Source organism: Coleofasciculus sp., assembly GCF_046565525.1.
GTDB lineage: Bacteria > Cyanobacteriota > Cyanobacteriia > Cyanobacteriales > Coleofasciculaceae > Coleofasciculus.
On sequence record NZ_JBKHUP010000013.1, the window covers coordinates 1 to 57,671 of the forward strand.

A 57,671-nucleotide genomic window follows, 5' to 3' on the forward strand; every position below is an offset into this window, starting at 1 on the left:
TGTCCCCAGGTGGGGTTGTAGGAATTGATGCCCATAGCCGCTCCAGTACCGGGCATAGGGATAATGTTGGGCGTTTGAGTCACCGAAAGGGATTGTCCCCAGGTGGGGTTGTAGGAATTGATGCCCATAGCCGCTCCAGTACCGGGCATAGGGATAATGTTGGGCGTTTGGTTAAAGGAAGAGGGCTGTCCCCATGTTTGGTTGTAGGGATTAGCACCCTGGGGTTGCAGAGTGGGTGAAATGATAGAGGGAAAAGCGGGGAGCTGCCCTGAGCCTGAGTTAGAGCCTGTAGAACCTAGAGGAATAGTATTCGTCGGTACAGGTAAAGGAGATGAATTTTGTAAGAGGGTAGGAAGCTGCGCCACCTTCAAGTCGAAGTTATCTCTAAACCTGACAGAGGTTTCGAGGGCAAGTGTTGGGTTACAGGTGGTTTGATCTTGACAATTCTGATTAGAGGAAAGTTCGGGAGTCAGAAACTCTTCCTGAATGTTTAAGGTTTGGTGGGAAGAATTTAGAGCCAGTTCTGATAAACCCGACTGAGTTGATATACTTGCTTGAATCGGAAGATTGGGGATGGGGGAAGGAATAGTCCTGAGATACGTGCTACTTTCTGCTTCCTCTATATCGGTGGGGGCGGGACTATTTTCCTGACTCTGTTGCTCATCGTGTCTCGCTGGAACGGTTTGGTCAAGTGTTTCTTTTTTACCAGCTTTAGCATTGGCTTCAAACGCGATGACTGAAGGTTTAGGATTCAGGTTCATCGATGGAGAAGCATCTAACCCTGAGACGTTGCCAACCCTGTGGCCATAGACGGGAGCATTATCTAGACGTTGGCTCAGTTCAAACACCCGTTGATGCGAGCGCTTTGCTTGATTCAGAGATAATGTGAAATCATCAGATGATTTTTCTCCTCCAATATCTTGCTGATTGGCAACCTCTGAGTCAGATAGAGTTGCCTGAGCGGGTTTAATTTCAAGTAATCCTAGCGTCCAAAAAGCGATAAGTGATCCAATACTAAGCAAATTAATCCATAGCAGCGGCTTAAGAAAGCCGAATCGTTGAGAATCAGGGACTATTAAGTTCATTACCGGAGTTTGTTTGACCGATTGATGTTTGCCCTGCACCCTGTCGCCACTCTAGCAAATGAATTAATCATTGGCGACTCATACAACCTCAGTTGAATTAAGGTTGAATCTTGTTTTATTGATAACCGAAGAGAGCCGATGATGTTTTTTGGTTATAAACATCCACCTGTTCTAGCTAAAATCACCCGATTACGCCTGAATTCCAGAAAATTGACAGGTCAATTCCTGCCATATTTATGGCACTCTTAGCACAATGGTTTAGTTAGGAACTAATCCCCACCCCTGAAACTTTTGCCAAGCCACAGAAACGTTTAGCTCTAAATAAAACGGTAAGGCAAAGCCTAAATCCGTCCTAAGCTAAGTTTACCCAAAGGTACAGGCATGGATTGCCGAAACCATTGAGTTACTATGGCTTCGCTCGTTACCGAAACAGCGATCGCGCCTCAGTCAATCCCCTTTGATCAAAGGTCTAATCAGCTAGCTGTGTTGGCTTGTGCAACACGATGACAGATGGAGATACTTTGACTTAAGAGAATGGGTACTCCTTTCCTAGACCATAGTTTCACAGATTGTTTGCTCTTAGAGCGAAAATTGCACCCCTGAATAATTTTTAGATCCGCTCAAGAGGAGTTAGTCCATATCTAGTTTAATGCGTAGTTTGACAGAGGCTCCAGAACCCTTAAGCCATTGGAGCTGCAATTGAGCATTAATCTACAACCACGCCTTAACTTCTCAGTTTTAACATATTCAAGAAATTTGCCAAGGGGGTACAGAGTGTAGCGCGTCAAAACCTCCCAAATCCCCTGGGGCTAAAGTATTGATTCACTATTCCAAATATTCGCTGGTGAAAGGATAATAGATATGAGGCACAAAGGAGTAAAGTTCAGTTAATTCTGAGTGAATTCACAGATAAAGAGCGGGAGGATGGAAGCCCCGTATTTTTCAAATCGGAGATGAAATCCGACGCGGCGAATTTATTCGCTGTCAACTGGTACAAAAGTCCACACCGAACCCGATCAACCGAGTTCGGTGTGGGGTAGTTCACCGCCCGATTCCGACATAGCGGAACCCTGCGCCTTCTAGCACTTTAGGATCGAGAAAGTTACGACCATCAATGAGTACAGCATTATGCATCAGCTTTGCCATCTTGCCATAATCCAGAGTCTGGAATTGTTCCCAGTCGGTGACTAATACCAAGGCGTCACAGCCATCAGCCAAGCGATCAGGATCACCTTCCACCTGCACACCGGATAAACCGTGACTCATACCACTAGAGGAAATAATGGGGTCATAGGCTTTGACTTTTGCTCCCAACCGATTGAGATTTTCAATCAGAATCAGTGCTGGAGCATCTCGCATATCATCAGTATCCGGCTTAAAGGTCAATCCCAGAAGTCCCACCGTTTTACCTTTGAGGATTTTGAGTTCTTGCTGGAGTTTTTCCACAGCAATTAAGCGCTGACGCTCATTCACACTAACCGCCGCTTTCAGTAGCTGAGCATCGAACCCATAGTCATCAGCCGTATGAATCAACGCGGAGACATCCTTAGGAAAACAGGAACCGCCCCAACCAATCCCAGCTTGCAGGAATTTACCACCAATGCGAGTATCTAAACCAATCCCTTTGGCGACTTGAGTCACATCCGCGCCCACGCGATCGCAGATATTGGCGATTTCGTTAATGAAGCTAATTTTCGTGGCTAAAAAGGAATTGGAGGCATATTTTACCATCTCCGCCGAACTCAAATCCGTCACCACCACAGGGACAGGCGGTAGGGAGTTATCTTCTGCAGGTTGACGCTCAACGATAGGAGCGTAGAGTTCTTTCATCATGGCAATGGCGCGATCGCTATTGCTTCCCAACACGATGCGATCGGGGTTAAAGGTATCATAAATCGCTGACCCTTCCCGCAAAAACTCTGGATTACTCACCACGTCAAACTCAACACTTGTGTCTGACGTCGTATGATCGGCTACACCATCAAGTACAATCATTCGTACCCAATCCCCAGAACCAATGGGCACCGTTGACTTATTCACAATCACCTTATAGCCCCCATTCAGGTGATTGCCGATCCCACGGGCTACCGCTTCCACATAGCGAGTATCACTTTCACCATTGGGTAATGCTGGCGTTCCCACCGCAATAAACAGAATTTCGCCATGAGCGACACCCCTCGCCAAATCTGAGGTAAACTCCAAACTGCCCGCATTACTGCAAGCTTGCATCAGTTCCGATAGTCCCGGCTCATAGATTGGTGACTGTCCTGATTTCATCAATTTGACTTTTTCTTCATTGTTATCCACACAGATAACATGGTGTCCGATATGGGCTAAGCAAACTCCGGTTACTAAGCCGACATATCCAGTACCGATAACACAAACGCGCATGAGCTGATCCTCTCTGGTAGATGGTAGGAATCAGGGCTATCTAGCTGATTGATTCGTTTGCTGGTAAGCCCCCTGACTTAATACTGTAATCGCTTAGCTCGAAACCAGGGAATACCCTTCAGCCGTTAAGCGATCGCGGAAATCCTCAACAGTTGTTTTCAACCCCTCCTGTAAGGGTATCGTCGGTTGCCAACCCAGTAAAGTCTTGGCTTTGGTAATATCGGGGCGGCGACGTTGCGGGTCATCTTGCGGTAGATCCTTAAATATAATTTCTGTATCCGGATTGACCATTTGTTGAACCGCTTGAGCCAGTTGTAAAATCGTATACTCATCCGGATTCCCCAGATTAATCGGTCCGGTATGATCATTATTCATCAACCGAATTAATCCTTCAACCAAATCCGACACATAACAGAAACTGCGAGTTTGTGAACCCTTTCCATACACCGTTAGGGGTTCACCCTTTAAAGCTTGCACGATAAAATTACTCACGACGCGCCCATCATTTTCCAGCATCCGAGATCCGTAGGTATTAAAAATACGGGCGACACGAATTTCTACACCATTTTGCAGATGGTAGTCAAACGCCAGTGTTTCCGCCACTCGCTTCCCTTCGTCGTAACAGTTGCCGCAAAACGCGACTCGTCCATGGCGACGCACACACACCACATGATTGTGCACATTAACGCAGTAAACATTGCCAGCATATCGAAATGGCTCTGGGGTGACTAAATGAGCGTCTTTCGTCGGTCGAATATTCACCCGATATAAATCACGACCCACAGCATGAGACACAACAGACGCCGCATAACCGCAACGCATGGCTAACTCTTGGACATCATCAGCCAGTTGTTTTGATTTCGTGTAATAAACATAGCCATCTCCGCGCTGGGAACCATCTCCCATGATTAATGCCTTAAACAAAATCAGCGACTGACGCTTGGATAACGATAAAAACTGGCGCGGAATATATTTCTCACCCGACTTACCCAGAGGACATAAAATCTCCGCCAGTTGTTTACTACAAATCCGGAATTGGTGGTCATCTGATGAGAAAAACTTAAAGCCGAGGTTGTTTAAACAGTGGGTTATTTTAGCTCGACCCTCTGGATTTTCTTGGGCAATCAGGATGTTATAGTCAGCCACCTCATAGTCACGTCCACCGACAACTCGCCCTCGTCGTCGGACATGAACGCAGCCTTCAGAAATATAGTAACCGAGGAATTCCAACCAATCATCCATGGAAATTCGCTCGACTCTCACTTTGGCATTTTCCGGCGGAGTTCCCAGTTCAAACCATTCTGACTCTGCTCCATGAAACTCACCCCCGGTAGGGACACGCCAAGAATGCCAATGTCGGTCTTCATCCGCACGCATAAATTGCAATTTTCCGGTTTTGCTGCGTACATACATCCAGTGATTTGGCGTTACACACAGATCGAACTTCGCATTGGCAAACCGGAGCAAATTGCCCACGTAAGGCTGCACAATATACTCATCCGGGACGTGATACTCGACTTGATTATCGGGATTGAGAGTCGCTACTCGCACCCCTGGCTGTAATTCGGGAAAAGGAACCCAGCCATTTTCCGTTAAAATCTCAGTCTCAGCGTCGTAACAACTGCGAGGTCCAATTGGATTAACATTTCCTCGGTATTCTTCCGTTTGAGGATGGACTTCCGGATCACCATACACTTCTGAGGTTGAGGCTAATAAAAACCTTGCCCCCACCCGCTTGGCTAACCCCAACATATAGAGGGTTCCCATGACATTGGTTTTAATGGTCTTGACAGGATTGTACTGATAGTGTATCGGCGAAGCGGGACAAGCCAGATGGTAAATTTGGTCAACCTCTAGTCGAATCGGTTCCGTAATATCGTGGCGGATCAGCTCAAAGTAGGGATTATCCAGCCATTTAACTATATTGCGCTTGGTGCCAGTATAGAAGTTATCTAAACAGAGAACTTCATGATCGGCTTCCATTAACCGATCAATGAGATGGGAGCCAATAAAACCAGCACCACCTGTAACTAGAATTCTCATAGGTTTTTCAGGATAGAACGACCTTGTGGGCTACTTTGAGTAAATTGATTCAGCTCTACCATGTTACATTTAAACCCACATTGGCAAGTCATCGCCATCCTTAAAATCGCTTCATTCCTTTCAGAACGTGAAATTGAGACAAATTAAACGCCCAAACCCTGACAATCGCTTTTGCCTGTGGTTATGATATTGGTTGAACTTTCTTAACACAACTAGATTTTAGGCAAGCGAACGCGGTTTAGGGTGCATGATTTGATCGTTGACTTGCCATACCTCAAAAGTTTGACCTGATTAACTGACAAAACTGCCCAATTTATTTTGGCTCAAAGGTTGTCGATCGATCCTCACGGCTCGAAGTGAGGCTGTAACCTGGCACAACGTTGCTGGGACGTTTCTGAGGGGAGTTCTCTGGCAGTTTTTGCGTCAGAGACATTAATTTCGGTGCTTAAGTTGTATCCACCTGCTTGAACTTAATTTATGCTGCTAGAGACCTTAAACTCGCCAGAGTCTGTCCTCGCTCAAGCTGATACCTTCAGCACCGGGAAGTTAGAACTGTGGTTTCAGCCAGTTTATCAAGCAAAGACTGGTGCTGTATTACACAATGAAATACTCCTGCGTTGGCGAGACGAAGCTGGAAATCTGCACTTACCCCAGGAATTCTTACCCACGTTGTCGGATACAGGACAATTGCAAAAGGCTGATCGCGCCGTCATTCGCAAGGCAATAGAACTCTTAGCGGAACAGCCGGATCGATGCCTGTCTATTAATCTTTCGGGAGAGGGATTAAATAACTTTGAACTAATCGAATATATTGAAACCCTCTTAGATCAGTCTGGGGTTGACCCGAAGCAACTGAGTTTTGAGCTAACCGAATCGACCATCGCCAAAGATTTTCCCACAATTCGGGCATTTGTCCGCGAACTCAAAAGTCTCGGTTGTGCGATCGTTCTGGATAACTTTGCCAGTCGCGAATTAACGCTGTTCCAATGTCAACAACTGGCGGTTGATCTGGTTAAAGTTGATGGTCAACTCATCCAACGCCTAAAAACAGAACCGAGTAGTCGTGTCTTAACCAAAGCCATTCTCGAAGGCATTCAGGCGCTGAGTCAGGTGGCGGCTAAATTTGTCAGCGATGCGGTTACCCTCTCACTGGTGGAAGAAGTCGGGATTGATTTAGTTCAAGGACACCATCTTAAAACCCCTAGTCCATCACCCGATTGGACGGAATTAGTTCGCCCAGAGGAGGAACAGGATTCACCCACGGCGGAAGTCCAAAAACCCACTCAATCCTGGCGTTTCCTGGTGGGAACGGGGTTTGTGGTGCTGGGATTAGGGGCAGTCGGTGTGGGGATTGCCTCCATTGGCTATCGCCTCAGTCACTTAGTTGTAGACGGTAGCACGATTAACGGGCGAATTGTGCGGTTACAAGCGCCAACCACGGGTAATATTCAAGCATTTTACGCCCAGCCGGGAGTGGTTGTGAAATCAGGACAACTTCTCGCCCGGATTAGTCAAGAACCTAGTCCCCAAGAACAAGAAGCCCTACTCCGCCTAGAACGCGCCCAAGAACAAGAACAAATCCGCAATCAGCTTGAAAGTCTCGAATTACAAGGGCAAATTCAGGTGAATGCCACTCAGCTAGCATCGGCAAAACAGTCCCTAGCATTACTGAAAACTCAGTTACAGCAACTTGAACGTCGAGACCAAGCCGTGCGACAAGTGGATGTAGAACTGGGCTTAGATTCGATTAAGGAACAGCAAGCTGTAGTTCAAGCGGCACAGGCAAAAGCTGAAGCTGCCCAATTAGATTACCAACGGTATCAAACCCTATTAGAAGCAGGAGGTGTATCCGCACAGGAAACCGATCAGTTGCGCTTAGTCTGGCAATCGGCACAAGCGGAAGTCAAGCAAGCCCAATCTGTCCTGGATGGGACGCAAAAGGCAGTCAATGCTGCCCAAGCGGGTATTGCTCGCAGTAATCGCAATAATATTATGGGCGGGGTTCTGTCCGATCAACGGATTACTTTACAGCAGACGATTCAACAGCAATCCGTTGTGGTAAATACGATGGAAGCGCAATTGGCTAAACTCAAGCAGCAGCTAAATAACAGCCAGTCTCTCCAAAAAAATGCTCCTTCTCTGGTCAACGATCTCAAACAACTGCAAAGCGAACGTAAAGTGCAAAACGTGTCAGCCCCCTTTGCGGGTGTTGTCTACACTACGGAACGAGAACAAGGCGAACAGGTTAATCAGTTAGAACCAATTGTTACGTTGCTTGATTGCAATAACCTGTGGGTAGAAACCGTAGTTAGTGCTGAACAAGCCAGTTCAATCAATACCGATAAACCTGTGACTGTAGGATTAGCAGGTTATGCCCAAACAGTCAAGGGTGAAATTGACCTGATTCAGCCGATTAGTAATATGCAGCAGCTTAATAAGTTGACCCAGGTTCAAGCCCTACAGCCTGCGATTCCGCCTAAATTAGTGGGACAACCGTTAACCCGAATTACAGTACGGATTCCACCGCCGCCGCAACATAAGAATTCCCAACAGTTCTGTGGATTGGGACAAGCAGCGAGGCTGACGTTTCCGAAGAAACTTTTTGGTAATCGTTGAATTGGGATTTGTCTCCCCATTTTTTTTATCTGTATTCCCTTGATTGCAGGCAGTTAGGGCGGGTTTATTTACTTCTTTTGTGAGGTAAAAAACGATAACCGTGATCTCACTCGGTTAGGGCGGGTTTAGTTACATCTAGGTGAGGTGACAAATGATAGTAGTGAAACCCGCCCCTACACACAATTAAAGACGCGATGCGAGAAGCATCTCTACACCCACAAACTCTATGACTCGATTATTTCGTTGGCAAAACATCTCGTCCTATCTCAACGGGTTAGCCCTTCTGTGTCTTTCCGCCTTCGGTTTTATTGGCTTCTACCTGCTGCGTAACCCAGAACAATTAGACCTATTAGGCATATCCGGTTTAATTAGTATGGGGCTGATCGGCATTTGGCGATGGTCATGGTGGGCGCTGCAAGTGATTCGTTCTCGGATTTACCTACACTGGGTTTTTCCCCGGTGGCGTAAACAAGCCGATCGCATCCCCCTGGATAAGTTACCTCCTGTTTGCTTATTAGTCCCAACCTATAAGGAAAAACCTTGGATCACGGAACGAGTTTTCCGGGTAATCGCCCAAGAAGCCCAAAGCCTCTCTTATCCCCTGACGCTGCTAGTTACCAGTAGCAGTGATGACGAAAATGCTGCCATCTTAAAGGTACTTAAATCCGTTGATCCTGAACTTAGTTGTATTCGTTTGATCCAAATGGTGCAGACGGGGGAAGGAAAGCGCAAAGCCATGGCGGATGGATTACGAGAATTAGCGCGTTTAAATCTACCCCAAAATGCCGTTGTTGGTTTAATGGATGGCGATTCTGAACTAACACCTGGAACCTTACGTCGCTGCTTGCCATTTTTTCGCCTATTTCCCAAAATGGGGGCGCTGACAACGGATGAATTACCAATTGTTGAGGGATCGTATCTGTTTTCTGAATGGTTCCATTTACGCCTATCCCAGCGTCATTATCAAATGTGTTCTGTGTCCCTGTCGCAAAAAGTGATGTGTTTGACGGGACGCTTTTCCCTATTTCGGGTGGAGGCTGCGCTTCATCCCACATTTGCGGATCAGTTAGAACTGGATACGTTGGATGATTGGTTGTGGGGACAGTTTAAATTCCTCTCTGGCGATGATAAAACCACCTGGTATTGGTTACTGCGCCGGGGTTACGATATGCTTTATATCCCGGATGTGATTGTCTATTCCATTGAGACGATTTCTGGGTCATTACTCGATCGCGCTTACCAGAATATGCGCCGTTGGTATGGGAATATGCTGCGGAACAGCGATCGCGCGATCGGATTGGGTCCGGGTAAGGCGGGATGGTTTATGTGGTACTGTCTCCTAGATCAACGGATTAGTTACTGGACGACTCTGATCACCCCCGGTTCGTTATCGATTTGTTTGTTACAAGGGTATTGGTTAGCCGCTGGACTGATTTTCTGTTGGATTCTTTGTACTCGACCGATAATTTTAACCATCATTTTCTGGGGGCGACAGTCTCGACTTAAACCAATTCATTTACCCGTCTTTTTAATCGCCCAGTGGAGTTCCTGTATTATCAAAATCTGGACTCAGATGAACCTTGCCCAACAAAAGTGGTCGAATCGAGGGAATCAAAGTATCTCCGCTGCCGGATCGGGTTGGGAACGGTTAGTGAAAGTGAGTGTGTCTCGTTTTCTTTATGTCTCCCAGTTATTTGGTTTTGTGGTCATTTTATGTTGGTTTGCCAGCCTTCTCACTCCCTTGCAAGATGTGGCAGGTTTATGGTCAAACAGTACCTGGGCGATGAGTCAATCGGTTCCCCCTCAAGTTGTTGAGGCGATTGACCATGGAATTATTCCCAATGATGGTCAAGATGATGCTAAACCTCTACAGGCGTTAATTAATCGTCTGTCTGGGGAAGACCCAGTTCAGATTAATTTACCCATTGGTGAAATTGATTTGTTTCATCCCATCGAAATTAATCGCAGTCATACGATTATTAAAGGGCAAGGGATACGGCGAACGATTTTACAAGCGCATATCAGTCAAGCTGATACAGAAGCCGTTCTAGTCATGCGACCCCTAATCGAAAAAGTGGATTCTCGTCAGAATCGGATTCAGGATATACATTTAAGTGGATTTACACTTCGTAAAAAATTACCCAACTCAACGGAAAATATATCTGCTGTTGGCAGTATCCTTTTGGAAAATGTAGTAGAGTCTTCGCTGAGAAACCTTGATTTAGCTAACAGTAGCAATCGGGCTTTAATCATGCGTCATACGGAGGATGTAACTGTCGAGTATGTGTTGCCAGAGACAGCTTTCAAGAAAAAGGAATAAAAAGAATCTGATTTTCGTATTCTTCAGGCTGGCTACATCAAGTCCGGGCAATCGTCTGACCAGCCAACGCAATATGGCTCCGTTAAAGTTTTCGTCATTGGACTTACGCAAAACCTCTATGTGTAGGGTGTGTTAGCGTAGCGTAACGCACCTTTGCCACGATATGTGGTGTAGCTGCGTAAGTCCGGTGTCAGTCAAAAGACGCACTTGATATCAACTCATTGGGTATTGACAGGAAGACAATCATGTAAATTAGCCTTGATCGGCTGCACGCGATTTTCCAAAATGTATGTACGAATAGCTTCTTTAAATAAAGTTCTTTGGACTTCATACCAATTGCTAATTAAATTTTCTATTCTCATAAATTCCAATTGGATGAAAGCTCGGATTGTACAAAAAATGTGAGTTTTAATTGCCTCGGTATCTCTCACCCTAAAGCACTCAAGGCTACATAGCTGCTTCGTGGCTCTGTGATAGCTTTCAATCCCCCAATGAAAATCATGAAGGGCTAAAAATTATACTTCTTTTTCCCCTCCGTTGTAAGTATGGAAGACCCCTTTATTTCACGAGAAGGAACTAAGCCTCAGGTTGAAAGATTGGTGAAGGAAGTGACTACTCATCTTGCTAGCGAGCTAGAGAGTGAGTTACTAAACTGGCAGCGTGACCAACTACAACCTTTGGTTAGCAGTCGTCTAGAAGATTTTCTCAAAGAACTAAATGATGGCGCCGCCAGCGAATTTATAAAACAAGTAGATGACCTAAAACTTCAAATTTCAGGTGGTACTGTTTCTATCGATGATGTCGGACCAAGAAAAGTAGGCGTAATGGAGCGGGTATTAGCTGCTGCTGGAGGATTATTGATAGGAATAGGGTTATTGGATTTTGGACTTGCTGGGATCGGTGCTGTTTTCGGCTATCAAGAGATGGCAAAGGCTATTATTCCTGGGTCTTCCGTAGTTAGTGTGCTAAATTGTTAGTTTGATTTGCCTGAATATTGGACAGCAATAGATTTAACCATTTTTGCCCGGATTTCAATTCCTTTTAAGACGCTTAAAAGCCACAATCCTTGATTGGTAGGCTTTCTGGCTTATTAAAACTGATATTTTAGCACACTAAGTACGGAAGACCCAGAGAAATCGGCTAACGTAACATTATCAGGACTTAAGCATTGACAAGAAGACAATCATGTGCATTAACCTTGAGCGGCTGCACGCGATTTTCCAGAATGTATGTACGAAAGTTTTGGATTATGCCGTTAGGGACGCGATCGCTTTCCCCCCCTTGGCAGCGTCTTCACCAGAAAACCACCGCCCGACAACAGTTTGCGATCATATAGCGCTACGCGCAAGTCAAAAGTCAAAAGTCAAAAGTTGACTCCAACAGGTTTTGGCGCTTTTACCAATGTCCTAACCTTAATGCGTAGTGCTATATTTAAGTTTTGAGCTAGACGAAACCAACTGAGGAAAAATAATGACGACGCTGCTAATTCAAACCCAAAGTGTCCCCCTGACGGTGAATTTTCCTGCTCTCAAATCGATTAGTGTTGAACAATTCTACGAATTCTGTCTAGCCAATCGCGATTTGAGAATCGAGCGTACTGCCAGTGGGGAAGTTATTATTATGCCACCAGCCTTTTCAGATACAGGGAATCGCAACATGAAAATTGCTCAACAAGTTGCGAACTGGGCAGAACAAGATGGCACGGGTGAAGTGTTTGACTCCAGCGCTGGCTTTACCTTACCCAATGGAGCAACCCGCTCCCCCGATGCTTCATGGATTAAACTAGAGCGCTGGGATGCCTTAAGTGAGGAACAAAAAGCCTCTTTTGCACCGATTTGTCCAGATTTCGTAATTGAGTTGCGTTCTCAGAGCGATACCCTTAGTGGATTGCGAAAGAAAATGCAGGAATATATTGACAATGGTACATTACTCGGCTTGTTGATCGACCGCAAAAACAGAAACGTTTATATCTACCGCCCCAATCAAGAACCGGAAATCTTGGAGAATCCTGAAACAGTCAGCGGTGAGCCAGTGCTACCAGGATTTGTCTTGCGGATGGCAAAAATTTGGTGATTGACTGTCCTAACCGTTGTGGCGGTTGCTATACAATCCAACATCCTATCTTAATGCAAATTTTGTTCACATCGCTGAAAAATATAGCGCAGCAACCCGGCTCTCCCGTACATGGTGTGATAAATTTTACTTATGTGTGTGACGATTGGCTTGATTTGAGGAAAACCTAGCTTTTAAGCTGGATTAGTTGGGTTTCCTTTGTCAACCCAACCTACAAGCATTACACCCTGGGACTTTAGCTTAATTCATAAGACTTTATTATCACTCTAAGTACGGGAGAGCCGATTCTTCATACTTTTGTAAATCAAAATATTGTAATCTAGCCCAGCGTTCTTGGAAAAAGGGACTGGGTGTAATAGGTTTACTATCAATATTCCAGGGTAGTAATTCACTGATGCTTAATTGCTTGTAAGCTTCTGTGGTATTAAAGCTAGCAAGGTTTTTTTTCTTTCGCTTTTTGGCATTTGACGACATTTCGCGCCTTCCTGGTTAAAAAATACGCCGAAAAGAACTTATAAACGTTTCCGGCTCGTCAATTAACCCAAGATACTCGTGTATACCTGTTCCAGGCAAGCCGTATTCCGCTGCAGACTAAATCGTTGCTCTACGCGCTGACGTGCCGCGATCGCAAACGCTTCCCTCATCTGTGTATCCTGCACCAGAGTCAAGATAGATTTTGCCAGATTTTGCCAATCCCTTTCTCGAACCAGAAAACCTGTTTCGCCATCCACCACAGCTTCAGGAATCCCCGCACTCCAAGAACTCACCACAGGTAATCCCATTGCCATGGCTTCTAAGATAACTATCGGCAGCCCCTCTGTCTCTCCCCGATCAGTCGTGATACTTGGCGCACAGAGTACAGAAGCACAATTCATCCACATTTTAACCGTTTCTGGAGCTTGTACTCCCAGAAAACGGTAGCGACTTAATCCCTTTTTCGCTAACGTTTCTAACCTCTGACGCAGAGAACCATCGCCAATCATCACTAACTCGACATCGGGTCTAATTTTTTGCACCTCAGCCATTGCCCGAATTAAATAGTCGCACCCCTTTTTCTCAACCAAACGCCCCACAAACAAAACCGTTGATTCTCGCTGCACCTGGGAATCCGGCGTAAATTTATCGACATCAATGCCAATATAACCAACTTTCACCTTGTCCGCCGGACATCCTTTTTCTATCAGTTGAGAACGGATAAACTGGGAAACGGCAATCAAACAATCGGCTTCCCGAAAAAGGATCTCGCGCCTTCTCCCATAAAACTCCCGAAAAAACTGACCCCGCCGCTTGACAAAATCTTCCCCATAGTCATACCAATTTTTTCCGCTTACTTCGATTTCCGCTGTTGCATAATAACCGTGGAATGTTACAACTAGCGGAACACCTAACTTCCCAGCTAAAGGTAATGCTAAAACGCCATCCAACCCAAAATGAGCGTGAATTAAGCTAGGTGATAAATTTTCGATGCGCTTCAGCCAATTCGGATGAAGTACGCCAGCTAATTTATAGGCTGTCTTCCAAAAACCCGGCAAAGGTTTTTCATCATCCAAAACCAGGCAGTTTTCCTTTGGTATCATGGATTTAGCACTAGGAAGATAGGAAGACCCGACGTAGAATCCTTGATAAGACGTAAAACTTTCAACTTGAGCCGGAATAAACGTTTCTGAATAAGGTAACAGTTGGTCGCGGTAAATAAGCACTATTTTTTTCATTACTCATTTAGCCTATTTTGGCAGCAAAGGACGCAGGATTGACTTAGCTAGACCGCGAATTAATGGAAGACCAGTCAACGGAGAGAAAGCCAGTTTTGGTGCAATGTTAGACGCTTTTAAATAACTCTGCCAAGCCGTTCTATAGTTCCCTTTTCTATATTCATTTTCCGCGCTTTGCGACAAACGAGCGCTTTCTCGAATCCGGTTTCCCTTGGGTTGCTCTGTAGCCGGAAGGCTATCAATAAACTCCTGAAACACTTTTTCTCTAAGTTCTTCTATATTTTTCGGTCGCCACTGTTTACCGTGAACGCGGTAATCCAGTACAATATCTGGAATAAGAGCAACTTTACCCAATTTAGCCACTTTCAGCCAGAGTTGCCTATCCTCACAGATGCTCAGATCTGGTTGATAACCACCCACTTTTCTAACAACCGTTGTTCGGTATAAATTCTGACCCGAAATGGAAGACCAACCCGCCAGCAATTCCGACCAAATAAATTTCTCTAAATAAATTATGGGATGTTCTATTTTCAGGGCATAATCACCCGCTTTAAACTTCCATCTCGCGCCCACTGAAGCGACAAGGTTTTTATTTTTGACCAAAGGTTTGGCTAAATTTACTAAAGCAGTTTTACGCAGTAAATCGTCATCATCAAGAAACATGATTAACTCTCCGCCAGCCTCTTTTAACCCTCGGTTACGTGCTGCCGAACGTTCATTATTTTCGGGTTGCTTAAATATCCTAATATTAGGTTGATTTAGGGTGGTTAGCCACGTCCAAGTTTTGTCTTCAGACGCATCATCGACAATCACAAGTTCCCAATTTTTAAAGTCTTGGGCTTCAACGCTAGCGACAGCTTCTTTGAGAAATTCAAGCCGATTATAAGTTGAAATTACCACAGAAACCAAGGGATGATGCATTACTTTTACCTCAAACGGTTAACCAGCTTGTTAAATCTTTATCAAGAAGCTCTTGAAGCTTCAATATGTCTTCTCGATACTCTTCTATCAGTTGTTTACGAACCTCTGGAAGCAGGGGTGGCTTGGGACGGCGGTTAAAGTTTAATAATCTGGATTTTACCGACTTACGTAACTCAGGTGAAACAAATTTACGCAAAAATGTACTGGTTGGGTTCCGAGGATCTAGAAACTTATTAAGCGTTCTATTTTTAGGAATAGAAGTAACATTGTATTTTTGCGAAATATTGGGACAAAAATTATCGTCTACACCCAAAAAAACAAAGATATCGTTTAATACAGAAAGAGAGTCCGCTTGAAAATCTTCATAAAGATAGACTTTAATTTGGTTACTGGCAAATTTGTCGAAATAGCGCTTCAACTGAGCATAATAAAACCCTCTTTGTTTATAATGCCAACGAAACCAATAGTTCTGACAAATTCGCTCGGGTTCGGCTGCGATTACTTGGGAAAAATCAGCAATTGGTTCAGCGCCTCTACTCAAATTGAATAAAAAGTCAGAGTAGGCTCGTTCAACCGGATCGCGCAGGATTGCGATAAGCTTGACATCAGGAATATAGTGCTTGATTGTGTCCGGTGCTTTTGAACTTAGCAAATAAAGGGGTGATGCTTCACCAATTGCTACTTCGCTAGAAACCTTTTCAAAGAAACGACAATAGGTTTCAAGATTAGTAATAAAATTAGGCGTATCACTATCTCCCTGAAAATTACCCCAATAATCGTCTTGGCGTTCTCCTTCAAGGGCAAAAAAATTCAGTTCTTTACGAGGACTCATATATATTTGTGGATGCTCGTCAAGATAGTTATTCAAGGATGTCGTTCCCGCTTTTGCTGTACCGATAATTAAAAAGTTAGGCAATGTCATATCTTTGGCGTTCTGCTGATGAGATTATCTTATTTATTTACCTAAAAGTGTATTAATTTTGGTTTGACCAATTCTGGCTCGTTTACACAAATCGTAGAATGCGGCTAAAAACTGAGATTGATTATGGTTGGCTAGAACCCATTCTCTACCTTCTTTGCCTAAACGAGTTCGTAACTCTCGATCCTTTATCAAGCGAGTCAAACCGTCAATAAATTGAGGAATACTGTCCATCCCACTCCCATCCCAACGCCCCACATAAATCCCGAACCGAGACACGACATCTTGAGGATTAACACAACTTAACAACGGAGTTTCACATTTGAGTGCTTCTTGGAAGCTGACAGCTAATCCTTCATGAATAGAGGTGTTAACTAAAACCCAGGCTGAAGCCAGAAGGCGAATTTTTTCCTCTCCTTGAACATGACCCATTAGTTTCACATTATCAGGTAAGTTATCGGGTTGCCAAGCCCCCTTGCCTTGAAAATGAGGTTGCCCCATAAAGATAAACTCGACATCCGGAAAATGGCGGGCTAATTCTGCAAAAAGCCAAGGGCGTTTATAGGGGTCAAGACGGGCTAAAAAAATGACGCTTGGTTTTTCACTTTTGACAATCTCTCCGGGTTCTAGATCAATAATATTGGGCAAAAAATAAACTTCTGGCGGTTGTACTCCGTAAGTTCCTAAAACTTTATCCTTGAGAAAAGGTGCAGGAGTGGCAAAGAGAATTCGACGCCCCATCCATTTTGATTGGTTAACGACTCCAGCAAAGGATGTACAGTCAAAGCATTTTAGCCCTAAGGGCAACATATTTTCTTGTCCTGGAATGCGTACTGTATTAATTTTTTCGACATCTTCTGGCGGACGCGGATCACGTACCCAAAGAACGATAGGTGTGCGCGGTAGAAGCCAAAATAAAGGGCAATAATTTGGGCGGTAGTCAATCGATAGGATTAAGTCAATTTTTTCACGCCAAATGCGACGAGCATAAGCCCATTTATCAGGCTGACGCAGGATCAGAGGTGTTTGATGAATTCGGGGATCGGGTTGACCCGATTGAGCGTAGGATTCACCCGCAATAAAGACAACATCCACGCCTAAGTTGGGGTTAGCGTTAAAGCAGTTAGCCACTTGCCGTGTCGCCCAGCCAAATCCGCCCATGCGACTGACAGATAGATCGAAAAATTCGTTAGCAATTACACCTACTTTTAGATTTTCTTGGGAATGTTTGGGAGTTGATTGGTTCATAAAATTAATAAACAAATAACTAATTTCATTTTTTAAACTAACGTCTTCTAAAATAGAAAGGACTTGCTAAACTATTAACTAGCAATGACATTTCACTCGCAGCTACGATATCAGTCGTCATAACTCGGCGGTATTTTAACCAATGAATCGCGAGGCGACGAAAATCGTTAATCAGATACAAGAAAAACATAAAGGGACGTTGCCATCGTTTATATCGTAGCATACGAGTATGATGGCGACCCCTGCCGATTCCCTGAAAAAACTGCTGTAAGTATTGCTTTTCTAAGCGGGTTTTGGGAATGTAATGATCAATGTGCATTTCCGAGTTATACCAAATTTCCCAGCCAGCTTTTTGTATGTAGATAAGGGCTTCTATATCTTCACCTTTTGCGGCTAAGGATTGACCAACTGGTCCTTGTAAAATCAAATATTTGGGGATGCAGTCTAACCAAGCCTGTTGGCGAATGACTAATCCGGCACCGGGGGGTAATACTCCCTTGGCTCTGTAGGTGTTGAAACAAATGGTTTGTTGGCGTTCAACGATAGGTAAAAAGCCGGCAATGCGTTCAAAGTTTTCCGGTGGAGGAACTTCAAACGTTCCATGAATTTGACTGCCGTAAGCACCAGCTTGGGGATGAGACTGAGCAAATAAGTAAGCTTTCGCTACCCAGTCTAATGCCGGTAAATTATCGTCGTCTAGAAAGCCAATCAGAGGAGATTGAGCTTCTTGAATGGCGCGTTGCCTTGCATAATAGGCTCCTGGCTGGGATTCAAAAAAGTATTTTAGCGGAAATGCTTCAGCCCAGTTGCATTGATAGTCTTGGATAATCTTTGCTGTATTGTCTGTACTGTTATTATCGACGATAATAATATCCCAACTTATATTTTCTGTGTCGCGCTGTGATCGCAGTCTTTCCAACAGGGCTGGCAAGTAATTTTCACGATTGTAAGTGCGAATAGCTACAGTAAATTCAGGCATTGAGTTTATTTTTTATTCATAAACTGTGGGTAACATACTCCTTGATTCAATCGTAACTTTTTTTATTTTGAAAGAAAACAGTTTTCCGGAAAATGTACGATAACTTCACAAAACAATCGCGATAAGTTTAGAATTTATTACGACTGATAAATTGCATCATTTTCAGTCAGCCCTGACACCGACAAAGAATTCAGATTTTGGGCAAGGGAGCGACTGTCCATTAAAATGGACTAAAATGATTATCCAGTCAGCTTGATTCGGACTTGCGCTTTTGTTTCTTTGGGTTTAAACCCAAGGAAAGTTAACTCTTGTGCTACTCGCTTACCTCGGAGACAGAGAAATCTGCAAAATCGACATGCACATCTTTTGGAGTTGCCCAAGAAGGATCACCGCCACCAAAAAAGGTGGAGAAGAATATACCATCAATTTTCAGGTCTTCAACGGTACGGAATGTCAATCCTTGTTCATCTAGAACCATAGTTCCATCCAACCAAACTTTAACCCGACCATTGGCTTGACCCGGTTCATTCAGGACAACCTCCTGCTCAATATGATGCCAAGTTCCGGGGATAAATTGCCAATTCCCCCGACCAATTGATGTGCCGTATTCGTCACTTGTGGGTAAATAGGCATACAGTTCCCCATCTCCATTGCGTCTCCACATGAAGCGCGTCGAAAACCCATCGGTTCCATCAGGTGTTTTTCCGCCACTAGCACCATCACCCCCATAAAGTCCTGGCAATTTCCCTCCTTTAACAAAGTCAAAGTCGTCGGAAAAACGAACATAATAACTCAAGCGCAGGGATTCTTTAACAGGTAAGCCTAAATCCGCATAAAACTGTGTACCCCCTAACGGAGCATCATTTTTTCGAGAAACTGTAGGGCTAGCTGAACCCGCCGGATAGTTTACCCGCAGAACTTGGTCATATCTGCCGTCGGCGTCTTTAATCACTTCACTATTTTCTAAACCCCACTGTTTCTCACTTTTAAGCTGCCAAGATTGCTGCCAATCCGTTGCGGCAAAGCTATCTGACCAAAGCGGAGTGACATCAGCGTTAGAGGCTACGTCTTGACTGGTTTCTGTGGAATTGCTTAAGGCAGAAGAGGAGTCTATTTCATTTGAAGCAGTCTGAGCGCAACTATTCAGCATGATGACTAAAAAAGCTGCACTTAGTAATTGACCTGAAGCGGTTAGATGCTTAAATTTGATTGACATGGGTTTGGCTTAAACGTGCGGGATAGTGTAGAGTTTTGAGCATTTTCATCTTGATGCACCCTCAACCATCCAATTTAATCCTTGCTCTGTGCTTTTGTCAGCCCTTGACTGAAGAAAGGTAGCAGGCAGATGGCAGATAGCAGGGAATAAGGACGTGATCGCTATTAAGATGGATATCAATACTGCTCGGATCAGCTCTAATTTAATCAGAACTTACGCCGATCTAGCATATATAGTGCCAATGGTGCGTTACGCTTGGCTAACGCACCCTACAGATAGAGGCTATGCGTAAATTCTCCCTAGAAGAGCGGGTTTATTTAATTTATCAGTTGTTGCCATAAGTTATCTGTAAAACCCGCCCCTACATCCCCGGCTTCCCCATCTCGCCATAGTGCCATGGCACGTCTCTACATTTCTGCCTACTGGGGGTCAAGACGCAATACTGCCATAAATGCTTCTTGAGGCACATCAACTGTACCTAAGGATTTCATTCGCTTTTTCCCTTTGGCTTGCTTCTGCAACAATTTTTTCTTGCGGCTAATATCCCCGCCGTAACATTTAGCCAGTACGTCTTTCCGCAGTGCTGGAATATGTTCACTAGCAATCACACGACTACCAATCGAGGCTTGCAGGGGAATTTTGAATTGGTGACGGGGAATCAGTTCCCTGAGTTTTTCGACTAACGCCCGACCGACGTTGTACGCTTTATCACGGTGGACAATCATTGCCAGGGAATCAACTGGATCACCATTAATTAACACATCGAGGCGGACGAGAGTGTTTTCTCGATACCCAATGAGGTGATATTCCATACTGGCATAGCCGCGCGATCGCGACTTGAGTTGATCGAAAAAGTCGGTGACAACTTCCGCCAGAGGCAATTCATACACCAAGGTGGTTCGCCCTTGGGTTAAATACCGCATATCTTTAAACTCACCCCGCCGAGTTTGGCAAAGTTCCATCAGTGTACCCACATAGGTTTCTGGGGTAATCATCTCGATGCGACAGTATGGTTCTTCAATTTTTTCCCGCTGCTGGGGTGGAGGGAGTAAGCTGGGGTTGTCAATTTCCCGAACCTCCCCATCCATCGTCGTCACTCGATAGACTACAGACGGAGCGGTAATGATTAAATCTAAATCATATTCCCGTTCTAATCGCTCCTGGACAATTTCCATGTGCAATAAGCCCAAGAAACCACAGCGGAAACCAAACCCCATGGCGCTAGAGGTTTCCGGTTCATAATTTAGGGCAGAATCATTGAGCTTGAGACGATTGAGGGCTTCTCGTAAATCTTCGTACTGATCGGCGTCGGTGGGGAATAAACCACAGAACACCATGGGTTTAGCTTCCTTGTAACCGGGTAAGGCGCTATCGGCGGGTTCTGCGGCTAGGGTAATTGTATCGCCGACACGGGCATCTTCTACCGTTTTAATCGCCGCCGCTATGTATCCTACTTCGCCGGCGTGCAGTTGATCAACCTGGATTTGAGTCGGTGATAGCACGCCCAGTTCATCAATTTCGTATTCTTGTTTGGATGCCATCAGGCGAACTTTATCCCCGGTTTTGACTGTACCATCCATTACCCGGAAATAGACAATGACGCCTCGGTAGGAGTCATAGTAGCTATCAAAAATCAAGGCTCGCAGGGGCTGGTGCATCGTATCCTGGGGAGGAGGAACCAGATGTACGATGGATTCTAAAATCTCATTGATACCAATCCCCTCCTTTGCCGATGCCAGGATGGCTCCGCTACAATCGAGACCGATGATCTCTTCGATCTCTGAGATCACTCGTTCCGGTTCAGCACCAGGGAGGTCTATTTTATTAAGAACGGGAATAATTTCTAGGTCATGCTCTAAGGCTAAATAAACATTTGCCAGAGTTTGAGCTTCAACGCCCTGAGATGCGTCTACCACGAGCAATGCGCCCTCGCAGGCGACAAGCGATCGCGAAACCTCATAAGAGAAATCTACATGTCCCGGGGTGTCAATTAAATTGAGAACGTACTGCTCACCATCTTGCGCCCGATAGTTCATGCGAGCAGCTTGGAGTTTAATGGTAATCCCGCGCTCCCGTTCCAATTCCATGTTGTCCAGGAACTGTTCCTTCATTTGGCGATCGCTCACTGTACCTGTTGTCTGTAAGAGGCGATCGGCTAAAGTGGATTTACCATGATCAATATGGGCAATGATGGAAAAATTGCGAATGCGAGAGACAGGAACATCAGTCATAGAGATTATCGGGTGACAAAAAAATCGGCAACAGGCAATGGATGGCTCTTAATGTATTGTAATGTTTCTGCCCAAAATGGGGATAATACTCCTGATACTCTAACTCCAGAGAACTTTTTCGGACGGAGCGAGTCACCAATTCTAGGTGGCAATAGAGCAAGTTGTCGTAAAATGAATGTAGGGGAACACAAAAGCGCTGAACATGAATGATCATGCCGTCCAAAGAGAGCATTCAACGGACAAAGAAGAAATATCTATCCTTATGGATGCTCAACTGTTAGACCAAATCAAACACTTAACCAACGATCCGTCTAAGGTGATAGAAACAGCCATTCGTCAGTGGCTAAGAGGAGAGCGCGATCGGGACGATGAGCTAACCCGCACTTTGAGACGAAATCCACCAGTACCGCCACGAGGCGAATGGAATGATTGAGAGCCAAAAGGTCTATTGCTTTAACAGTTCGCCTGAGGCTCTAGGGCGTTAGGGGGTTGCATTTACGTCTTGGTGCGAGCGCTAATCCTTTCGCTGCTTGTAGTTTTCAGGTTTCTTGTAGATGATTGCTCCTGCTGATTTCCACAATCCTCGATCTGGGTATACCACTATGCAATCTACTACTGCACAAGGCTCGTCAAGCTTTTTGCAGGGGTTAGATTTTGACCTGATGTGTAGCCAAGATGCGTCAGGTCAGTATCACTCCTTTTATTGGCGACAAGCCCAGCAGTATGATTTAACTCAAGAGCAGGTGATTGGGGTTCTCCTCAACGAAACCTTTCATCCCATTGCTCTAGATGCTTATCGGGATCGAATCCAGCGGATTCTAGACAACCGCACCCCAGAACGCTGCATCCACGACTTCTGCTATGGTGATCAGGTTTTTCCTTTTGAACTGGTGATCAGCCCAATTTTACAATCTGACGGTCAGGTGACTCAGGTTTTGGTGATGGGTCATCTGTTACCCGAAGGTGCGGTACAAAAAGTTATTGATTCGCTGGTTCCGTTAAGTGTCGATCCCAATCAAAAACTGCTCACTCAAATTGCCCGCCGGATTCGCCGGACGTTAGATTTAGATACAATCTGGCAACAAACGGTAGATAGCCTGGGGAAAGCCCTGCAAGTTAGTCGCTGCATTATCTGCTCCTATAGACCCGACTTCACGGATGTCAAGGTGGAAGCCGAGTATCGCCAAGATTCACTGGATGAAATGTTGGGGATGACGCTGGAACTGGAGTCGGAACTAATACTCAAACAAGCCTTGTGGAGTTCCGAACCTGTGGTGGTTGACCAAGTCGTCCCCAGTCGGTTCCAGGAAAAATCCCTGCTAGTGGTTTCCACGTCTTATAAAGACGAACCCAATGGATTAATTAGTTTACAACAATGCGATCGCCACCGTCCGTGGAGTGATGCAGAAATTGAGCTGGTGCGGGAGTTGGCTGAACAAGTGGGAACCGCGATCGCTCATGGTACGCTCTATAAAGAACTGGAACTGGCAAGAGAGCAAGCTGAAGAAGTATCCCGCCTCAAAAGTGAATTTCTGGCGAGTACCTCTCACGAATTGCGGACGCCTTTAAATGGGATGATTGGCTTTCTCAAGCTGATTCTCGAAGGGATGGCGGATGACCCCGAAGAACAGCGGGAGTTTATCCAAGAAGCCCATAATAGCGCCTTACACCTGCTCAACATCATCAACGATATCTTAGATATCGCCAAGATTGAAGCCGGAAAAATGGAACTGGAGTTTAGTCCAGTTGAGTTAGAGTATCTATTCAATAAGGTCTATGATTTTACCGCGCAGCAAGCCCATCACAAGGGTTTGAGCTTCACCCTGGAAATTCCCGCCGTTTATGATGGCATTGTCATGTATGGGAACTATCAACGGCTGCTACAGGTGATGTTAAATCTGGTGGGGAATGCGATTAAATTTACCGATGAAGGGGGAATTACCATCAGCGCCGAAGTCATCCGCAAGAAAGTCCATTTTCAAGGACAGGAGTTTCCTGGACATGTGAAGGTGCGGGTAGCTGATACTGGGATTGGCGTTTCCTTGGATAAGCAAGACAAACTCTTCCAATCCTTCAGCCAGGTACATGGTGGACTCAATCGTCCTTATGGGGGAACCGGGTTAGGGTTAGCGATTTCCCAGAAGCTGGTGGAAACCATGGGCGGTGTCGTACATTTCTTCAGCATGGGAGAAAACTTAGGTTCAACCGTGACATTTACCGTACCCCTCTATCAAGAACCCGTGATGGTGTCTCGCACGGATTGAGACCTCATAAGCACTAAAGTCAGTCTTAGACGTAACATCTATTGTTCCAGACGTAGCCGGCTACGTCTGGAACTTTGCCAAAGGACGCTAGGATTAACGTAGTTGTGCTGTCAAACTAGGTGAACTATGTCTCAAACACTATCTCCCCCCTTGGCATTAACCTCAGAAAACGTCGAAGCCGTCCTCGATGAATTGCGTCCTTACCTGATGGCGGATGGCGGTAACGTTGATTTAGTTGAAATCGACGGTCCGATTGTGAAGCTGCGGCTACAAGGCGCTTGTGGGTCTTGTCCCAGTTCTGCCATGACCCTGAAAATGGGGATTGAGCGCCGCTTACGGGAATTTATCCCGGAAGTTGTGGAAGTTGAACAAGTCATTTGACACTCCCCACGCATAAATGCGGGGGATTCTTGCATCTAGTTACTCGCTCCTTTTAGGAGCGAGTCATTCATCAAGTTAGGGGCTGTGCCAAGCAGCCCATTCTCTGTAGCAGATGAAGCCATTACAGCAGCATCCCTGTGTAGCTCCAGACAACAAGAAAACCCTTGCGGTGATAGATAAGCTTGACGCTACCTTTGTCCACATTTGCGCGTCGAACTTGCTCTAAAACTGGCTGCCAATGAGACGAGGCAACAACTATAGGTACTCGTTTATCCCCAGCAATAGTGGGAAAACTCAAACTATAGGTATTGCCTCACTTGGACAGTTTCCAGTTCTGTTTGTTGATTTCAGGAGGTAAACATTTATAGTGCTTAACCTTCCGACTCGTAGCCGAAATGGTATGTCGAATTGTTTGATTAGCAAGCGTTTTTAGTTGAGCGTTAAGGGTTTGCAGCAGTAGCCCGAATACCTAGATTTACCTATAATTTGTCGTTACTGACTTGACCACAATAGCCTTGGAGTATAAGCGCCCCATTGTTGTCGAAAAACTTGATTTTACCGATAAGAAAAAACGGTTGCGTGAGCTAAATGCAAAGACACGCCGTATGTTGAGTAACTTTGCTTACTCTAAATTTCTTCAACTTCTATTAGCTAGATGCTTCAAACTGGGTATCCAGGTTATTGAGGTCAATCCTGCCTACAGTAGTTGGATTGCATTGATTAAGTTCATGTCGATGTATGGCATGAATAGTGCCACAGCCGCTGCTTTCGTGTTAGCTCGGCGTGGAATGTTTTTATCAGAAAGACTGCCAGCCAGAACCGCCTACCAAGAAACGGAATCTTTGAAGCACGTCTGGTCACATTGGCGGTTAGTGGCGAAACGAGTCAAAGGTTCGTCTCGCCACTCCTTCTATCAGCCTAGACTAACAGTCTACTCCAGGTTACGCTCAGTACGGAGCTCTTAATCACGGGATGAACCGCCATCGGCTGCTGTCAATTCCTTCGGGGAGCTTGGAGAGGTCGGTGAGAATCCGACGGGAAGTCGTTAGTACCGCATGACGGCGTATCTTGCATAGTTTTGCATAGATATTTTTTAGCGGTTAAGAGTTATAAAGGGAGAGAATTCCTTTGTTCACATATCAACTCGATACCCTTAACGTTTATTATTAGCGATGAGCCATCCATTGTACGTTGCCTTTATCTGGCATCAGCATCAACCCCTCTATAAAAGTCGCAACAACCTGTCCGGGTCAAATGGACGATATCGCCTCCCTTGGGTGCGGCTACATGGGACGAAAGATTATCTGGATTTAGTGCTATTGTTAGAGCGCTATCCCAAGTTACACCAGACGGTCAACTTGGTGCCGTCGCTGATTTTGCAGTTAGAAGATTATATGGCGGGAACAGCCTTTGATCCCTATCTGGAGTTAGCCCTGACGCCGAGTGAGCAACTCAAGCCAGACCAACGACAGTTTATCGTTGAGCATTTTTTTGATGCCCATCACCGTACCTTGATTGACCCCCATCCTCGATATGCCGAGTTATACCAGATGCGGCAAGAACATGGGAAAACCTGGTGTGTGGATCATTGGACGCATCAGGATTACAGCGATTTACTAGCATGGCACAACTTGGCGTGGATTGACCCGATATTCTGGGATGACCCAGAAATTGCGGCTTGGTTAGAGAAAGGACGAAACTTTACATTAAGCGATCGCCAGCGGATTTATTCTAAACAACGAGATATCCTCAAGCGGATTATTCCTCAGCATCGCAAAATGCAAGAGGCGGGTCAGCTAGAGGTGACAACAACCCCTTATACTCACCCGATTTTACCCTTACTCGCCGATACCCATTCCGGGCGGGTAGCGATTCCGGAGATGACATTACCCCTACAGCACTTCCGGTGGGAAGAAGACATTCCCCGCCACCTAGAAAAAGCGTGGCAGATGTATGAAGAACGATTTGGGCGTACACCACGGGGGTTGTGGCCCTCAGAACAGTCGGTGAGTCCAGTGATTCTACCCTATATTGCTGAGGCGGGATTTGAGTGGATTTGTTCCGATGAGGCGGTATTGGGGTGGACAGTGCAGCACTTTTTCCACCGGGATGAAGCCGGAACCCTAATGGAACCCACATTGTTATATCGCCCCTATCGCTTAGAGACACCCCAGGGGAACTTGGCAGTTGTCTTTCGCGATCACCGCTTATCTGATTTAATTGGCTTTACTTATGGGTCAATGGAACCCCATCAGGCGTCAACGGATTTTGTCAGTCACTTAGAAGCCATTTCTCGTTCCATCCACCGCCATCAGCAGCAGGGAGAGACTGGGTTAGATCAACCTTGGCTAGTAACGATTGCTTTGGATGGGGAGAATTGTTGGGAATTTTACCAAAAAGATGGGATTCCTTTCCTCACCTCACTGTATGAAAAACTCTCGGCGCATCCTCAGATAAAATTGGTCACGGTGTCGGAATTTCTGGATCAGTTTCCCCCCACCGCCACACTTCCAGCAGATCGACTCCATAGTGGATCATGGGTAGATGGTAGTTTTAGCACTTGGATTGGTGATCCAGTTAAGAATCGGGCGTGGGATTTACTCACTCAAGCGCGGCAGACTTTAGCCAATCATCCCGAAGCTACACCGGAAAACAATCCTGAAGTCTGGGAAGCTTTATATGCGGCTGAAGGATCAGATTGGTTTTGGTGGTTTGGCGAGGGTCATTCATCGAACCAAGATGCTATTTTTGACCAGTTATTCCGAGAACATTTGAGTGGGATTTATGAGGCATTAAATGAACCGATTCCTGCCAGTCTTAAGCAACCCCTGGACACCTACGAATCGAAAGGCGATCACCGACCGGAAACGTTTATTCATCCGGTGATTGATGGCTTTGGAGATGAGCAAGATTGGGATAAAGCAGGTCGCATAGAAGTTGGTGGCGCACGGGGAACGATGCACCGCAGCAGTGTGATTCAGCGGTTATGGTATGGTTTGGATCACCTTAATTTTTACCTGCGATTGGATTTCCAGGCAGGGATTAAAATTGGTCAGGATATTCCTCCGGAATTGCATTTATTATGGTTTTATCCGAATCGAACGGTTAACAATAGTCCAGCACCTTTAGCCGAGGTTCCCGATACTGCCCCGGTGAACTATTTGTTTCACCACCACTTAGGGATTAATTTGTTAGCCGGTTCGACTTGGTTAGAAGAAGCCGCAGACTATTATCAATGGCATCCCCGCACCAGTCGCGCCCAAGTTGCGTTTAAGCAATGTTTAGAGGTGGCTGTACCCTGGGCAGATTTGCATGTTGAACCGGATTATCTGCTACAGTTGGTGATGGTTTCTGCTGATAATGGCATTTTCCGCAGTTATATCCCAGAGAATAACTTGGTGGGGTTACAGGTGCCGTAAATGGGTTGATTGTTCATTGTTCATTGTTCATGGTTTTTGTGGCTATGAATGATGAACAATTTAACCAATTGATGAGGAAAGGAGAATTTGAAGGATGACGGATTTCCGAAAATTGAAAGAATGGAACAAAGCCCATGAGTTAACGGTTGACGTTTATCAGGTGACTAAAGGGTTTCCAGAAGAGGAATTACTGGGGTTAACTCAACAGATTCGTCTGGCTTGTGCGGCAATTCCGATTAAAATTGCTCAGGGGTGCGATCGCGAGGAGGCGGAGGACAGACTCAGCTTCCTGCGGCTGGCGCGGGATTCGGCGATTGAGGTGGAGTATTATCTGCTACTGTGTTATGAGTTGGAATTGCTGAGTGCTATAGACTATGACCGTTTAGTCAGTGGGGTGGTTGAGGTGAAAGAACTATTGGAGTCTTTTATCCAAAAATTATAGGGGAATTTTTGATAGTGGAGTTTTATCAAGAACACTGATAGTCAGGGCGGGTTTATTCACTTAGGGGTCTCAATACCAGATAAGAGTAAAACCCGCCCCTACAAATCACCTGGTTATGCGCCATTGTTTATTTTAATATGTTGATATGATTTATACTTTAAAATCAGCACCTCCGGCTCCATGCCTCAGTAGTTGCATCTCTGTGACTAATCTTTGTGGATCAATCTCTAGTACTGCAATCATACCCTTGAACACAGCATCCACAGCTTTTATATCTTGGCGATTACTCCTAATGTCCCAGTCTGATTCCGAGAGTTTTTCCCAACCCATTCCGCAGGACAAAGCTAACCTAGTCGCAGCTAATTGAGTCCAGGATTGGTCATGATTAAACCATGATTTTGCAATAGTTCCAATATCTCAGTACGCCAACCTGTTGCCGCAAATGCCTCAAAGACGCGATCGCGATCGCCAGCGCGAACAAAAATGTCCAGATCTTTGGTATGGCGGGCGATTCCGGTGTAATGCTCAAACCCATAGGCACCACCCACCAAAAAGGGTATTCCAGCTCCCTGGAGCGTTTTCAGAGCTTTTGTATAGAATTCCTGGGTTTTTGGAGCAAGATCATCCAAACTGGGTATATTTGATGACATATCATATCAACTGAATGCATATTTTTTGGGTTAATTAATCTATCTTGTACTCCACTTTAAGTGCGTAACCTCAATCTAAAGACATTACTTTGAGCCGCCTAGTGAGTGTATAAACTGCTACCTCAGACGTATGAAAATGAACCTACTCCTGGGCGATTATAGACCTGAGATGTGTCTCCCTCTCAGTTGCCGATGAAGCCGTGTGTCCAGAGGGGAAGGGTATGCATCTTAGAGCGTGATGGAGAAAAAAATGGCGATCGCAAACAAGACGGTGCGTATAGCAGCAGTTGGAGATATTCACTGTGGCAAAAACTCTCAGGGAACCTTAAAGCCGTTGTTTGAGGAAATTAATGATAGCGCCGATATACTCTTATTGTGCGGAGACCTGACTGAGTATGGTTTACCCGAAGAAGCCCAGATTCTCACCGAAGAACTAAACATGGTCAAGATACCTATCCTTGCTGTACTCGGTAATCACGACTATGAATCCCAACAGCCTGATCAGCTCCAAAAGATCCTTTCTGATGCTGGCATTATCCTGCTAGATGGGGAAACCTGCGAGATTCAGGGTATTGGTTTTGCTGGTGTTAAAGGTTTCGCGGGTGGTTTTGGTCGGAGAACTCTAGAACCTTGGGGTGAAGCGGCGATTAAACACTTCGTTCATGAAGCAGTAGAGGAAGCCCTGAAGCTGGAATCAGCCTTAGCTCGACTACGAACTCAACAGCGTGTCGTCTTACTCCATTATTCCCCCATCTCAATGACTGTTAAAGGTGAACCCCCAGAGATTTTTCCCTTTCTGGGTTCCAGCCGATTGGAGGAACCGTTGAATCGTTACCCCGTCTCTGTGGTCTTCCATGGACATGCCCACTATGGTAGTCCTGAAGGTCGCACGAGTAAAGACATCCCTGTCTATAACGTCGCTATGCCACTTTTGCGGCAAACATTCCCCGATCGCCCGCCGTTCCGTATAGTAGAACTCCCGATAGCCGCGCACGCAGCTACATGAGGGACAAAAGAGTTAGAAGTTAAAACTTTTGTTCACTTGATTGAAGAACTCAGCAAGCTTACCCTCATCTAATTTGCCATTCGTGCGAACCCCATTACAAACATCCACACCAAAGGGTTTAACCGCTTGAATCGCATCTTTGACATTCTCCGGAGTCAGTCCACCCGCGAGGAAAACTGGCACGTTGACTAACTCCCGGATGCGTCGGCTAATTGTCCAATCATGAACTCGCCCGGTTCTACCCAGTTCTTTCTCTGATAACATGGGATTCCCCGAATCGAGGAGCAATGCTGAAACATGGGGTGCAACTGCCAAAGCTTCCTCGATCGCGGCTTCGCTGGTGACATAAATCGCTTGGACAATGGCAATTCCTGGTAACGCCTGACGTAAATCATCATGGCTTCCCCATTGCAGGCGATCGCACATCTGAATCGTGTTGACGCCTAAGCGTCGTTGCTGGGCAATAATCGCGATGGTATCAAATTTACTGGTGAGTAGAAATGAACAGACACCCGGAGGTATCCTAGCGGCGACTTGGGCAATCAATCCTTCAGACACCATACCCGATCCACTGGGCATCTCGGATACTAAGCCTATGGCACAAGCGCCATAACAAATGGCGAGATTGGCTTCGTCAACACTACCGATGCAGCAAATTTTAACTCTGGGTCGGATTGTGGGTTCCATCAAATTCCGAAGAAAAACGTTCTCATACAAAGGCTTCAGGAGAGGGCGAGCCGACCGTCTGTAGGGGCGGGTTTTACCGATACCATGTAAGAAAAAACTGGTAACTTATGTAAACCCGCCCTGTTTCTGGTGTTGTTAATTAGGCTAAGCGGGTTGCCCCTACCTTGTCGATGATAACTCTATTCGAGGAACAATTAATTTTAACTGGAGGATTGATCAACCCATTGGAAAAATAACTTGCTCTGTTGAACACCTTGATTAACACCATAGCTGGTGATGGTTAGCGATCGCAGGTGGTCAAATAAAGGTTGACCAATGAGTTCCACCACCCGCACAATGGGAAGCTGACGCTCAAGCAAGGGTTGACTCTCTAACCAGTTGATATAGAGATACCCATCATTTTGAGTCGGTAAGGCTGCGATCGCGTTCTGGAAGCTGGGATTGTGCAGTAGCGAATCCTTCACCCCATTAAGCGCCGCGTCCATTGCTTCAATTGAAGTGGCAAACACTTCGTAGTCTCCCACCGTGGTGTGAACGCCCTGAACTTGGGCTTGTAAACTTAACAACCCATCTTGGCGATTCTTCAGGGCTTTTGCCGTAACCAACTTCGTCCACGCTGTAATTGTGCGATCGGCAAACGGCAGTTCTCCGACATTTAATCCCTGCTGCTGAGCCACTATATCCAAATGCTCAATCCCATCAATTGCCTGATCATTTTTACCCGTTTGTGTCACAAAAATCCAGTCGGGATTCGGTTGATCCGGTCGAGGGAACCAGGATAGGGCATAGTCCCCTTCCACCCAACTGAAAATCTCTTCTGGCAATTGAATCCCCCAACGAGACTTGAACTGGGCAATCCCTTGGTTGAGTAAGCTGCTGAGATTCTCATCGGCTTCGAGTCGGGTGGATAGTTGTCTCCAGAATTGGTTTAAATCAACCCCAGCAATTGCCAAAGCACTTTGGGCGGGAATGTACTCGAGGGCATCAACAGGCTGAGACAGGGCTGGGGTAATCGGTTCTGGACTCGATTTTGACCGGGGAATAGCCGTTTGTGCCAACAGCCCCTGAGGAGTTAGGGACAGAGTAAGGGCTAAACTTTTAGACGCCTCAAACGACTCGCGATCGGGAATCGGTTGATTAGAAATCCAGGCGGCTAGGGCGGGTAAATTCACCAGGCTGAATCCAATTCGCGGTTCTGTCAAACTTTGCAGCAGTTGTTGATAATCAGGATCTTCTGCCAAACTCAAATCAGCAACTTGTACCGTATTAATCGCATTCCGCAATACCTTGGGGTGATTGGCATATAGCACAAAGCGATCGCCCACGATCGCACTGGTTAAGATGTCCGGGATGGGACGAGATTCTGTATCGTCTGCAACCTTTTTCCCACCGGGACTAGATGGCTGATAAATCAGGTTGACTCCTTGATAGGATTCAACGACTAAATCGGCTGAGTCAGCCGTCATGCGTCGGGAATAAACCTGTTCCTGGGCGGCTTGGGGTTCATTGGTGGTAAAGATGAGTAAGTATCCCGGTTGTGCCGCATTTTCGGGATTGCGGTCAACATCTAAGGAGGTTACAGCCAGAGTCAGTTCATCATCAATCCAGGGTTGAATGTCCCGTTGATAGTCCAGCCCCAAATTTGCCAGCAGACTGTTTTCCAGTTGTTGGAACTGTGCGATCGCACGTCCTCGCTTCTGGGGCTCAACCACCACTTGCTGCAACGCTGCTAAGCGATCGGGATTCACGAGTAACGATATCATCGCGGGGGCTTGTTTCGGCACGAAAATCGCCGCCGTGGGATTTTTTACCTCCCGTTCCTGCAATAGAGTTAGGGGGCTGTGGGCGTTGACCCAGAACCAGCTACCTCCAGCGAGTAATAGCAACATTATCACACCGGCTGCCAAGGCATAAAAAAACGAGCGTAGTTTCATGGTCATTTGTCCTTCGTCTTATGTCCTTCGTCATTCGTCTTATGTCCTTCGTCATACTCGCTTCCCGACAAGAAGCTACGTCTTATGTCCTTTGTTGAAGGTGACTTGCACTCTAATCGGGGCGGGCGCGAGTGATATCAGGGTGACAACCTTCCCGTTAATGGTAAAACCCGCCCCTACACGCTCTCCCTCTGCTCCCTCTGCTCCCTCTGCTCCCCCTGCTCCCCCTGCTCCCTCTGCTCCCTCTGCTCCCCCTGCTCCCCCTGCTCCCTCTGCTCCCTCTGCTCCCCCATCTCCCCCATCTCCCCCACACCCTTTGCCAATCTTAAAAAGACCGCCTTTCATCCCAACCCCCTGAAGGGGTTGGGATGAAAGGCGGGTAAAAATATATAGAAGGTTCGATGCCTTCTATTTTTACAAATCACTTCCCAAGGCATTGCTCAGTAATGTATCTGTTGATCACTTCAGCCGACATAGAGCCGACTGTTCCAACGTAATAGGCTGAAGTCCACAAGCTGTCCTTCCCACAGGCTTTTTTGAGATGAGGGAATTTTTCTCTCAAAAAGCGAGAAGAGTAACCTTTGAGTATATTAGCAATATTGGCTGGACTGAAACGAGGAGGAGCAGAAACAAAAACATGAACATGATCAATGTCTGTTTCTATTGCTAGTAGAGTTAGTTCGTTACGGTCACAAGCCTCTTGTATCAGTTGCTTGACGCAGTCCGCTACTTCTGGTACTAATATCTTTCTCCTGTACTTAGGAATCCATACCAAGTGGTAAGCGATGGAGTAGTGAGTCCATCGCGTTTTCCCTGTCTGGAACTTTGTTGCTGTATATGAGCTTTTCATGCTACAATTTTACCATGCAAACTACCAATGTTTACAGGCTTCCATTTCTTTCTATCGAGGTATTCCAGCGATTGCAAGCCAGTCAACAAGAGTCGGCAAAGGTCTGGAACACCTGCAAGGACTTGCACAGAACATGCAGGGTCTCACATTTGGAATGGTTGAGTCTAACAGACCTCCAAAAACACACCAAAGGAAAGTTTGAGTTACACTCTCAATCTATTCAGTTGGTCTGTCGCGCTTTTATCGGCAATATTGACAGTACAAAGTCCAATCGCCAACAGGGATTAAAAAATATTAAATACCCATGGCGGGACAAAAAATTCTACCCCGCTCATTGGCATGGTCAAGCGGTTAAACACCAAAAAGGTAAAACCGTTCTATCAATGGGAAAGGGAAGAAAGCCGATTGTTCTACCGATTGAAATCGACCCGTACTGCACTATCGCTAAATTAGTTTGGAGTCGAGGATTTGAGCTTCATGTTTCACACAACGTAGAAGTATCCCCTCAAGTCAAAAGTGATGTGACAGCCGCTATCGACTTGGGCGAAATTCATCTAGCCACGGTTGTGACAAGTTCCGGTGAAGGACTAATCGTTACAGGTCGAGGCATCCGTTCACTCAAGCGGCATCGCCATAAGCAGTTACGTCAGATTGTCAAAAAGCAGTCTCGTTGCAAAAAGGGTTCCAGACGCTGGCAGAAATTGCAACGAGCCAAAAACAAATTGTTGCTTAGAACTGAGCGCCGAATTAAAGATCTCCGTCATAAAGCCACCACCTCTGTTGTGAGCTTTCTCAAAGCTCAAGGTGTTTCCCAGGTCTATATCGGGAATCCAGATGGCGTTAGAAGAAAAAATAGTGGGCGTAAGCACAATCAGCGAATGGCTGGATGGGAATACGGCACTGATATTGATTACCTGACCTATAAGTGCAAGATTGCTGGTATCAAAGCTAGCGATGGCAACGAGAGAGGCTCAAGTAGCACTTGCCCCGAATGTGGACACCGCCATAAACCTCGTTCCCGTAATTGGAAATGCCCTAAGTGTAAATTTACGGATCACAGGGATCTAGTAGGTGCTGTCAATATTCACCACATCGGATTTGGCAAAAAAATAGTGATGCCAACTCGCATCACGTATCTACGACCTGGTATCACCAGGAGTAGTAGTAGCGGCGACACCCGCCATAGTTGTCTAACTTTAGACTTAGGCTCAGCCACCTGTATTTCAGGATCTTCCACGGAAGATAGGTCAACCCTTAGTTTTGGTTAGAAGCCTACCCCCTTGCCATCGGGTGGGAGTGTCACGGATATCGGTATTCTGGTATGTATTATTTTCCTTGTACCCGTTATGTCAGCTCAATCCTTTGGTCAACCCATTCCCCAAGTCAATGTTGAGGAACTCGCGCAGCGGATCAGCCAATCCCCACAAGGACTCCAGCTTATCGACGTGCGTGAACCCCAAGAAGTCGCGATCGCGCATATTCAGGGGTTTGATGTTCTACCCTTGAGCGAATTTGCCCAATGGTCCGACCAAATCCACAGCCGCTTTGAAGCTGATGCTGAAACCTTGGTGATATGTCACCACGGTATCCGTTCGGCTCAAATGTGCCAGTGGTTAGCGGATCAGGGGTTTACCAATGTCAAAAATGTCGCGGGCGGAATTGATGCCTATTCCGCAATAGTCGATCCTACCATCCCTCGCTACTAGCAGTCGATCATGGCAAGCTACAGAATCCCAGGTTCTTCTGTTATCTTAAAATCAATACCCTTTAAGACGGCATTCATCCTATTGGGAAAGTCCGTCCCTTCAAACGTCAGTTTAGCGGCGTTGGCGATTTAACCTATCTCTAGGGATATCTTGGAGAAAAGTTTCTCCATAAATTGCCATGACCATGATGATTTTAAATGATTCTGGGGAAAATCTGATTACGTTCGGCTTTTTTTCAAATGTCTGTACACGTCAGTCTTAATCATCGGCAACAACATATTCTTTGGGCAACTATCCGTCATTACATTGCGACGGCGGAACCTGTGGGTTCCAAAGCTTTAGCCCAGGAGTATGATTTGAGTGTTAGCCCTGCTACAATTCGCTCTTGCATGAGTGTGCTAGAAAAATCTGGCTTACTCTATCAACCTCATACCTCGGCGGGACGAGTTCCCTCGGATTCAGGATATCGCATTTATGTGGATCACCTGATTCAACCATCCAATACGTTGGGACGTCACGCTGAGACATTATTGGCAGATCATTTGAAGGGTGACGATTTCAACTTTGAAGCTTTGCTACGCGATGCAGGGCAAATTCTCTCGACTCTAAGTGGGTATATTACCCTGATCACCTTACCTCAAACCCAAACGACACGATTGCGCCATTTGCAATTAGTATCTGTCACACCAGGGCGGGTAATGTTGATTGTGGTGACTGATGCCTATCAAACCCAATCCATTGTTATGGAATTGTCCTCGGTATCGCCGGATGATCAAGCCGATGCAGCGAATGTTGAGCAAGAGTTACAAATATTATCCAACTTTTTAAGTAGTAAGCTGCGGGGACGATCTCTAGGTGAACTGGTGAACTTAAATTGGAGTGAACTTGACCGCGAATTTGTCCAGTATGCCGATTTCTTGAAGAAGGTATTGGCAGAATTGACTCGCCGGATGAAAACATCGGTAGCCACGCCGATTTTAGTTCGGGGGATTGCTGAGTTATTGCGTCAGCCGGAATTTGCTGAATTGCAACAAGTTCAAATGTTGCTTCATCTGTTGGAAGAAGAACAGCAGCAACTTTGGCCCCTAATCTTTGAACTTCCTGATAGTGTAAGTTCTAGGCGGCGGGCAAAAGTGCGAATTGGTTCAGAGAATCCTTTGGAACCCATGCAAACCTGTACGTTGGTTAGTGCGACTTATGAACAGGATAATCTGCCTGTGGGTAGTGTGGGAATTCTCGGACCTACTCGGATGCTTTATGAAAACGCCATCGCTCTTGTGGAAGCCACGGCTGATTATCTGACGGAGGCGTTGAGTCAGGTGGCTTAGTCATTTGTCATTTGTCATTCGTTCTTTGTGATATAGCTATCGTAATCAAGGTGAGGACTTTCGTGACGGCTGATCGGGTATCTTTGAACATAAAACCTTTTCTTCGCTTTTGAATATCTTGCTGATCTAAGTTGACCGCAGGATTGGCTAAAAAGCTTAATTCAGTCCGCGTAGGCGGACGAAAGTTTGTGTAGCAGCGATTTCAATCGCCGTGGCAAAAAGAGGGTAACAAAGGTTTGATATGACATACACCCGTAGAGATTACCCTAATCCGAGCAAGATTGCTCCAATCTCTTAATCTTCTCTACATCTTGGGGTTCACCTGGCGGTACAGTTCTCTCATCCATAAAATACATCTCAAAACTCTCCAATTCCTTACCGCCTTCATGGGTAGCATTCCAAGTTCGACAGAGATACTTGCCATAATAAGGATAAAGCTTTTGACCAATCGCTCGATTTAAATTGATGAAATAAACCCGCCATTGCTGATTCCCATAAATAGCCTTTAGCTGCTTAGGAGTTGGCTTTTCCCAATTCACCGCACCCCCACCGAGAAGAACATCGATTTCACTGCCATTTTTAAGTTTACCTTCAATCACATGCCAACCATCATCTAGAGGCGGTGACGGAGCAAAAATACTCCACGACTGATCCAATCGCGTCAAACGACTCAGGGGATCAATGCGCTGAAATGTCCTGCGATTCAAAAACTTATGCGTCGCACTAATCCAATCATCTTTCTCAACCGGTCTTCGGGAAAAGGTTTGAGCAGCAAAACTCCGAAGATTCCAAATAAATGTAAACATCAGTAAAACTAATGCGATCGTATTCAGCAGCCGTGAAGGACGTACCTCAATCGGGCGAAACTTTAGCGGCTTAGTCAACATCCCAGCCGTGCGTCGATTGGTGGCTATTGTCTCATAAAACTTTGTCCCTGCTGCCATTACTGGACGCCATCTCAACATCCTAGCCAAGAACCCAAATAACGGCGACAGACTAACCACATAGGCGATAGCTTCAAACTTAAAATGCCGATTTTCTTGCCAATCCACAACCACCCAGGAATTTTGGGCTTCCATATCCGCACATATAGACGCATCATCTTGAGCCATTAGTAACGGAGTTCTCGGCAAAATTAAGACCGTGCGAATCAGGTGGACAACCTTCTTGCAAAAGCCACAATCGGCATCATAATAAATCCTTAACCCCCGACGTTTATCGGTATTCAACCGCTTAGCCAGTCCATCCCAAACCGGACTCGGAAGCAACGCCAGCCACGTCGCCATACTTAGAAATGATAAAACGCCCAGTTCAAAACTTAACTCAAATCCAATATGTAACAGAATAAACGAAACAATCGCCACGCAACGGAAAAAGCTATTCCGGAAGGGAATAAATATCATCAACGGTCCGATCCATTCAAACCAGAGGGCGCTGAATGTAATTGCTTTTAACAAGAGTGGCGGAAAGCCCAGTAAAAATAGACCAAATCCCGATACATACTGATCGAAACTTAAGGAATAATAAACCGCATCGCCTTGGGGCCACCAAATTTCACTCTGGGTTTTATATGCCGCCGACCACATATAAATAAAGCAGAGTTGTACCATCAAGGCAAACGTCGCACCAGAGACAACCCGCTTGGGTAATGGTTGGGTTGATGTATTCAGCGCACTATCCACCGAATAAGAAGCACCCAAAGGTAAAAACATAGCCCAAAATAGGATAGCTCTGAGCACATCATCGGCGGCAAAAATTAAAGCCGGATTGCGGTGTTGCAGAGAGATAACCAACGCCCACGTCGCAATTGTTGCTAGCCGGGTGCGATATCCTACTAACATCGCCAAAGCGATAAAAAACGCCAATAAAAAAAGTACCCCTTGGACAAAGGGCTGACCGCTAATTAAATGAATTGACCAGTACCAGGGATTGCGTAATTCGTCAATTAGTGCGCTGCGCGGGAGTATCCCATAATCCGTATAATGAGCATTTAAGCCTTTAACCCGGCTGATTAAATCCCAAATCACCATCAACGCCAGACCGATGCGAAAAACTGCCAGCGATCGCAGGTCAAGCCCAAACACTTCCTCTATCTTAGAGGCTAAAGGACGTTTAGTTTTTTCTTTATCACCAACCATAATAAAATAAACCTTCTTTTGTATCGAGAAAACCCGTTCAGCAATTGAAACAGTTTAATCAGACATCAAATGCTCCATTCACATTTCAATTAAACTTAGCCAGATGAATTCCGAACACTTCCCCTTGTCTGATTTAACTTACTTTGCTTGGGTGCGGTCTTTCTTAACAAAGGGTTCTAATCCTTCAGCCAGTTCTCTCGCTCTAATTTTCCGACTGTCCGGTAAAAGGTGGTGGTGCGTATCCGCAAACAAACTCGAATCGCTTTTTAGGTTAAAGGTTTCTTGATCATAGGCGATTACAGGGGCAATTTTTTCTAGCTCTGCGGCAATCTTTCTCATATTCGCGATCGACTCTTGCTCCGTACTACCATAGACCCAAGGTAAGGACAACACTAAAGTAGCGCCTTTGGCTTCCACCTGCTCCCGAAATTTAGTGATTCGGTCTATGGCATGATCAGAAATTGGTTGCTTAATTCTCCATTTCCACCACTCACCCTTGCGGACTTTTGTCACTATGGGGTCTCCTCGGTTAGTAAAGGGATCGGAGTAATATCCCGTCATTTCGCCTTTTTCGATTAGGTCTATTGTCGATTTCGTCAGTCCTCGTAGAGTCGGTGTTCCCACCAGTAATATGTTTTCAGCGAGCTGCTGAGGCGGAACATCACCCAAACCTGGTCGTCCAATGGCAATGCCAAAGGGTACTGACCGTTCCAGCAACCCATCATCATCTAAGAGAATTAAATCTTCAGGAATCAGCAGGACAATATCTCCAGGACGCACTTCCTTTAAAATGCTCGGCAGGATCACATTTAGACCCACGGGTCCATCTAATCCTAGGTTGAACACCGGAATACCCAGTTCCGCTTCTATCGCCGCCGCACTCGTGGCATAATTCGCTCCTGAACCCCCCACAATCAACACTCGGGTTGGTGCTTGTACCTGTTCGGCGACTGCCATCTTGTGTTCATACATTTTTCGCAGGAAGCTTAATTCACCACCATGGTGGACGTTATAAATGTAACCTAGTGACCAGGCGACACCCGCCGTAATTAACCAAGATCCGAGCTTAAAAGGTTGCCACATAAAATTAATACTATATAACTATACAACCGTTAATTGTAAAGGTTAGGTGAAAGATACGCCATCAACTTGCTGGAGTATTTTACGTTTTGTAAATAAATATGAGTATAATCCTCTCAAAAGTACCAGGGTTGTCAAGCTGTATTGGTCAAAAAACAATGGTTTTCCTAGAATAAACGAAATTTTGGGTGGTTGTCACAGATTTTTAAATAAATGTAAAATAAATGGCAGCCATTGCAAATCACGACGTTGCCAAGGAACTCAGTTATATAATGAGCAAGTTGTTGCTTGACGCCACGTCGCCTAAACGACTCTGCTAGAGACAACGTTCGGGTTGATGATTAATCGCCACCATACACACTCATGAAAATCAAGCTTGAGCCGATTCCTCTAGGGATTATTGTCATTGGAGTTTTATTTTCACTCTATTTACAATTTCAAATTCCCGAAGGTACGTATTTTAGCGGCGATGCTGCGCTCAAATCCTTACTAGCACAGCAGTTAAGTACGGGTGAATGGCGTTTTGATCTGTGGCAACCCACAGAAGCCTGGGTGCGAAATCTTTGGCAGGATGGGCTCTATCCCTATGCACCACCGTTTGTCTACAACATAGCGGGGCGCTATTACATTACCTTTCCCTTTACGTTTCCCCTAATCACCGCACCATTTTATGCACTTTTTGGCTTCAGAGGTCTTTATCTCGTCCCGTTAGTTGCCACTTGGGCAATCTGGGGTACTTTCTATCTTACCTGTAAACGTTTAAAGGTTAGTGCATTTCATACCTCAATTGCCTTAATTAGCCTGATCTTTGCCTCGCACTTAACCCTGTATAGTGCCATGTATTGGGAGCATAGCCTTGCCGTTGCGCTTTGCTTTGCAGGTATGGCAATGCTGCTAATGATGGGATATCCTTCGGGTTTATCGAAACCCAGTGCTTTAGTCAGTGGCGGTTTAATCGGTTTATCGGCTTGGTTTAGACCCGAATTTTTGTCTATGGTGGCGACGTTATCCGCTTTGGTGATTATTGCCGCCTTGGCTAAGAGGAACTTTTTGAATTTATTTAATAAGTTTAATTTAAAGTCTATCCATTATTTAGCCAAAAACAAGGAAACTTTTATCGCTAGCATGTTCGTGGCAGTCAGCCTATTTTTTGTCGCTAACAAACTGGTTTACGGTCTTTTTCTGGGGATGCATGCTGTAGAAATCGTCGAGGAGTTCTCTTGGACTCGCCGCCTTGCCGAGGCTTGGGGCAATTTCCAGGAACTCAGTGTCGTCGGATTTGAGTACTTCCCGATCGCCTTTTTTCCGCTACTTTACTTGCTCTTGTATGGCTTGAAGAGACTAGAAGCTAAACTGAACCTGAAAATCGTTACTCTGGGTATAATCGGTCTATTAATTGCCGCCGCTGGGTATCTGTTTGTGACCGGAGGTGCGGCTGAGTTAAAGACAGCGATTAAGCAGTATAGTCTGCCAATCCTCATCGCGATCGCGTGGCTGTATGTGTTCAGAAAAATTGAGGTAAAATTCGATGCTAGGATAGGGGTAATTTATCTAATCTGTGTGATGTTCACCGCTGGTGCTTGTTTATTGTTAGATTCTGGCGCGGACGAGATTGCGGTTGGGGGTAAGCAGTGGGGACCGCGATACTTATTGTCTCTTATACCCCTAGTCACCTGGATAACGATAGAGGAGCTAAATTTCATCAAGGACAGATCAGGTCCCCTTTTCCGATACATCAGCATTTTTACCATCGTTGTCCTTTTAGCCATTGGCATCCACAAAAACACCTACTTAGGCACGCTGGCGTTGCAGAAGGCGCATCAAGGTGTTCCTCCCGCCACCCAACTCTTGGGAGAAACTCCAGAACGGGTGATTGCAGTGTCTCATCAATATGCTGCTCAATTGCTAGAACCCCCTCTGAGAGGCAAAAAGTTCTTTTTCCGAGCTGAAACTAGCAATGATTTGGTTAAATTAAGTAAAGTGTTAGTTGAGCAGAATCAGGATCACTTTATTTATGTATGCTATCCTTATCGAAAATGCCAGCCACCCGAAGATAGTCAGAATAATCTCCAATTCACTAAAGGTGAGCAGCGCTTTCAGATTGAATTATCTAATTTAGGTCAGTTTGGCAAATATCCCATCTACGAAGCCTCGATTAAGCAACCCTTGTAGACGAGTAATCGTTGAGCTATACTTTAAGTCTTAGTTATAGCTCCAATGTCGTCTTGATTAAACCCTACTTTGAGACCTCCAATGTTAATAAAACCTCGCAAAAAACAACTACAAGAAATTGTTCATAACCAAGAAGTATTTGCCATTATTATTACCACTGAATTTAACCAACCTGGTATTCACTTTTTTACCCCTGACAGCTTTTCGCAACAGCTAGCCTATATGAGGCATCCGGCGGGAAAAACGATCACTCCTCACATCCACAATCAAGTCCGTCGAGAAGTCTTTTACACTCAGGAAGTTCTGTTTATTAAACAAGGAAAACTCCGAGTCGATTTTTATGACGACCAGCAACAGTATTTAGAGAGTCATATCCTAGAAACTGGGGATGTCATTCTCCTGATTAAAGGAGGACATGGCTTTGAAGTTTTAGAAGAAGTAGAAATGATTGAAGTCAAGCAAGGTCCTTATGTGGGGAATGAGGACAAGACTCGTTTCCCCGGCGTTGAGAGCAAACAGGTCAAGATAACGGATTAACCAACTATGGGAGAAGCAATTCCGGTCAATGAACCTCTGTTAGACGGCAAAGAAAAGCAATATCTCAATGAATGTATAGACACCGGATGGATTTCGTCTGAAGGACCATTTGTCAAGCAATTTGAAGCCGAATTTGCCACTCGTGTGGAACGAAAACATGGCATAGCCGTGAGTAATGGTTCCATGGCTCTAGACGCGGCTATCGTTGCTCTGGGAATTGGTGCAGGGGATGAAGTCATTTTGCCCACATTCACGATTATCTCCTGTGCCGCTGCAATTGTGAGGGCGGGGGCGATTCCAGTGGTTGTGGACAGTAACCCCCACACCTGGAATATGGATGTCCAGCAGGTAGAAGCAAAGATTACCCCCAAAACCAAAGCCATTATGGTTGTCCACATCTACGGATTACCCGTAGATATGGACGCCATCCAAGCTTTAGCCCAAAACTATGGACTATTTGTGATTGAAGATGCGGCTGAAATGCATGGTCAAACCTATAAGGGGAAACCTTGTGGCAGTTTAGGTGATATTAGTACGTTTAGCTTTTATCCCAACAAACACATTACCACAGGTGAAGGGGGAATGATTGTCACCGATGACGACAACCTAGCTCAACGCTGTCGTTCTCTGCGAAATCTGTGTTTTCAACCCCAGCAGCGTTTTGTCCATGAAGACTTAGGCTGGAACCTACGCATGACAAACTTACAAGCCGCCGTTGGACTGGCTCAATTAGAGCGGTTGGATGAATTTGTAAGTCGTAAACGCCAGATGGGACAACGTTACACAGAACTTCTTGGGAATGTAGCAGGTTTAGAGTTACCCCTTCCCCGCACCGATTATGCGGAAAACATTTACTGGGTGTATGGTGTAGTCTTAACCGATGACGTGCCTTTTGATGCGAAAGAGGCAATGAAACGATTAAGAGAGGAGAAAATTGGCAGTCGCCCATTCTTTTGGCCCATGCACGAACAGCCTGTGTTTCATAAGATGGGACTGTTCAAAGAGGAGTCTTACCCCGTCGCTGAACGTTTAGCCCGCCGAGGCTTTTATCTTCCCAGTGGTATGGCGTTAACCCCCGAACAGATAGAACGAGTCGCTGCCACTGTTAAAGAGATTTTGCTAGAAGCGGGGCAATAACACAGAACCAGGCTCGTGACATACTCCTACACCAACCTGGATACAGGTGGTTGTGCTAGGCTTCGCAACCAATCCGGCTATTGCTTAGGAGGCGTTGCGCTTTAAGAACCCCAAGACTCCCGACAGCAACCACTAAGTTAAGGATTTTTTCCGGGAAAGCTGCCAGATGGTTGACACATATTTGCGTCCTTTGACTAAGTAATCCCACAAGTTTAGACCCGTTTTGCTCTCGCCTGCTGTACGAGGTACGCAGATGTAAGGGATTTCAACGAGTCGGTAGTCCAGTCGTTTGGCACGGTATAACAAATCGATGCAGTATTCACCATAACCCCCGCGCAACTTGATGCGTTCCAATACTTCGGCGCGGGCGGCGATGAAGCCGCTGGTGTAATCATGTATCCGGCTGTATAGCATCACTCGGGCGAAGGAATTGATAATCCAACTCAGGGTGCGAGCCATTAAACCGTGAGCTCTATCTGTCCCCCCCGGAACCCACCGGGAACCAAAGGCAACATCGGCTTCGTTTTTCTGGATAGCTTGCACCAGTCGGGGTACGTCTTCAGGGGGCATGGAGAGGTCACAATCCATCCAAGTGACAATTGCAGCATTATAGGTGTGAATCGCCTCATCAATGCCACGCTGGATAGCCGAGGTTAGACCTTTTTCACCAATACGCCGGACTAAGGCAACCCCTACCGCGTTGCCATCCTCTGGTGAAGTAGAGGAAATAGGATAGCGATCGGCAAACTGTTCTACAATCTCCCAGGTGCCATCAGGGGAGTTGTCATCAATCACAAGCACCAGGTAGGGGGCTGCGTTACTCGCCAGAAGGCGCTCAATCAGCGCACTGATATTGTCCTGCTCGTTGTAAGTCGGCAAGACTGTACAAACTAGTTGATTGGGTGATGCATTTTGAACGTCGGACATTTATCCTCTCCAGATTAGCCGTTACCAGAGGAAAGGAGCAGCCGAGAGTAACTTTTTCCCCTTTCTTCTGTTCATAAACATACTCTGAGAGTAAATCCTTGGTCAATTTATAAGTCTGATTTAAAATCCAATGCAGTATTTAGACACTGATTCTCTATATTATCCTGGATCAGAACCCTATAAATAACTATCACGCCCTCGTCAATTCCAAATCCTGCGCCACCAGCGATTCGGTTTAGTCCCAGGAAAATCAATTTTCTGGCGAATATCCCCAATTTGCCATCCCGTCAGCTTGGCTAACGTCTGCGCCTCCTGTTCAAATCGTTGATTCAAAGAGCGTTTATACTCATCAGCGGCGGGACAATTCATTTCCCCGGTGTAAGGATGTCGCAGTACATATCGACCTTGAAAATTTTGCCGACTTCCCGTTTCTTGGAACATTAAATCTTCAGGAAATGTATCACGAGTGTAGCGGACGTGTAAACGGCTAATAAACACATTATTGGGCGCATTCCCATTCAACCAAAACACACCCGCTTGCTCTAATTCCTCCCGAGTTAAAGGGTCAGCCGCACAGGGATCGCACCATCCCATATCCCAGGCATATTCTAGAAATGCCACTTTTTTCCTTTCTTGCTCATACGCCGTCTGAAACATATCCTTATAGAACTGAGCAAACTCATCCTTAACAAAAACAGGAAGTTCGGCATTAGACGGGATTTGCACAGTGCGATAATTAGTAACTTCTGCTTGACCGTTGGGGGATAAAATATACACAATTAAATCTTGCTCAGTTGTGGCATTAATCATCCCCAAACGAATCGGCAACATAAAACGCGGCGATTCATACGCCATCTGTAAAGGGCGGAGTAATTGAGAACCCCCAGCTGCAAATTCTTTCAGATTAACTTTCGCCACAAAAAACTTCATATCTTGGCGAATATAAGGTTGCAGTAGCCGACTAGCACCACGAGGGATGCGATAATCATTACGCCTCAGCCAGGTTTCCAACCCATCCGATTCTTTGGCACTAAGAATTAAAATATCGTATTCGCCAACCGAAAAACGAGATTCTATCGTAACGCCTAAAGCACTCTCTCCCCGATTTCCCCCATACTCGTCTGCTGATGCTGCCCCTCTCAATACAGCTTCCGGCTGAAATACGGGCATCGGTATACAGGGATTCGGATCAAAATATTCCACCAATCGCGGCGCACTAAACCCATCCAGTCGTTCGATAATCTTCGGGTTTGCTACCTGTACCTGTTCTTGTTCTAGAACCACAGGAACAGGCACAACCAAGGCAAAATCCTTAACATCTCCTTGATAGTCATTCGCCATCGTCAAAATCGTGCGATCGCTATCCCGTGCGATAATCACTTGAGAGGCTTGGTTGTAAAGCTTTGTATCCGCTTTCGCCACATAAAATCCACAAAAAGCCAAGGCTTTTGGCGCAAATATCATAATGGCAAAAACTGCCAAGAATAACGCAAGTAATACCTGTACTAGCTTTTTCATTATTTCCTCATTGGGACAAAGAATTTATTAACCTGGGTGTTTGTTGAATTTCCCTCCTCACCCATCACCGTGAAACCTCCAAACAAATCGCGGTGATGACCAAATCCAATCTAAAATCAGGGTTAGGGGAGAAAGGGCAAATAACGCCCAGAAAACCGCCGTAGACATAAAGAAATGATTCCGCAGAATAAAGGTTAAAATCGCAATACTGACAGCCCAGAGTAAACGACTCACCCTAGCATTGGGAATGGAGCGGGGATCAGTTAACATAAACAGGGCAAACAATAAGAACGAGCCACTCATCAACCGATGCGCCCATACATCCCAGGTCCAGCCCAACCAAAGATTGCGAAAGGCTTCGAGTAAAGCATAAGCGCTGAAAAAAGCCGCCGTTGTATCCCAACGCCCCACCCGTTTTAAAATCATGCCCCCAGTCCCGACAAATAATAAGACATACCAGCCCTCCTCTCCCCACTGTCCTGGAGAAACCCAGGCATCCTTGGTAAGGATTAAAACTGAAATTATGCCAAAATTAGCCGGATTAAAAAAATGTCTGCCCTGGAATCGAAACAGAAATTTACTTAAAATCGCCAGCGCCCCCGCCAAGATCATCGTGCTGTAGTGATCGACTCGCAGGAGTAAACTTAATCCTAATGCGGTAATCATGGCACTTTTGAGGGATATTGGGGAAGTGTTGAGTGTGGACTCTTCACGGCGTTCGAGAGCATGGTTTTGAGTGAATTCCTCATCTGCCTTATTTCCCTGGGAGATAGACCAAAGCCTGATGCTGATATACTGGGTCAGCAAACAAGTCGCGATCGCAACACCAATGAACTGAGGCTGTAATGTCCAATCTCTCGTACCAATACCCAATACCAGGAAGAGTGAGAGAAACAGAATCTGATAGTCTCTGGGATCGGATTGCTGCATTTGACTACCGTGGGAAGATATCACATGCCCATGATCTCATATCCAGCATCGACATATAAAACTTGACCCGTGATCCCACTAGCGAGATCACTACATAAAAAGGCGGCTGTATTGCCAACTTCTAGCTGAGTAACCGTTCGCCGTAGGGGTGCTACCTGCTCCACATGATGAATCATATCCAAAATGCCGCCCACGGCTGAAGACGCCAGGGTGCGGATTGGACCTGCGGAAATCCCATTGACGCGAATATTACTTGGTCCTAATTCGGCGGCTAGATAACGGACACTCATCTCCAATCCAGACTTGGCGATTCCCATGACATTGTAATTGGGGATCACCTTCACACCCCCAAGATAGGTCATAGTGACGATACTTCCCCCCTCTTTCATTAAGGGTTTAGCAGCGGCGGCTAATCGGGTTAGGGAATAGGTACTAATTTCTAAGGCTGTTGTAAACCCTTGTCGCGAGGTTTGGCTAAACTCTCCGGATAAATCCTCTTTGTTGGCAAATGCAAGGCAATGGATGAGGATGTCAAGTTTGCCCCACTGCTTCTCAATCGCCTCAAAGGTGGCATCGATTTGGGCATCATCTTGGACGTTACAGGGTAAGAAGACACTGGGCTTGAGGGGTTCTACCAACTCTCCAACTTTCTTCTCAAAGCGCCCCTTGTCATCGGGTAAATAAGTGACCCCCAACTCGGCGCCAGCTTGGTGCAACTGTTGGGCTATGCCCCAGGCGATTGATCGATTGTTGGCAATCCCAGTCACCAGGGCATTCTTTCCCGTCAAATTCAGCATAGGTATCTTAATGTTTCAAGACAATAGAACAATTCGTAAAAAAATAACCGTGAGGTGCGATGTTCGTTGTATGATAACGCCAAACCGTTAACTATCAACTCAACTCGTCAGATGTCCGTTGACATCTCACTTCATTATGTAACAATTGGTACAAAAAACCTATTGGGACTCAGATTAAGTATTCTTGAATACAATATAGGGATCGTTCATTGAGCCGATTTTGGAGTCTCAAGCTTCATCGGCGACCACTTAGAAGTCAATAAGGCTTTGGCGCAAGGGTAATAGATATGGTCGTAATGCAAGATAGACCGTTGGCTGCTGTGTTCCGTCAAATCGGCGGAAGCTCATTTCCTCCCGTTGTTGAAACCTTTGAGCGGGGCAAAACTATTTTTTTTCCCGGAGATCCCGCTGAACGGGTCTACTTTTTGATCAAAGGAGCTGTGAAGCTTTCCCGGGTTTATGAAGCGGGGGAAGAAATTACAGTTGCCTTGTTGCGGGAAAATAGTGTCTTTGGGGTATTGTCCTTGATTACAGGTCACCGCTCTGATCGCTTTTACCACGCGGTGGCGTTTACCCCAGTTGAATTGCTTTCGGCTCCGATTGATCAGGTAGAGCAAGCGCTCAAGGACAACCCAGAGCTATCGATGTTGATGCTACAGGGATTGTCCTCGCGGATTTTACAGACGGAAATGATGATCGAGACATTAGCTCACCGGGATATGGGATCTCGCTTGGTCAGTTTTTTATTGATTCTCTGTCGTGACTTCGGCGTTCCTGGCAAGGATGGGATTACCATTGACCTGAAGCTTTCCCATCAAGCGATCGCGGAAGCGATTGGCTCTACACGAGTCACCGTCACTCGTCTACTGGGGGATCTGCGAACTGATCAAATGATTTCTATTCAAAAGAAAAAAATCACGGTTCACAACCCTGTGGTGCTGAGTCAGCAGTTCACCTAGACGTTATTAACCATACACTCCCGTCTGGCTCATGAGCAATCCTCCCTACATTCGTGTTGAGAGGATTTTTGAGCGCGATCGCAACGGGCAAAAGAGACTCTGGAATTGTTCGGATTGGCGCCTCTACCCCCACAGCAAACCCATAGAGCAATTTGTCCAGCAGATACAATAATGATTACATTGATGATTTCGTCTAGGGAATACTCGATTTTAGGGACGCCGCCAGACTTTAATTTTGGACTCTTGATTCTCTGAACTTTCGGTTATTCCAGCTAAGAGTTTGCCATCTGAACTAACCACCAAATCACTCATTTTTTCATGTTCTAAGGTGGCTTCTAGCTCCGCTGTTTGTAGATTCCACACCTTAATCCCTTCATCGGTACTGCCAATAATGCGATCGCGACTGAGAACAAAGGTATCATACCAAAAAGAGTTTCTCGTCGAAGACACACGTCCTTCGGCTTTCAGCATTCCCGTCGTTAAATCCCATACCCTCAAATCCGTCACGGGTTGGCGATAGTAAATTGTCACGGCTGTCTTCCCATCCCCACTGATGTGCGCCGAGTGCATATACCCAAAACCGTCAGACCATTTTTTCTGGAGGATAATTTGCTGATTAGTGAGTAAATTCCACGCCACAAGTTTGCCACCCACACCCAATTGAACCAGTGCTGTTTTGCCATTAGAACTAATCACATGAGGATGGAAACGTGGTGAGTTGTCTTCGATTGAAACAGGACCAATTTTGATTTCAGTAGACGGCGAATTGGGTAAGGTTAGTTTTAGCTGACCCGTTGCCAAATCCCAGACTTTAATTTCGGTATGACTGCGACTAATAATTGTCGTTCCGTCGGATGAAATCTCAACCCCATGGATAGTCTCAGTATGTCCCGCGAGGGTTTGAGCAGGCTGGTTAGTGGTCATATTCCAAATCCGAACCATGCGATCGCCACTACCACTAACAACTACTTTACCATTGGGCGCGATCGCAAGAGCCTGAATCACACCGGAATCACTCTGTAGTGTTTTTTTCAATACTCCAGTTGGCAAGTCCCAAACTTTAATCGCCTTATCTTTTCCACCACTGATTAGGGTTTTTCCATCAGCACTGATGACAATAGCCAAAGCAGTTGCATGTCCCGTAAAGGTACGAAAGACAGAGAAATTGCAGTAGGGAGACTCTGTTGAATTGTCATAACAAGACTTCAACACTACAGGTTGTGTGTCCCGTTTCAGTGATGGAAAAAACTCATCTAGATGCCATAAAATATTGGCAGAAACCATCACAAACAAAACTCCTCTGATTAACCAAGAGCGACGGATTCGATGACTAGAGTTTGGCGGATCAAGGGGTTCTCCCCGAACGATCTGAGTTAACTCGCGGCGACTGCGATTTGCCTCGTACCAAAACGCGCACCAGAAGGTCAATAATACAAAAATCGGTAATCCTAGAAACAGCAAGCCTTCAACTATAACCACATCTCCCGAAAAAATGCCAAAGAAAAATAGTGGGATAGTGGCGCTGTACCAGGTGAAGTACCAAAACACTAAAAACCCAATCACTAAGGGATGTAACCTCATCGTGATCCGAATCACTGTTCCCTGAGAGCCGGATTCAAATCTTCCTCGGATTGTGGGTAAAAACGAGTTGCGGTAATGAATAATTCGCCGCACCTCAAACCCATCACTGGAAATTCTTCCGGCATAAGGTGCATGGTTACGAGAAAAAGTCCAGCGAAATGTTTTGGGCGCTTCAATGTGAGCATTGAGCTTATCAATAACATCCGGCAATGGCTCGTGGGTTTTCAGAGTAAAGGTATGATAGGGTAAGAGTTGCATGGGTTGAACCCTCAAGAATCAAAGGCTTTCTTGTGACCAGAATGGGTCACAAGTTCATCCTGATTTGATGCTTCACGCTGCACCCGTTCTGGACGCCCCATACCCGTTGTCATAGCATAATGTTGGGCTAACAGTCGCAACCATAGCGCGGGATAACGATTTTCAATCCACGGTTGTAAGCGACGAATCAGATCAGTGAACCACCCTTTAAGGAATCCACTCACTATAGCATTTCGAGTAAACGTGAAGTAGCTCTTCAGCCAACGTAATAAATCCTTTGCCCCTGCCATGTCCCAAATCCAAAAAATCAGGGCAGGATTACGTCTAGCTGCTTTTAATGCCAGTCGGTTGAAGGTTAACCAATCAAAACGGTCTTTAATAAAGGTATCAGCAACCTCTGGCGGTTCATCAGCTAAAAGCCCAAAGAAAGTATTCAGCATGGCGTTAATTCGTTGGGGAGGCAAATGACGCCCAGTTGGCACCATCATACCTTTGGAAAAGAGCCAGGTGACTGCAATATTGCTTTGATGAGCGCGAATTTGGTTTAAATCTTTGGCACTCAAGAGATTATGCCGCAGGGCGGTATCGAGTAAGTCGGTTAAGCGCTCCAGATTCCGAACCAGGGAACCAAATCCGGTAAACACCAGAGGCGATTGCAGGGAAGCCGCATCCCCAATGGCAACCAGCCGATCAAACGCCACCGTGCGATCGCGACTATCTAGGCTAAAATGTCCGGGAATATAGCCGAATGTGGGTTTCTTCCACTGGAGCTTTTCCATGTCGCAGCGGCGGTATTCAGGTAAAATTGTAAAAAAGTCTTCATACATTTCTAATAAAGAGCCAGGGTTCTCAGGATGCACCTGATGGTAATGGAACAAATAGATTGTCAGTTCCTCCCCTGCTCCCGGAAACAGTTCCCAAATCAACTGCCGTCCCCGGGAGATGTCGCCGTGGCTATTAAGAACGTCTCCATAGTTAGAATCCCACACCCCAGGATCAAACCCACTGGCAATTACTGCACCGACGGTAGGGCAGACGCTATCAAACGCCCTGCCACCATTCAGTTGCCAAGCGATGGGGGAAGCGGTACCCATGGCATCGACTAAAAGCCGTCCTGTGGCTTGTCGGGGGGTTTTACTGGGCAGATGCTTTAGACTGACGACAACTTCCTCTGGAGTCATCTCCGCCCGGATAAACTCTGTCTCATCCCAGATGTCGCCGCCGGCTTTTTGTAACTTTTCTCCACATAGTTGTAACAATTTCTCTGAATTAATTGCCAGATTCAGTACAGTTGGTGTATGTAAGACAGGTGCTTTTAGATGAGGAGGGTTGTTGCCATCAAAGAATTTGTTGAAGCCATCGATATATTCTCTAGCGATCATGGCTTCAAACTCATCGGGGGTAAATAACCCCAAATCGATGAGACTCTCAAACTCAGCCCGGGAAATATTCCACTCTCGGTTCATGCGCCCAAAGGGTAAGCGTTCTACCAGTAGGACTCGATACCCCCGTTGTGCCATCACAGCGGCGTGAATGACTCCTAGGGCGCCACCGATGTAAATCAGGTCATAGGTGGACTTTGATCGGCTGCTTCCTCGAAGCTGTGTCGGTTCCTCGGTTGTCTTAAACACAACTTGTTTAGGCTGTTGTGGATATAGCACTCCTTCGCGCCATCGTTTCTCCCACCAATAGACGCGGTTGAGGTCATATTCCCCTTTGGGCATTTTTTGGAAGAAATGAACCGTCTGGGGATAGTAGGGCGCCAGCGCCTCAAAGATAGACTGTTGGGATAAATCAACCTCTGGGGGTTCAGGATAGTGGTAGGGAAACTTACCGCGTAAATCCGCAGTCAGCTTCTGGAGCAATTGCCGTTCTCCCGCGATCGCGCGATCGCAACCGCGAAAGGCTTTCAAGTACGTGGTTCGCTGCACCGACCAAACAAAAATGGAGATTTCCGGAATCGGAAGCCTTATCGGTGTAGATGAATTGGCTAAAGGCGCAGGTTCAATTTTTACCAGGATACCATCAGGGGTTATAGTTTTCTTCCCCAGCCCAAAGTGCCAGTCCTGCTGCAACCAGGTGCGAACAGCTTCGGTATCGGGGTTCGGTATTTCTACGTAGAGCAGTTCTTTCATCGGAGTGATCTGATTCGCTGAGGAATTAGGCAAGATAACGGAGGTGAGTTAAAGCAAAATACGCTACACTTCCGGATACTGATTGGTTTAATATTAGTAAAAAAAGTTTACACTCTTCTCATTTTCAGTCAATTAGGGTGCTTTTGTTAACTCGCCATGAATTATCCCATCCCAGTTAGTCCTCAAGAAATGGCGGCTCTCCGTCAAAAACCAGTGAACGAAGAATTAGTGGCAGCGGCAATTGCCGGTGTCATTCAGATTGCTCGTTCTCAGGGACAGTCCCTAGACGAGCTTACCGCCGAAGTGCTTGCAGAAGATAGTGTCTTAGATCAGGCACAACGCCGCTGGCTTAGTGATATTGTCGCCCAAGCCTGGAACATTCTGCCATCCATAGAGGCGGTAGAGAGTATTCCAGTTTCTTGAAGATGTCAAGCGGTGTCAATCATCGCTTGTCGTCAGGTTAGGCGTCAGGTTGCTCCCGCGTCCTAGCCGTCCCCTACAGAGTCTGTGCGTAAGTCCTACCCCAGGCGTCGTTTTACACTATCCGGACGGCTATTCGGGATAAAGGTAGATCCGAATAGCACACCGTTTAGGAAAAATAGTGGTGTGTCTTAGTGAAGGCATAAGGTAGAGATCTGCACTTGTTTAGGGTATCTGCTTTTTCTTATCTTGTTAACGGGTAGGTATTTGAAGCCGCGCCGCGCTAGCTAGTCTAAAGGTTGGCTCAAGGGATTTTTCTTTGTTGAGTGAAATATATCTTGATTAAAGATTTAATAAAAAATTAGCAATTGAGGGAATTATCGGGCAGCTTCAGGAATTAGCTAAGCTAGCATTAGAGTAATCTGGTTAACCCCAACGTTATGTTTAAAGCCCGCACTCTGATTAAATTCCTGATCATTTTTTTGCTGACGGTCTTTATTTTAACATTTAACTGCCTTCACTATTTTATTTTTGGAGTATTCAATATTCTCGGTCAAGACTCTCTAGCCGGAAATCAGTACAATTACGGAGAAGTTTTGCAGAAAGCGGTCTATTTTTATGATGTGCAGCGTTCCGGAAAACTCCCTGCCAATAATCGGGTGGAATGGCGGGGGGATTCAGCATTAACTGATGGTGCGGATAATGGGATTGACCTAACTGGAGGCTGGTATGATGCAGGCGATCATCTAAAATTTGGCTTTCCCATGGCAGCTTCAACCACGCTTCTGGCTTGGGGAGTCATTGAATACGAAGACGCCTATAAACAAAGTGGTCAATATAACGCCATGCTGGATAATTTGCGCTGGGTTAATGACTATTTTATTAAAGCCCATCCTGCGCCAACAGTGTTGTGGGGTCAGGTGGGTAAAGGGAGTTTAGATCATGATTGGTGGGGAGCGGCGGAGGTGATGCCGATGGAGCGTCCTTCCTATAAAATTGATGCCACTTGTTCGGGTTCGGATTTAGCAGGAGAAACCGCCGCCGCGATGGCAGCTTCGGCAATGGTTTTTCAAGAAACCGAGGCGAATTATGCCCAAAGGTTGCTAAAACATGCCCAGGAACTCTATGACTTTGCCGAGCAATATCCGGGCAACTATTCAGATTGTATTACTGAGGCGGCGGAGTATTATAAATCCAGTGGTTATACTGATGAACTGGTTTGGGGCGCTGCATGGCTTTATCGAGCAACCCAAGCGCCAGAGTATTTACAGAAAGCTGAAAGGTATTATGAGCAGTTAAGGGATCAACCCAATGCAACTCTCGCTTATAATTGGACGCATACCTGGGATGATAAATCTTATGGGAGTTATGTATTATTAGCTGAATTAACCGGGAAAAACAAGTATCGACAAGACGCAGAACGTTGGTTAGACTATTGGTGCGATCGCTGTCAGTGGAAACACGTCTCCTATACCCCAGGGGGACTGGCTTGGCTGGATGAATGGGGTTCGTTGAGATATGCGGCAAAAACGGCATTTTTAGCGTTTATTTATGGGGACTCAGTAGACTCGGCTTGGACGCGACGAAAGTATCATGCCTTTGCCGAACGGCAGATTAATTACATGTTAGGGTCTAATCCAGATCAGCGAAGTTATGTAGTCGGATTTGGCAATAACCCACCGAAACAACCCCATCATCGGACAGCACATGGTTCTTGGGCAAATAGTAAAGAAACTCCGGAAGAAACGCGGCATATTTTATATGGAGCCTTAGTTGGTGGACCGGATCAGCAGGATAATTTTATCGATGAACGGTCTAATTTTAAGATGACTGAAGTGGCGACAGATTATAATGCCGGATTTACCGGAGCCGTGGCGAAACTCTATCAGAAGTATGGGGGGAATCCATTAGCAAATTTTCCTCCAACCGAACAACGAGAGAATGAATTTTTTGTTGAGGCGCAAGGGAATCAACTCAGTGATAATTTGATGGAAGTTCAAGCCACCGTTTATAACCAATCCGCCTGGCCCGCCCGGATTATTCCTAATTTATCATTTCGGTATTTTATTGATATTAGTGAGGTAATTGAAGCCGGAGGAAACCCAAAGGATATCAAAGTCAATACCAGTCCGGAATCAGGAATAACGGTATCTGGACTCACGCCTTGGCAAAATTCACCAACGATTTACTATATCCAGGTGGATGTAGACGGAACTCAACTTTATCCTGGGGGAGAAGCGTATTATCAGAAAGATGTCCAGTTTCAGGTCAATACACCAACAGGTATCTGGACTATGAATAATGACTGGTCATACCCAGAGATGATCGAACAAGCCGGGAATGGCAAGGGCACTCATATTCCGGTTTATAATAGTGGAAAATTAATTTTTGGAATTGAACCGCCAAAGGAGGTATAAAATCAAATATAGGGGCGACTCACTTGTATAGATGAACAACTCCAGAAACAGGGCGGGTTTATATACGTTACCCGTTTTGAAGAGCATGTTATCGGTAAAACCCGCCCCTACAGACCGTCGGGTTGCCCTCTTCTCAAACCCTTGTGTCAGAACGTGTTTTTCAGGAATTAAAGGTGCGTCTACAGATTAAAATCTGTAAATAAATGGGATGGAATGATGCCATGAAAATCGATAGACGTTTTTTCCTCGGTTGGGCAATATCAATGGTTTATGGATTCTGGGCTAAAGGACAAGCGCAATCGGTAAATTTAGATAATCTAACTAAACTGTTGATTAATCAAGTCGGATATTCCCCAACCCGTCCTAAATTAGCCTTTTTACTCAATTCCCCTCATTCTGCCACGAATCCAGTCCAATTAATTAACGTCCGTAATAACCGCCCCGTATTCGAGGTGGAGTTATCAGCACCGATGCAAGATGCAGCCAGTCAGGATAATATCCAACAGGTTGATTTTACCGCATTCAACCGTCCCGGACGCTATTACCTGAAATCTGGAGATATTCAGTCTTATCCCTTTGATATTGGTCAGGATATTTATCAGGATGCCTTCAATACAATGCTGCGTTCCTACTATTTACAACGCTGCGGGGTAGCCATACGAGATTCTATCAATGGGATTGGTCATTCTCCCTGCCATTTAAATGATGGCACCTTTGCTCATACCGATGATATGCATCGGGGGGGTGAAATGAAACGCGCCCAAGGGGGTTGGCATGATGCGGGCGATTTTGGCAAATATGTAGGACCAACGGCGGTAACTGTGGGTCGTTTATTAAGTTTATATGAGCAATATCCATCGTTATTTTCTGACCGCCAATTAATGATTCCTGAAAGTGGCAATGGCAGACCCGATGTGCTGGATGAAATAAAGGTAGGATTGGATTGGATGGTGACCATGCAACGGCGTGATGGTGCGGTTTATCGGAAGCTTTCGGGGAAAGAATGGCCCCCCATGATTCTACCGAATGAAGATATCCAAACTCGCTATATTTATGGGATTTCTACACCAGAAACAGCAAAATTCGCCGCCGCGTTGGCAATGGCGGCGAGAGTGTATTCAGCCTATGATGTGTTATTGGCGAAGAATTATTTGAAAGCGGCGCAAAAAGCTTGGGAATTTTTGCAAAGTGAACCCTCTATGCGGGTGGATTGGGTTGAGGGTGATGATAGTGGTTCGGGGAAATATCTGGCTGGAGAGTGGGATACGGAAGCCTCGTTAACGACGGATAAAGATGATCGTTTTTGGGCGGCGGCGGAATTGTTGATTACGACAGGGGAGGCGAGTTTTGCTGAGTATTTAGAACAAGAGCTTCCTGAGTTGTCTTATACTTTATTTGAATGGAAAGATCCCTCAGCCTTGGGGATGGCAGATTATCTGCTGCAACCGCGTCAGCAAGGTTCAGAGAATCTGAAGGCGCAAATGAAGCAGAAGTTATTAGAACGGGCAGATCGTTTGCTGGAGACGGTGAATGGTAGTGGTTATCGCTTGGCAATTGATAAGTTTATCTGGGCGTCGAATAAGATGGTGGCGGAGGAGGGGATTACCTTGTTTTATGCCTATAAACTAACTGGAAATCAAGAGTATTTTCAGGCGGCGGTAGATCAGTTAGATTATTTGTTGGGGCGCAATCATTTTAATCTATCCTTTGTTACGACTGTGGGGTCAAATTCAGTCCGCAATGTCCATCACCGAGTTGCTGTAGCGAAAAAAACGGTGATTCCCGGGTTAATGGTAGGGGGGGCGAATGCAGAAGCCCAGGATGGAATTGCCCCGAAAGGATTGGGTCCGCTAAGTTATTTAGATGATGAGCGATCTTATGCCACGAACGAATATGCGATTGATTATAATGCCTCCGCGATCGCACTGATGGGGATGGTGATGGCGGAAGGTTCATAGTTGCGCTGTTTTCGCGATCGCATCCCGTTAATGAGGATAACACTATCACAATCCCGTAGTGCGCCCTAACCGAAAAAAACTGGGCGGTTAGAAACCGCAGCTACACGAACAAAACCCGCCTGCGCGGGTTAAAATACCCGTGCGATCGCATCCCGTTGACGAGGATAACACTATCACAATCCCTTCACCACCCATAGACCAGCACCCAAGCGCGATCGCACAATCTTTTTCTCAGTATATCAAGGACTAACTTGGGACTAACTTGGGACAAAGTGGTTAACCAGTG

47 protein-coding genes and 4 pseudogenes (1 of these 51 running past the window's edge) are annotated in these 57,671 nt (G+C 45.8%); 22 read left to right on the forward strand and 29 right to left on the reverse strand.

All coding sequences use genetic code 11. The features are described from left to right. The 5 genes and pseudogenes from ACLGGO_RS06650 to ACLGGO_RS06670 all read right to left on the reverse strand — a co-directional run. Positions 1-1,085, reverse strand: a 1,085-nt coding sequence (locus ACLGGO_RS06650; protein WP_446418716.1) for a hypothetical protein, incomplete at its 3' end; no start/stop codon positions are given. Positions 1,086-2,126: 1,041 nt separating this feature from the next. After that, a complete protein-coding gene (locus ACLGGO_RS06655) occupies positions 2,127-3,476 on the reverse strand; it encodes a UDP-glucose dehydrogenase family protein (protein WP_446418717.1) in 1,350 nt (449 codons plus the stop codon). Between the two features lie 93 nt (positions 3,477-3,569). Continuing rightward, a pseudogene (locus tag ACLGGO_RS06660) lies at positions 3,570-4,205 on the reverse strand (GDP-mannose 4,6-dehydratase); the annotation flags it as partial. 18 nt (positions 4,206-4,223) lie between these two features. Further along, positions 4,224-4,889: pseudogene (locus ACLGGO_RS06665) on the reverse strand (LAGLIDADG family homing endonuclease); the annotation flags it as partial. Between the two features lie 194 nt (positions 4,890-5,083). Continuing rightward, a pseudogene (locus ACLGGO_RS06670) lies at positions 5,084-5,519 on the reverse strand (GDP-mannose 4,6-dehydratase); the annotation flags it as partial. A 477-nt stretch (positions 5,520-5,996) separates the two neighbouring features. Here ACLGGO_RS06670 and ACLGGO_RS06675 point away from each other — a divergent pair. Both ACLGGO_RS06675 and ACLGGO_RS06680 read left to right on the forward strand, forming a co-directional pair. Next, the gene (locus tag ACLGGO_RS06675) at positions 5,997-8,135 is read left to right on the forward strand and encodes an EAL domain-containing protein (RefSeq protein WP_446418718.1); all 2,139 of its coding nucleotides are present in this window, start codon (positions 5,997-5,999) and stop codon (positions 8,133-8,135) included. A 226-nt stretch (positions 8,136-8,361) separates the two neighbouring features. Then, a complete protein-coding gene (locus ACLGGO_RS06680; protein WP_446418719.1) occupies positions 8,362-10,455 on the forward strand; it encodes a glycosyltransferase in 2,094 nt (697 codons plus the stop codon). A gap of 218 nt (positions 10,456-10,673) precedes the next feature. On the opposite strand, the pseudogene ACLGGO_RS06685 reads toward ACLGGO_RS06680, so the two are convergent. Further along, positions 10,674-10,970 (reverse strand): annotated as a pseudogene (locus ACLGGO_RS06685) (IS701 family transposase); the annotation flags it as partial. A 30-nt stretch (positions 10,971-11,000) separates the two neighbouring features. Between ACLGGO_RS06685 and ACLGGO_RS06690 the strand changes: the two are divergent. Together ACLGGO_RS06690 and ACLGGO_RS06695 are read left to right on the forward strand one after the other, a co-directional pair. Continuing rightward, positions 11,001-11,432, forward strand: a complete 432-nt coding sequence (locus ACLGGO_RS06690) for a hypothetical protein (protein ID WP_446418720.1) — start codon at positions 11,001-11,003, stop codon at positions 11,430-11,432. A gap of 493 nt (positions 11,433-11,925) precedes the next feature. Further along, the gene (locus tag ACLGGO_RS06695) at positions 11,926-12,528 is read left to right on the forward strand and encodes a Uma2 family endonuclease (protein ID WP_446375403.1); all 603 of its coding nucleotides are present in this window, start codon (positions 11,926-11,928) and stop codon (positions 12,526-12,528) included. A 261-nt stretch (positions 12,529-12,789) separates the two neighbouring features. Here ACLGGO_RS06695 and ACLGGO_RS06700 read toward each other — a convergent pair whose 3' ends face one another. From ACLGGO_RS06700 to ACLGGO_RS06740, 9 genes are all read right to left on the reverse strand, one after another. Beyond that, a complete protein-coding gene (locus tag ACLGGO_RS06700; RefSeq protein ID WP_446418721.1) occupies positions 12,790-13,002 on the reverse strand; it encodes a hypothetical protein in 213 nt (70 codons plus the stop codon). A gap of 62 nt (positions 13,003-13,064) precedes the next feature. Beyond that, a complete protein-coding gene (locus tag ACLGGO_RS06705; RefSeq protein ID WP_446418722.1) occupies positions 13,065-14,240 on the reverse strand; it encodes a glycosyltransferase in 1,176 nt (391 codons plus the stop codon). Positions 14,241-14,252: 12 nt separating this feature from the next. After that, positions 14,253-15,161, reverse strand: coding sequence for a glycosyltransferase family 2 protein (locus ACLGGO_RS06710; protein WP_446418723.1), 909 nt, complete (start codon positions 15,159-15,161; stop codon positions 14,253-14,255). A gap of 10 nt (positions 15,162-15,171) precedes the next feature. Next, positions 15,172-16,083, reverse strand: a complete 912-nt coding sequence (locus ACLGGO_RS06715) for a sulfotransferase family protein (protein ID WP_446418724.1) — start codon at positions 16,081-16,083, stop codon at positions 15,172-15,174. Positions 16,084-16,116: 33 nt separating this feature from the next. After that, positions 16,117-17,328 carry a glycosyltransferase family 4 protein gene (locus ACLGGO_RS06720; protein ID WP_446418725.1) on the reverse strand — a complete coding sequence of 404 codons (1,212 nt, stop codon included), beginning with the start codon at positions 17,326-17,328 and terminating at the stop codon, positions 16,117-16,119. A gap of 37 nt (positions 17,329-17,365) precedes the next feature. Then, positions 17,366-18,307, reverse strand: coding sequence for a hormogonium polysaccharide biosynthesis glycosyltransferase HpsE (hpsE, locus tag ACLGGO_RS06725; RefSeq protein WP_446418726.1), 942 nt, complete (start codon positions 18,305-18,307; stop codon positions 17,366-17,368). Positions 18,308-18,620: 313 nt separating this feature from the next. After that, a complete protein-coding gene (locus ACLGGO_RS06730) occupies positions 18,621-19,523 on the reverse strand; it encodes a polysaccharide lyase (RefSeq protein ID WP_446418727.1) in 903 nt (300 codons plus the stop codon). 419 nt (positions 19,524-19,942) lie between these two features. Next, positions 19,943-21,754 carry a translation elongation factor 4 gene (gene lepA / locus ACLGGO_RS06735; protein ID WP_446339351.1) on the reverse strand — a complete coding sequence of 604 codons (1,812 nt, stop codon included), beginning with the start codon at positions 21,752-21,754 and terminating at the stop codon, positions 19,943-19,945. Next, positions 21,747-21,968, reverse strand: a complete 222-nt coding sequence (locus ACLGGO_RS06740; RefSeq protein ID WP_446418728.1) for a hypothetical protein — start codon at positions 21,966-21,968, stop codon at positions 21,747-21,749. The genes lepA and ACLGGO_RS06740 overlap by 8 nt, the downstream gene beginning before the upstream one ends. Here ACLGGO_RS06740 and ACLGGO_RS06745 point away from each other — a divergent pair. The 6 genes from ACLGGO_RS06745 to ACLGGO_RS06770 all read left to right on the forward strand — a co-directional run bounded on the left by ACLGGO_RS06745 (position 21,957) and on the right by ACLGGO_RS06770 (position 28,260). Further along, positions 21,957-22,187 carry a hypothetical protein gene (locus ACLGGO_RS06745; RefSeq protein ID WP_446418729.1) on the forward strand — a complete coding sequence of 77 codons (231 nt, stop codon included), beginning with the start codon at positions 21,957-21,959 and terminating at the stop codon, positions 22,185-22,187. The two genes, ACLGGO_RS06740 and ACLGGO_RS06745, sit on opposite strands and share 12 nt — an antisense overlap. Positions 22,188-22,308: 121 nt before the next feature. Further along, complete coding sequence (locus ACLGGO_RS06750; RefSeq protein WP_446418730.1) at positions 22,309-24,018, forward strand: ATP-binding protein; 1,710 nt, start codon at positions 22,309-22,311, stop codon at positions 24,016-24,018. A gap of 126 nt (positions 24,019-24,144) precedes the next feature. Beyond that, positions 24,145-24,399: a NifU family protein gene (locus ACLGGO_RS06755; protein ID WP_446339354.1), complete on the forward strand. Its 255-nt coding sequence runs from the start codon at positions 24,145-24,147 to the stop codon at positions 24,397-24,399. Between the two features lie 500 nt (positions 24,400-24,899). Beyond that, positions 24,900-25,364 carry an IS200/IS605 family accessory protein TnpB-related protein gene (locus tag ACLGGO_RS06760; RefSeq protein WP_446418731.1) on the forward strand — a complete coding sequence of 155 codons (465 nt, stop codon included), beginning with the start codon at positions 24,900-24,902 and terminating at the stop codon, positions 25,362-25,364. A gap of 207 nt (positions 25,365-25,571) precedes the next feature. Further along, complete coding sequence (locus tag ACLGGO_RS06765) at positions 25,572-27,818, forward strand: glycoside hydrolase (RefSeq protein WP_446339356.1); 2,247 nt, start codon at positions 25,572-25,574, stop codon at positions 27,816-27,818. A gap of 94 nt (positions 27,819-27,912) precedes the next feature. Next, complete coding sequence (locus ACLGGO_RS06770) at positions 27,913-28,260, forward strand: four helix bundle protein (RefSeq protein ID WP_446418732.1); 348 nt, start codon at positions 27,913-27,915, stop codon at positions 28,258-28,260. A 359-nt stretch (positions 28,261-28,619) separates the two neighbouring features. Here ACLGGO_RS06770 and ACLGGO_RS06775 read toward each other — a convergent pair whose 3' ends face one another. Then, the gene (locus tag ACLGGO_RS06775; protein WP_446418733.1) at positions 28,620-28,910 is read right to left on the reverse strand and encodes a hypothetical protein; all 291 of its coding nucleotides are present in this window, start codon (positions 28,908-28,910) and stop codon (positions 28,620-28,622) included. Positions 28,911-29,160: 250 nt separating this feature from the next. On the opposite strand from ACLGGO_RS06775, the gene ACLGGO_RS06780 reads away from it, so the two are divergent. After that, complete coding sequence (locus ACLGGO_RS06780; RefSeq protein ID WP_446418734.1) at positions 29,161-29,916, forward strand: metallophosphoesterase family protein; 756 nt, start codon at positions 29,161-29,163, stop codon at positions 29,914-29,916. Positions 29,917-29,928: 12 nt separating this feature from the next. On the opposite strand, the gene ACLGGO_RS06785 is transcribed toward ACLGGO_RS06780, so the two are convergent. The 4 genes from ACLGGO_RS06785 to tnpA all read right to left on the reverse strand — a co-directional run bounded on the left by ACLGGO_RS06785 (position 29,929) and on the right by tnpA (position 33,387). Further along, on the reverse strand, positions 29,929-30,603 hold the full coding sequence (locus tag ACLGGO_RS06785) for a phosphoribosylanthranilate isomerase (protein ID WP_446339361.1): 675 nt from the start codon (positions 30,601-30,603) through the stop codon (positions 29,929-29,931). Positions 30,604-30,803: 200 nt separating this feature from the next. Next, a complete protein-coding gene (locus ACLGGO_RS06790; protein WP_446418735.1) occupies positions 30,804-32,543 on the reverse strand; it encodes a DUF3352 domain-containing protein in 1,740 nt (579 codons plus the stop codon). Between the two features lie 69 nt (positions 32,544-32,612). Continuing rightward, entirely contained in the window at positions 32,613-32,882 is a 270-nt protein-coding gene (locus ACLGGO_RS06795; RefSeq protein ID WP_446418736.1) for a hypothetical protein, read from the reverse strand. Positions 32,883-32,958: 76 nt separating this feature from the next. Next, positions 32,959-33,387 carry an IS200/IS605 family transposase gene (gene tnpA, locus ACLGGO_RS06800; protein ID WP_446339364.1) on the reverse strand — a complete coding sequence of 143 codons (429 nt, stop codon included), beginning with the start codon at positions 33,385-33,387 and terminating at the stop codon, positions 32,959-32,961. A 14-nt stretch (positions 33,388-33,401) separates the two neighbouring features. Between tnpA and ACLGGO_RS06805 the strand changes: the two genes are divergently transcribed. The 3 genes from ACLGGO_RS06805 (at position 33,402) to hrcA (ending at position 36,421) form a co-directional block, all read left to right on the forward strand. Then, positions 33,402-34,655: an RNA-guided endonuclease InsQ/TnpB family protein gene (locus ACLGGO_RS06805; protein ID WP_446418737.1), complete on the forward strand. Its 1,254-nt coding sequence runs from the start codon at positions 33,402-33,404 to the stop codon at positions 34,653-34,655. A gap of 78 nt (positions 34,656-34,733) precedes the next feature. Further along, the gene (locus ACLGGO_RS06810) at positions 34,734-35,093 is read left to right on the forward strand and encodes a rhodanese-like domain-containing protein (RefSeq protein ID WP_446339366.1); all 360 of its coding nucleotides are present in this window, start codon (positions 34,734-34,736) and stop codon (positions 35,091-35,093) included. A 239-nt stretch (positions 35,094-35,332) separates the two neighbouring features. Then, positions 35,333-36,421 carry a heat-inducible transcriptional repressor HrcA gene (hrcA, locus tag ACLGGO_RS06815; protein ID WP_446339367.1) on the forward strand — a complete coding sequence of 363 codons (1,089 nt, stop codon included), beginning with the start codon at positions 35,333-35,335 and terminating at the stop codon, positions 36,419-36,421. Between the two features lie 266 nt (positions 36,422-36,687). Here the strand turns inward: hrcA and ACLGGO_RS06820 are convergent, their stop codons facing one another. Together ACLGGO_RS06820 and ACLGGO_RS06825 are read right to left on the reverse strand one after the other, a co-directional pair. Then, positions 36,688-38,559, reverse strand: coding sequence for a DCC1-like thiol-disulfide oxidoreductase family protein (locus ACLGGO_RS06820; RefSeq protein WP_446339368.1), 1,872 nt, complete (start codon positions 38,557-38,559; stop codon positions 36,688-36,690). 138 nt (positions 38,560-38,697) lie between these two features. Next, on the reverse strand, positions 38,698-39,642 hold the full coding sequence (locus tag ACLGGO_RS06825) for a hypothetical protein (protein WP_446418738.1): 945 nt from the start codon (positions 39,640-39,642) through the stop codon (positions 38,698-38,700). A 360-nt stretch (positions 39,643-40,002) separates the two neighbouring features. Between ACLGGO_RS06825 and ACLGGO_RS06830 the strand changes: the two genes are divergently transcribed. The 3 genes from ACLGGO_RS06830 to ACLGGO_RS06840 all read left to right on the forward strand — a co-directional run bounded on the left by ACLGGO_RS06830 (position 40,003) and on the right by ACLGGO_RS06840 (position 43,485). Then, positions 40,003-41,811: an LA_3751/LA_3752 family putative glycosyltransferase gene (locus ACLGGO_RS06830; protein WP_446418739.1), complete on the forward strand. Its 1,809-nt coding sequence runs from the start codon at positions 40,003-40,005 to the stop codon at positions 41,809-41,811. An 81-nt stretch (positions 41,812-41,892) separates the two neighbouring features. After that, entirely contained in the window at positions 41,893-42,348 is a 456-nt protein-coding gene (locus tag ACLGGO_RS06835; protein ID WP_446339372.1) for a cupin domain-containing protein, read from the forward strand. A gap of 6 nt (positions 42,349-42,354) precedes the next feature. Continuing rightward, the gene (locus ACLGGO_RS06840; RefSeq protein ID WP_446418740.1) at positions 42,355-43,485 is read left to right on the forward strand and encodes a DegT/DnrJ/EryC1/StrS family aminotransferase; all 1,131 of its coding nucleotides are present in this window, start codon (positions 42,355-42,357) and stop codon (positions 43,483-43,485) included. Between the two features lie 132 nt (positions 43,486-43,617). Here the strand turns inward: ACLGGO_RS06840 and ACLGGO_RS06845 are convergent, their stop codons facing one another. The 4 genes from ACLGGO_RS06845 to fabI form a co-directional block, all read right to left on the reverse strand. After that, positions 43,618-44,412 (reverse strand): polyprenol monophosphomannose synthase, encoded by a 795-nt coding sequence (locus tag ACLGGO_RS06845; RefSeq protein WP_446418741.1) that lies wholly within the window; start codon positions 44,410-44,412, stop codon positions 43,618-43,620. Positions 44,413-44,613: 201 nt separating this feature from the next. Beyond that, entirely contained in the window at positions 44,614-45,930 is a 1,317-nt protein-coding gene (locus ACLGGO_RS06850) for a DUF2330 domain-containing protein (protein ID WP_446418742.1), read from the reverse strand. 57 nt (positions 45,931-45,987) lie between these two features. After that, complete coding sequence (locus ACLGGO_RS06855) at positions 45,988-46,860, reverse strand: RnfABCDGE type electron transport complex subunit D (RefSeq protein WP_446418743.1); 873 nt, start codon at positions 46,858-46,860, stop codon at positions 45,988-45,990. Positions 46,861-46,880: 20 nt separating this feature from the next. Then, complete coding sequence (gene fabI / locus ACLGGO_RS06860) at positions 46,881-47,657, reverse strand: enoyl-ACP reductase FabI (protein WP_446339377.1); 777 nt, start codon at positions 47,655-47,657, stop codon at positions 46,881-46,883. Between the two features lie 287 nt (positions 47,658-47,944). On the opposite strand from fabI, the gene ntcA reads away from it, so the two are divergent. Together ntcA and ACLGGO_RS06870 are read left to right on the forward strand one after the other, a co-directional pair. Beyond that, positions 47,945-48,616, forward strand: a complete 672-nt coding sequence (ntcA, locus tag ACLGGO_RS06865; RefSeq protein WP_446339378.1) for a global nitrogen regulator NtcA — start codon at positions 47,945-47,947, stop codon at positions 48,614-48,616. A 31-nt stretch (positions 48,617-48,647) separates the two neighbouring features. Next, on the forward strand, positions 48,648-48,788 hold the full coding sequence (locus ACLGGO_RS06870; RefSeq protein WP_446418744.1) for a hypothetical protein: 141 nt from the start codon (positions 48,648-48,650) through the stop codon (positions 48,786-48,788). 38 nt (positions 48,789-48,826) lie between these two features. Here ACLGGO_RS06870 and ACLGGO_RS06875 read toward each other — a convergent pair whose 3' ends face one another. Together ACLGGO_RS06875 and ACLGGO_RS06880 are read right to left on the reverse strand one after the other, a co-directional pair. Next, positions 48,827-50,455 carry a WD40 repeat domain-containing protein gene (locus tag ACLGGO_RS06875; protein ID WP_446418745.1) on the reverse strand — a complete coding sequence of 543 codons (1,629 nt, stop codon included), beginning with the start codon at positions 50,453-50,455 and terminating at the stop codon, positions 48,827-48,829. An 11-nt stretch (positions 50,456-50,466) separates the two neighbouring features. After that, positions 50,467-52,590, reverse strand: a complete 2,124-nt coding sequence (locus ACLGGO_RS06880; RefSeq protein ID WP_446418746.1) for an NAD(P)/FAD-dependent oxidoreductase — start codon at positions 52,588-52,590, stop codon at positions 50,467-50,469. A gap of 156 nt (positions 52,591-52,746) precedes the next feature. Here ACLGGO_RS06880 and ACLGGO_RS06885 point away from each other — a divergent pair, with 156 nt between their 5' ends. The 3 genes from ACLGGO_RS06885 to ACLGGO_RS06895 all read left to right on the forward strand — a co-directional run bounded on the left by ACLGGO_RS06885 (position 52,747) and on the right by ACLGGO_RS06895 (position 57,385). Next, positions 52,747-53,013, forward strand: a complete 267-nt coding sequence (locus ACLGGO_RS06885) for a hypothetical protein (protein WP_446339381.1) — start codon at positions 52,747-52,749, stop codon at positions 53,011-53,013. Positions 53,014-53,450: 437 nt separating this feature from the next. Then, entirely contained in the window at positions 53,451-55,427 is a 1,977-nt protein-coding gene (locus ACLGGO_RS06890; protein ID WP_446418747.1) for a glycoside hydrolase family 9 protein, read from the forward strand. A gap of 221 nt (positions 55,428-55,648) precedes the next feature. Beyond that, the gene (locus ACLGGO_RS06895) at positions 55,649-57,385 is read left to right on the forward strand and encodes a glycoside hydrolase family 9 protein (protein WP_446418748.1); all 1,737 of its coding nucleotides are present in this window, start codon (positions 55,649-55,651) and stop codon (positions 57,383-57,385) included. Between the two features lie 184 nt (positions 57,386-57,569). On the opposite strand, the gene ACLGGO_RS06900 is transcribed toward ACLGGO_RS06895, so the two are convergent. Further along, positions 57,570-57,671: the 3' portion of a hypothetical protein gene (locus ACLGGO_RS06900; RefSeq protein WP_446418749.1), read on the reverse strand. The gene runs 75 nt beyond the window's last position; 102 of the gene's 177 nt are visible here — the last part of the coding sequence; its start codon lies beyond the right edge, outside the window — the gene reads right to left on this strand; its stop codon occupies positions 57,570-57,572.

Excerpts from the sequence above, each read along its gene's own strand:
- ACLGGO_RS06655 (WP_446418717.1), bottom strand. The coding sequence starts at position 3,476 with ATGCGCGTTTGTGTTATCGGTACTGGATATGTCGGCTTAGTAACCGGA.
- ACLGGO_RS06675 (WP_446418718.1), top strand. The coding sequence starts at position 5,997 with ATGCTGCTAGAGACCTTAAACTCGCCAGAGTCTGTCCTCGCTCAAGCT.
- ACLGGO_RS06680 (WP_446418719.1), top strand. The coding sequence starts at position 8,362 with ATGACTCGATTATTTCGTTGGCAAAACATCTCGTCCTATCTCAACGGG.
- ACLGGO_RS06690 (WP_446418720.1), top strand. The coding sequence starts at position 11,001 with ATGGAAGACCCCTTTATTTCACGAGAAGGAACTAAGCCTCAGGTTGAA.
- ACLGGO_RS06695 (WP_446375403.1), top strand. The coding sequence starts at position 11,926 with ATGACGACGCTGCTAATTCAAACCCAAAGTGTCCCCCTGACGGTGAAT.
- ACLGGO_RS06700 (WP_446418721.1), bottom strand. The coding sequence starts at position 13,002 with ATGTCGTCAAATGCCAAAAAGCGAAAGAAAAAAAACCTTGCTAGCTTT.
- ACLGGO_RS06705 (WP_446418722.1), bottom strand. The coding sequence starts at position 14,240 with ATGAAAAAAATAGTGCTTATTTACCGCGACCAACTGTTACCTTATTCA.
- ACLGGO_RS06710 (WP_446418723.1), bottom strand. The coding sequence starts at position 15,161 with ATGCATCATCCCTTGGTTTCTGTGGTAATTTCAACTTATAATCGGCTT.
- ACLGGO_RS06715 (WP_446418724.1), bottom strand. The coding sequence starts at position 16,083 with ATGACATTGCCTAACTTTTTAATTATCGGTACAGCAAAAGCGGGAACG.
- ACLGGO_RS06720 (WP_446418725.1), bottom strand. The coding sequence starts at position 17,328 with ATGAACCAATCAACTCCCAAACATTCCCAAGAAAATCTAAAAGTAGGT.
- hpsE (WP_446418726.1), bottom strand. The coding sequence starts at position 18,307 with ATGCCTGAATTTACTGTAGCTATTCGCACTTACAATCGTGAAAATTAC.
- ACLGGO_RS06730 (WP_446418727.1), bottom strand. The coding sequence starts at position 19,523 with ATGTCAATCAAATTTAAGCATCTAACCGCTTCAGGTCAATTACTAAGT.
- lepA (WP_446339351.1), bottom strand. The coding sequence starts at position 21,754 with ATGACTGATGTTCCTGTCTCTCGCATTCGCAATTTTTCCATCATTGCC.
- ACLGGO_RS06745 (WP_446418729.1), top strand. The coding sequence starts at position 21,957 with ATGAATGATCATGCCGTCCAAAGAGAGCATTCAACGGACAAAGAAGAA.
- ACLGGO_RS06740 (WP_446418728.1), bottom strand. The coding sequence starts at position 21,968 with ATGATCATTCATGTTCAGCGCTTTTGTGTTCCCCTACATTCATTTTAC.
- ACLGGO_RS06750 (WP_446418730.1), top strand. The coding sequence starts at position 22,309 with ATGATTGCTCCTGCTGATTTCCACAATCCTCGATCTGGGTATACCACT.
- ACLGGO_RS06755 (WP_446339354.1), top strand. The coding sequence starts at position 24,145 with ATGTCTCAAACACTATCTCCCCCCTTGGCATTAACCTCAGAAAACGTC.
- ACLGGO_RS06765 (WP_446339356.1), top strand. The coding sequence starts at position 25,572 with ATGAGCCATCCATTGTACGTTGCCTTTATCTGGCATCAGCATCAACCC.
- ACLGGO_RS06770 (WP_446418732.1), top strand. The coding sequence starts at position 27,913 with ATGACGGATTTCCGAAAATTGAAAGAATGGAACAAAGCCCATGAGTTA.
- ACLGGO_RS06775 (WP_446418733.1), bottom strand. The coding sequence starts at position 28,910 with ATGTCATCAAATATACCCAGTTTGGATGATCTTGCTCCAAAAACCCAG.
- ACLGGO_RS06780 (WP_446418734.1), top strand. The coding sequence starts at position 29,161 with ATGGCGATCGCAAACAAGACGGTGCGTATAGCAGCAGTTGGAGATATT.
- ACLGGO_RS06785 (WP_446339361.1), bottom strand. The coding sequence starts at position 30,603 with ATGGAACCCACAATCCGACCCAGAGTTAAAATTTGCTGCATCGGTAGT.
- ACLGGO_RS06790 (WP_446418735.1), bottom strand. The coding sequence starts at position 32,543 with ATGACCATGAAACTACGCTCGTTTTTTTATGCCTTGGCAGCCGGTGTG.
- ACLGGO_RS06795 (WP_446418736.1), bottom strand. The coding sequence starts at position 32,882 with ATGAAAGGCGGTCTTTTTAAGATTGGCAAAGGGTGTGGGGGAGATGGG.
- tnpA (WP_446339364.1), bottom strand. The coding sequence starts at position 33,387 with ATGAAAAGCTCATATACAGCAACAAAGTTCCAGACAGGGAAAACGCGA.
- ACLGGO_RS06805 (WP_446418737.1), top strand. The coding sequence starts at position 33,402 with ATGCAAACTACCAATGTTTACAGGCTTCCATTTCTTTCTATCGAGGTA.
- ACLGGO_RS06810 (WP_446339366.1), top strand. The coding sequence starts at position 34,734 with ATGTCAGCTCAATCCTTTGGTCAACCCATTCCCCAAGTCAATGTTGAG.
- hrcA (WP_446339367.1), top strand. The coding sequence starts at position 35,333 with ATGTCTGTACACGTCAGTCTTAATCATCGGCAACAACATATTCTTTGG.
- ACLGGO_RS06820 (WP_446339368.1), bottom strand. The coding sequence starts at position 38,559 with ATGGTTGGTGATAAAGAAAAAACTAAACGTCCTTTAGCCTCTAAGATA.
- ACLGGO_RS06825 (WP_446418738.1), bottom strand. The coding sequence starts at position 39,642 with ATGTGGCAACCTTTTAAGCTCGGATCTTGGTTAATTACGGCGGGTGTC.
- ACLGGO_RS06830 (WP_446418739.1), top strand. The coding sequence starts at position 40,003 with ATGAAAATCAAGCTTGAGCCGATTCCTCTAGGGATTATTGTCATTGGA.
- ACLGGO_RS06835 (WP_446339372.1), top strand. The coding sequence starts at position 41,893 with ATGTTAATAAAACCTCGCAAAAAACAACTACAAGAAATTGTTCATAAC.
- ACLGGO_RS06840 (WP_446418740.1), top strand. The coding sequence starts at position 42,355 with ATGGGAGAAGCAATTCCGGTCAATGAACCTCTGTTAGACGGCAAAGAA.
- ACLGGO_RS06845 (WP_446418741.1), bottom strand. The coding sequence starts at position 44,412 with ATGTCCGACGTTCAAAATGCATCACCCAATCAACTAGTTTGTACAGTC.
- ACLGGO_RS06850 (WP_446418742.1), bottom strand. The coding sequence starts at position 45,930 with ATGAAAAAGCTAGTACAGGTATTACTTGCGTTATTCTTGGCAGTTTTT.
- ACLGGO_RS06855 (WP_446418743.1), bottom strand. The coding sequence starts at position 46,860 with ATGCAGCAATCCGATCCCAGAGACTATCAGATTCTGTTTCTCTCACTC.
- fabI (WP_446339377.1), bottom strand. The coding sequence starts at position 47,657 with ATGCTGAATTTGACGGGAAAGAATGCCCTGGTGACTGGGATTGCCAAC.
- ntcA (WP_446339378.1), top strand. The coding sequence starts at position 47,945 with ATGGTCGTAATGCAAGATAGACCGTTGGCTGCTGTGTTCCGTCAAATC.
- ACLGGO_RS06870 (WP_446418744.1), top strand. The coding sequence starts at position 48,648 with ATGAGCAATCCTCCCTACATTCGTGTTGAGAGGATTTTTGAGCGCGAT.
- ACLGGO_RS06875 (WP_446418745.1), bottom strand. The coding sequence starts at position 50,455 with ATGCAACTCTTACCCTATCATACCTTTACTCTGAAAACCCACGAGCCA.
- ACLGGO_RS06880 (WP_446418746.1), bottom strand. The coding sequence starts at position 52,590 with ATGAAAGAACTGCTCTACGTAGAAATACCGAACCCCGATACCGAAGCT.
- ACLGGO_RS06885 (WP_446339381.1), top strand. The coding sequence starts at position 52,747 with ATGAATTATCCCATCCCAGTTAGTCCTCAAGAAATGGCGGCTCTCCGT.
- ACLGGO_RS06890 (WP_446418747.1), top strand. The coding sequence starts at position 53,451 with ATGTTTAAAGCCCGCACTCTGATTAAATTCCTGATCATTTTTTTGCTG.
- ACLGGO_RS06895 (WP_446418748.1), top strand. The coding sequence starts at position 55,649 with ATGAAAATCGATAGACGTTTTTTCCTCGGTTGGGCAATATCAATGGTT.